At 48.4% G+C, this 57,671-nt stretch carries 53 protein-coding genes (2 of these 53 cut by a window edge); 46 read left to right on the plus strand and 7 right to left on the minus strand.

Going from position 1 to position 57,671, the window contains the following annotated elements; genetic code table 11:
• The 15 genes from DW720_RS09025 to DW720_RS09095 all read left to right on the plus strand — a co-directional run.
• Window positions 1-1,817: the 3' portion of a VirD4-like conjugal transfer protein, CD1115 family gene (locus DW720_RS09025; protein WP_118667675.1), read on the plus strand. 13 nt of this gene lie to the left of the window's left edge; only the last 1,817 of its 1,830 coding nucleotides appear in the window; its start codon lies beyond the left edge, outside the window; its stop codon occupies window positions 1,815-1,817.
• A gap of 220 nt (window positions 1,818-2,037) precedes the next feature.
• A complete protein-coding gene (locus tag DW720_RS09030; RefSeq protein ID WP_003525154.1) occupies window positions 2,038-2,256 on the plus strand; it encodes a Maff2 family mobile element protein in 219 nt (72 codons plus the stop codon).
• A 69-nt stretch (window positions 2,257-2,325) separates the two neighbouring features.
• The gene (locus DW720_RS09035; RefSeq protein WP_118749555.1) at window positions 2,326-3,195 is read left to right on the plus strand and encodes a VirB6/TrbL-like conjugal transfer protein, CD1112 family; all 870 of its coding nucleotides are present in this window, start codon (window positions 2,326-2,328) and stop codon (window positions 3,193-3,195) included.
• Window positions 3,196-3,215: 20 nt separating this feature from the next.
• Window positions 3,216-3,671: a PrgI family protein gene (locus DW720_RS09040; RefSeq protein ID WP_002576235.1), complete on the plus strand. Its 456-nt coding sequence runs from the start codon at window positions 3,216-3,218 to the stop codon at window positions 3,669-3,671.
• Complete coding sequence (locus DW720_RS09045) at window positions 3,628-6,030, plus strand: VirB4-like conjugal transfer ATPase, CD1110 family (RefSeq protein ID WP_117910059.1); 2,403 nt, start codon at window positions 3,628-3,630, stop codon at window positions 6,028-6,030. The genes DW720_RS09040 and DW720_RS09045 overlap by 44 nt, the downstream gene beginning before the upstream one ends.
• A complete protein-coding gene (locus DW720_RS09050; RefSeq protein WP_118667390.1) occupies window positions 6,027-6,410 on the plus strand; it encodes a DUF3851 domain-containing protein in 384 nt (127 codons plus the stop codon). Before DW720_RS09045 ends, DW720_RS09050 begins: the two co-directional genes overlap by 4 nt.
• Window positions 6,403-8,139 carry a CHAP domain-containing protein gene (locus DW720_RS09055; protein ID WP_118667389.1) on the plus strand — a complete coding sequence of 579 codons (1,737 nt, stop codon included), beginning with the start codon at window positions 6,403-6,405 and terminating at the stop codon, window positions 8,137-8,139. Before DW720_RS09050 ends, DW720_RS09055 begins: the two co-directional genes overlap by 8 nt.
• A 29-nt stretch (window positions 8,140-8,168) precedes the next feature.
• Complete coding sequence (locus DW720_RS09060; RefSeq protein WP_006777886.1) at window positions 8,169-8,420, plus strand: DUF4315 family protein; 252 nt, start codon at window positions 8,169-8,171, stop codon at window positions 8,418-8,420.
• Entirely contained in the window at window positions 8,410-9,174 is a 765-nt protein-coding gene (locus DW720_RS09065; RefSeq protein WP_118667189.1) for a DUF4366 domain-containing protein, read from the plus strand. The genes DW720_RS09060 and DW720_RS09065 overlap by 11 nt, the downstream gene beginning before the upstream one ends.
• The gene (locus DW720_RS09070) at window positions 9,171-9,365 is read left to right on the plus strand and encodes a hypothetical protein (RefSeq protein WP_004797798.1); all 195 of its coding nucleotides are present in this window, start codon (window positions 9,171-9,173) and stop codon (window positions 9,363-9,365) included. Before DW720_RS09065 ends, DW720_RS09070 begins: the two co-directional genes overlap by 4 nt.
• A complete protein-coding gene (locus DW720_RS09075; protein ID WP_118667188.1) occupies window positions 9,362-10,045 on the plus strand; it encodes a conjugal transfer protein TraG in 684 nt (227 codons plus the stop codon). Before DW720_RS09070 ends, DW720_RS09075 begins: the two co-directional genes overlap by 4 nt.
• On the plus strand, window positions 10,032-12,140 hold the full coding sequence (locus DW720_RS09080) for a type IA DNA topoisomerase (RefSeq protein ID WP_118667187.1): 2,109 nt from the start codon (window positions 10,032-10,034) through the stop codon (window positions 12,138-12,140). Before DW720_RS09075 ends, DW720_RS09080 begins: the two co-directional genes overlap by 14 nt.
• On the plus strand, window positions 12,137-12,415 hold the full coding sequence (locus DW720_RS09085) for an immunoglobulin (protein WP_118667186.1): 279 nt from the start codon (window positions 12,137-12,139) through the stop codon (window positions 12,413-12,415). The genes DW720_RS09080 and DW720_RS09085 overlap by 4 nt, the downstream gene beginning before the upstream one ends.
• Before the next feature lie 6 nt (window positions 12,416-12,421).
• On the plus strand, window positions 12,422-15,673 hold the full coding sequence (locus DW720_RS09090; protein ID WP_118749556.1) for a YodL domain-containing protein: 3,252 nt from the start codon (window positions 12,422-12,424) through the stop codon (window positions 15,671-15,673).
• Between the two features lies 1 nt (window position 15,674).
• Window positions 15,675-15,890 carry a transposon-transfer assisting family protein gene (locus DW720_RS09095; protein WP_003526257.1) on the plus strand — a complete coding sequence of 72 codons (216 nt, stop codon included), beginning with the start codon at window positions 15,675-15,677 and terminating at the stop codon, window positions 15,888-15,890.
• A gap of 97 nt (window positions 15,891-15,987) precedes the next feature.
• Here the strand turns inward: DW720_RS09095 and DW720_RS15960 are convergent, their stop codons facing one another.
• Window positions 15,988-16,755 carry a hypothetical protein gene (locus tag DW720_RS15960; protein WP_233554151.1) on the minus strand — a complete coding sequence of 256 codons (768 nt, stop codon included), beginning with the start codon at window positions 16,753-16,755 and terminating at the stop codon, window positions 15,988-15,990.
• Between DW720_RS15960 and DW720_RS15965 the strand changes: the two genes are divergently transcribed.
• The 10 genes from DW720_RS15965 (at window position 16,742) to DW720_RS09145 (ending at window position 31,008) form a co-directional block, all read left to right on the plus strand.
• Window positions 16,742-17,098: a TnpV protein gene (locus DW720_RS15965; RefSeq protein ID WP_243092223.1), complete on the plus strand. Its 357-nt coding sequence runs from the start codon at window positions 16,742-16,744 to the stop codon at window positions 17,096-17,098. The two genes, DW720_RS15960 and DW720_RS15965, sit on opposite strands and share 14 nt — an antisense overlap.
• Before the next feature lie 1,496 nt (window positions 17,099-18,594).
• Entirely contained in the window at window positions 18,595-24,759 is a 6,165-nt protein-coding gene (locus tag DW720_RS09100; protein WP_347560714.1) for an SNF2-related protein, read from the plus strand.
• Window position 24,760: 1 nt separating this feature from the next.
• On the plus strand, window positions 24,761-25,567 hold the full coding sequence (locus DW720_RS09105; RefSeq protein ID WP_118667184.1) for a DUF3849 domain-containing protein: 807 nt from the start codon (window positions 24,761-24,763) through the stop codon (window positions 25,565-25,567).
• Window positions 25,564-25,908, plus strand: a complete 345-nt coding sequence (gene mobC, locus DW720_RS09110; protein ID WP_002576211.1) for a plasmid mobilization relaxosome protein MobC — start codon at window positions 25,564-25,566, stop codon at window positions 25,906-25,908. The genes DW720_RS09105 and mobC overlap by 4 nt, the downstream gene beginning before the upstream one ends.
• Window positions 25,909-26,063: 155 nt before the next feature.
• Entirely contained in the window at window positions 26,064-26,375 is a 312-nt protein-coding gene (locus tag DW720_RS09115) for a CD1845 family protein (RefSeq protein ID WP_002576210.1), read from the plus strand.
• Between the two features lie 95 nt (window positions 26,376-26,470).
• Window positions 26,471-27,079 carry a type IV toxin-antitoxin system AbiEi family antitoxin domain-containing protein gene (locus DW720_RS09120; protein ID WP_002576209.1) on the plus strand — a complete coding sequence of 203 codons (609 nt, stop codon included), beginning with the start codon at window positions 26,471-26,473 and terminating at the stop codon, window positions 27,077-27,079.
• Window positions 27,076-27,930, plus strand: a complete 855-nt coding sequence (locus DW720_RS09125) for a nucleotidyl transferase AbiEii/AbiGii toxin family protein (RefSeq protein WP_118667183.1) — start codon at window positions 27,076-27,078, stop codon at window positions 27,928-27,930. Before DW720_RS09120 ends, DW720_RS09125 begins: the two co-directional genes overlap by 4 nt.
• The gene (locus DW720_RS09130; RefSeq protein WP_118667182.1) at window positions 27,927-28,235 is read left to right on the plus strand and encodes a hypothetical protein; all 309 of its coding nucleotides are present in this window, start codon (window positions 27,927-27,929) and stop codon (window positions 28,233-28,235) included. The genes DW720_RS09125 and DW720_RS09130 overlap by 4 nt, the downstream gene beginning before the upstream one ends.
• Before the next feature lie 54 nt (window positions 28,236-28,289).
• Complete coding sequence (locus DW720_RS09135; RefSeq protein WP_118667181.1) at window positions 28,290-29,705, plus strand: relaxase/mobilization nuclease domain-containing protein; 1,416 nt, start codon at window positions 28,290-28,292, stop codon at window positions 29,703-29,705.
• 277 nt (window positions 29,706-29,982) lie between these two features.
• The gene (locus DW720_RS09145) at window positions 29,983-31,008 is read left to right on the plus strand and encodes a radical SAM protein (RefSeq protein ID WP_118667179.1); all 1,026 of its coding nucleotides are present in this window, start codon (window positions 29,983-29,985) and stop codon (window positions 31,006-31,008) included.
• A 53-nt stretch (window positions 31,009-31,061) separates the two neighbouring features.
• Here DW720_RS09145 and DW720_RS09150 read toward each other — a convergent pair whose 3' ends face one another.
• Entirely contained in the window at window positions 31,062-31,418 is a 357-nt protein-coding gene (locus DW720_RS09150) for a helix-turn-helix domain-containing protein (RefSeq protein ID WP_118667178.1), read from the minus strand.
• Between the two features lie 150 nt (window positions 31,419-31,568).
• Between DW720_RS09150 and DW720_RS09155 the strand changes: the two genes are divergently transcribed.
• Window positions 31,569-32,087 carry a nitroreductase family protein gene (locus tag DW720_RS09155; protein ID WP_005342292.1) on the plus strand — a complete coding sequence of 173 codons (519 nt, stop codon included), beginning with the start codon at window positions 31,569-31,571 and terminating at the stop codon, window positions 32,085-32,087.
• Between the two features lie 46 nt (window positions 32,088-32,133).
• Here the strand turns inward: DW720_RS09155 and DW720_RS09160 are convergent, their stop codons facing one another.
• Entirely contained in the window at window positions 32,134-32,451 is a 318-nt protein-coding gene (locus DW720_RS09160; RefSeq protein ID WP_005342293.1) for a metalloregulator ArsR/SmtB family transcription factor, read from the minus strand.
• 83 nt (window positions 32,452-32,534) lie between these two features.
• On the opposite strand from DW720_RS09160, the gene DW720_RS09165 reads away from it, so the two are divergent.
• Window positions 32,535-32,900 carry a metalloregulator ArsR/SmtB family transcription factor gene (locus tag DW720_RS09165; RefSeq protein WP_005342296.1) on the plus strand — a complete coding sequence of 122 codons (366 nt, stop codon included), beginning with the start codon at window positions 32,535-32,537 and terminating at the stop codon, window positions 32,898-32,900.
• A 47-nt stretch (window positions 32,901-32,947) separates the two neighbouring features.
• Here the strand turns inward: DW720_RS09165 and DW720_RS09170 are convergent, their stop codons facing one another.
• Together DW720_RS09170 and DW720_RS09175 are read right to left on the minus strand one after the other, a co-directional pair.
• Window positions 32,948-34,828 (minus strand): heavy metal translocating P-type ATPase, encoded by a 1,881-nt coding sequence (locus tag DW720_RS09170; RefSeq protein WP_025580743.1) that lies wholly within the window; start codon window positions 34,826-34,828, stop codon window positions 32,948-32,950.
• Window positions 34,829-34,929: 101 nt separating this feature from the next.
• Complete coding sequence (locus tag DW720_RS09175) at window positions 34,930-35,148, minus strand: cation transporter (protein ID WP_005342301.1); 219 nt, start codon at window positions 35,146-35,148, stop codon at window positions 34,930-34,932.
• A 390-nt stretch (window positions 35,149-35,538) separates the two neighbouring features.
• Here DW720_RS09175 and DW720_RS09185 point away from each other — a divergent pair, with 390 nt between their 5' ends.
• From DW720_RS09185 to DW720_RS09215, 7 genes are all read left to right on the plus strand, one after another.
• Window positions 35,539-38,118, plus strand: a complete 2,580-nt coding sequence (locus DW720_RS09185; protein WP_199693315.1) for a heavy metal translocating P-type ATPase — start codon at window positions 35,539-35,541, stop codon at window positions 38,116-38,118.
• Window positions 38,119-38,128: 10 nt separating this feature from the next.
• Entirely contained in the window at window positions 38,129-38,392 is a 264-nt protein-coding gene (locus DW720_RS09190; RefSeq protein WP_025580748.1) for a metal-sensing transcriptional repressor, read from the plus strand.
• Window positions 38,393-38,599: 207 nt separating this feature from the next.
• The gene (locus DW720_RS09195; RefSeq protein ID WP_025580749.1) at window positions 38,600-39,973 is read left to right on the plus strand and encodes an MATE family efflux transporter; all 1,374 of its coding nucleotides are present in this window, start codon (window positions 38,600-38,602) and stop codon (window positions 39,971-39,973) included.
• Window positions 39,974-39,986: 13 nt separating this feature from the next.
• The gene (locus tag DW720_RS09200; RefSeq protein ID WP_002576189.1) at window positions 39,987-40,202 is read left to right on the plus strand and encodes a FeoA domain-containing protein; all 216 of its coding nucleotides are present in this window, start codon (window positions 39,987-39,989) and stop codon (window positions 40,200-40,202) included.
• 6 nt (window positions 40,203-40,208) lie between these two features.
• Entirely contained in the window at window positions 40,209-42,248 is a 2,040-nt protein-coding gene (feoB, locus tag DW720_RS09205) for a ferrous iron transport protein B (protein ID WP_118667176.1), read from the plus strand.
• Between the two features lie 140 nt (window positions 42,249-42,388).
• Complete coding sequence (locus DW720_RS09210; protein ID WP_080637114.1) at window positions 42,389-42,532, plus strand: FeoB-associated Cys-rich membrane protein; 144 nt, start codon at window positions 42,389-42,391, stop codon at window positions 42,530-42,532.
• Between the two features lie 203 nt (window positions 42,533-42,735).
• On the plus strand, window positions 42,736-43,707 hold the full coding sequence (locus DW720_RS09215) for an AraC family transcriptional regulator (RefSeq protein ID WP_330419975.1): 972 nt from the start codon (window positions 42,736-42,738) through the stop codon (window positions 43,705-43,707).
• A 79-nt stretch (window positions 43,708-43,786) separates the two neighbouring features.
• Here DW720_RS09215 and DW720_RS09220 read toward each other — a convergent pair whose 3' ends face one another.
• Window positions 43,787-44,155 (minus strand): helix-turn-helix transcriptional regulator, encoded by a 369-nt coding sequence (locus DW720_RS09220; RefSeq protein WP_002576186.1) that lies wholly within the window; start codon window positions 44,153-44,155, stop codon window positions 43,787-43,789.
• Window positions 44,156-44,645: 490 nt separating this feature from the next.
• On the opposite strand from DW720_RS09220, the gene DW720_RS09225 reads away from it, so the two are divergent.
• The 12 genes from DW720_RS09225 to DW720_RS09275 all read left to right on the plus strand — a co-directional run bounded on the left by DW720_RS09225 (window position 44,646) and on the right by DW720_RS09275 (window position 55,609).
• A complete protein-coding gene (locus DW720_RS09225) occupies window positions 44,646-45,071 on the plus strand; it encodes a sigma factor-like helix-turn-helix DNA-binding protein (protein WP_025491709.1) in 426 nt (141 codons plus the stop codon).
• Between the two features lie 123 nt (window positions 45,072-45,194).
• Complete coding sequence (locus tag DW720_RS09230; RefSeq protein WP_009003393.1) at window positions 45,195-45,449, plus strand: hypothetical protein; 255 nt, start codon at window positions 45,195-45,197, stop codon at window positions 45,447-45,449.
• A 107-nt stretch (window positions 45,450-45,556) separates the two neighbouring features.
• On the plus strand, window positions 45,557-45,907 hold the full coding sequence (locus DW720_RS09235) for a type II toxin-antitoxin system PemK/MazF family toxin (protein ID WP_002576184.1): 351 nt from the start codon (window positions 45,557-45,559) through the stop codon (window positions 45,905-45,907).
• Between the two features lie 79 nt (window positions 45,908-45,986).
• Window positions 45,987-46,148, plus strand: coding sequence for a hypothetical protein (locus DW720_RS15735; RefSeq protein ID WP_004797315.1), 162 nt, complete (start codon window positions 45,987-45,989; stop codon window positions 46,146-46,148).
• A 55-nt stretch (window positions 46,149-46,203) separates the two neighbouring features.
• The gene (locus DW720_RS09240; protein WP_118749558.1) at window positions 46,204-47,880 is read left to right on the plus strand and encodes a recombinase family protein; all 1,677 of its coding nucleotides are present in this window, start codon (window positions 46,204-46,206) and stop codon (window positions 47,878-47,880) included.
• Window positions 47,881-48,030: 150 nt separating this feature from the next.
• Complete coding sequence (locus DW720_RS09245) at window positions 48,031-48,726, plus strand: hypothetical protein (RefSeq protein ID WP_107001159.1); 696 nt, start codon at window positions 48,031-48,033, stop codon at window positions 48,724-48,726.
• A gap of 21 nt (window positions 48,727-48,747) precedes the next feature.
• Window positions 48,748-49,461, plus strand: coding sequence for a hypothetical protein (locus DW720_RS09250; protein ID WP_118629645.1), 714 nt, complete (start codon window positions 48,748-48,750; stop codon window positions 49,459-49,461).
• A 575-nt stretch (window positions 49,462-50,036) separates the two neighbouring features.
• Complete coding sequence (locus DW720_RS09255; RefSeq protein WP_118742991.1) at window positions 50,037-52,160, plus strand: penicillin-binding transpeptidase domain-containing protein; 2,124 nt, start codon at window positions 50,037-50,039, stop codon at window positions 52,158-52,160.
• Between the two features lie 136 nt (window positions 52,161-52,296).
• On the plus strand, window positions 52,297-52,596 hold the full coding sequence (locus DW720_RS15970) for a DUF6070 family protein (protein ID WP_233430257.1): 300 nt from the start codon (window positions 52,297-52,299) through the stop codon (window positions 52,594-52,596).
• 4 nt (window positions 52,597-52,600) lie between these two features.
• Window positions 52,601-53,866, plus strand: coding sequence for a DUF6070 family protein (locus DW720_RS09265; protein ID WP_118743029.1), 1,266 nt, complete (start codon window positions 52,601-52,603; stop codon window positions 53,864-53,866).
• Between the two features lie 59 nt (window positions 53,867-53,925).
• Window positions 53,926-54,366, plus strand: coding sequence for a hypothetical protein (locus DW720_RS09270; RefSeq protein ID WP_118742992.1), 441 nt, complete (start codon window positions 53,926-53,928; stop codon window positions 54,364-54,366).
• A gap of 16 nt (window positions 54,367-54,382) precedes the next feature.
• Complete coding sequence (locus DW720_RS09275) at window positions 54,383-55,609, plus strand: hypothetical protein (RefSeq protein ID WP_118742993.1); 1,227 nt, start codon at window positions 54,383-54,385, stop codon at window positions 55,607-55,609.
• Window positions 55,610-56,198: 589 nt separating this feature from the next.
• On the opposite strand, the gene DW720_RS09285 is transcribed toward DW720_RS09275, so the two are convergent.
• On the minus strand, window positions 56,199-57,671 hold the 3' portion of the coding sequence (locus DW720_RS09285; RefSeq protein WP_118742994.1) for a BlaR1 family beta-lactam sensor/signal transducer. 324 nt of this gene lie beyond the right edge of the window; 1,473 of the gene's 1,797 nt are visible here — the last part of the coding sequence; the start codon falls outside the window, past its right edge; the stop codon is at window positions 56,199-56,201.

Here is a 57,671-nt window from a genome sequence, read left to right on the forward strand (position 1 = left end):
TGAACATCAAAAAGCTCATTTTGCTGAATCTGCCGTATATCCTGATGGGGCTTTTCTCCACCAACTTCGGTGAAGCGTGGCGGATGGCCGTGGGTGCGGACGCTTCGGCAAAAATGCTCTCGTTCTTCTCCACGCTGCCGGTGGCGCTGGCCAGCTGGTGGCCCAGCCTGCACCCGCTGGACCTGCTGGTGGGCCTGTGCTGCTGCGGCGGCCTGCGGCTGGCTGTATACCTGAAAAGCAAGAACGCCAAGAAGTACAGGCACGGCATGGAATACGGTTCCGCCCGGTGGGGAACCCATGAGGACATTGCACCCTACATCGACCCGGTATTCCAGAACAATGTGATTCTGACGAAAACGGAGAGCCTGACAATGAACAGCCGCCCCAAGGACCCAAAGACCGCCAGAAACAAAAATGTGCTGGTGATTGGCGGCTCCGGTTCCGGTAAGACCCGCTTCTGGCTCAAACCGAATCTGATGCAGATGCACAGTTCCTATGTGGTCACAGACCCGAAGGGAACCATTTTGGTGGAGTGCGGGAAAATGCTCCAAAGGGGCGCACCCAAACTGGGGAAAGACGGAAAGCCCATGAAGGATAAGCACGGCAAGGTCATTTATGAGCCGTACCGAATCAAGGTCCTAAATACCATCAACTTCAAGAAGTCCATGCACTATAACCCTTTCGCCTATATCCATAGCGAAAAGGACATCTTGAAGCTGGTAACAACGCTGATCGCCAACACCAAAGGCGAAGGCAAGGCCGGAGACGATTTCTGGGTAAAAGCAGAAACCTTGTTGTACTGCGCGCTTATTGGCTATATCCATTATGAGGCTCCGGTGGAGGAACAAAACTTCTCCACCCTCATTGAGTTCATCAACGCCATGGAGGTCCGGGAGGATGACGAGGAGTTCAAAAACCCCGTGGACCTGATGTTTGATGCACTGGAAGCCGAGAAGCCAAACCACTTTGCGGTGCGCCAGTATAAGAAATATAAGCTGGCTGCCGGCAAAACCGCTAAGTCGATTTTGATTTCCTGCGGCGCTCGCCTTGCCGTATTCGACATTGCAGAGTTGCGTGAGGTCACAGCTTATGACGAGCTGGAGCTGGATACTCTGGGAGACCGGAAAACTGCTCTGTTCCTCATTATGAGTGATACAGATGACAGCTTTAATTTCCTTATATCCATGTGTTATACCCAGCTGTTTAACCTGCTCTGCGAAAAAGCCGACGATGTGTATGGCGGCAGGCTCCCGATCCATGTGCGCTGTCTCATTGATGAATGCGCCAACATTGGCCAGATACCCAAGTTGGAAAAGCTGGTTGCTACCATCCGAAGCCGTGAGATCTCAGCCTGTCTGGTGTTGCAGGCACAGAGTCAGCTCAAGGCGATCTATAAGGACAACGCGGATACCATTATCGGTAACATGGATACTTCCATCTTTCTGGGCGGTAAAGAGCCGACTACCCTCAAAGAGCTGGCTGCCGTGCTGGGTAAGGAAACCATCGACACCTACAACACCGGAGAGAGCCGTGGCCGGGAAACCTCCCACTCCCTCAACTATCAAAAATTGGGTAAAGAGCTGATGAGCCAGGATGAGCTTGCTGTTATGGATGGCGGCAAGTGTATCCTCCAGCTGCGCGGTGTGCGTCCTTTCCTTTCGGATAAGTACGACATCACCAAGCACCCCAATTTCAAATACACAGCTGATGCAGACAAGCGGAATACCTTTGATATTGAAGCATTTTTGTCTGCCAGACTAAAACTCAAGCCTGATGAGGTCTGCGATGTATATGAAGTAGACACGGAGGGCGTGTAATACGGTTCCGCTGAGGAAAGGAGTGATCGTATCTATTTGCCGCAACTGCCTCTGTTGAGGCCATTGGCGTACAAAGTGGGCAATCGCAAGAAAAAATAATGAAAAAGGAGGACAGCCGGAATCATGCTCCCGGAAACCGGGCGGCAGATTGTTCCGGCTTTTGTATGCCTATGAAACATGACAAACCTATTTTTTAATCAGATTCCGGCTAACAAACTATATGGCATTTTTTGAACAGGCAATTACCGTTCTTCAGACTCTCGTTATCGCTCTGGGCGCTGGTCTTGGTATCTGGGGTGTCATCAACCTGTTGGAAGGTTATGGCAATGACAACCCTGGCGCCAAATCTCAGGGCATGAAGCAGCTCATGGCCGGTGCTGGTGTAGCCGTAGTCGGCATGGTCCTTGTACCTCTGCTCTCCGGGCTTTTCTCTGTCTAAGCGTCTCCGTATGAAATCCTTGCCGCTCCCGCAGCTTTGCGGGGGCGGCGGAAAGGAGGTTGACACCGTATGGATTTCTTACTCGAGGCCCTGACAAATTGGCTGAAAGAAATGCTGGTGGGCGGTATTATGAGCAACCTTTCGGGGATGTTTGACAGTGTAAATCAGCAGGTCGCGGATATATCCGTACAGGTAGGCCAGACCCCACAGGGATGGAATGGCAGTATTTTCAGCATGATTGAGAATCTGTCCAACTCCATCATGGTGCCGATTGCAGGTGTGATCCTGGCTATCGTGATGACCGTAGACCTGATCCAGATGATTGCAGACAAGAACAACCTGCATGATGTGGATACCTGGATGATTTTTAAGTGGGTGTTCAAATCAGCCGCTGCCATCCTCATTGTCACAAATACATGGAATATCGTGATGGGCGTCTTTGATATGGCGCAGAGCGTAGTGGCGCAGGCGGCAGGAATCATCAATTCGGATGCGTCCATTGACATTTCCTCAGTTATGACCGATCTGGAACCGAGGCTGATGGAAATGGATCTGGGACCGCTGTTCGGACTGTGGTTCCAATCCCTCTTTATTGGCATTACCATGTGGGCGTTGTATATCTGTATCTTTATCGTTATTTATGGCCGTATGATCGAGATCTACCTTGTGACTTCGGTGGCTCCCATTCCAATGGCTGCAATGATGGGCAAAGAATGGGGCGGTATGGGACAGAATTACCTCCGATCCCTGCTGGCACTGGGCTTTCAGGCGTTTCTCATTATCGTCTGCGTGGCAATTTATGCTGTGCTGGTGCAGAACATCGCTCTGGAAGATGACATCATCATGGCAATCTGGAGCTGCGTGGGCTACACCGTACTGCTATGTTTTACGCTGTTCAAAACCGGCAGTCTCGCCAAATCAGTCTTTCAGGCGCACTAAAACGGAAGGAGGTTTCCACATTGGCTTATGTACCCGTACCCAAGGACTTAACAAAAGTCAAAACAAAGGTCATGTTCAATCTGACTAAGCGGCAGCTTATCTGCTTCACGGGCGGAGCGCTTATTGGCGTACCGCTTTTCTTTTTGCTAAGAAAACCTACCGGAAACAGTGTAGCGGCTATGTGTATGATGCTGGTTATGCTACCCTTCTTTATGCTGGCTATGTACGAAAAGCATGGACAGCCCCTGGAAAAGATCGTGGGCAACATTCTCAAAGTAGCTGTGATCCGTCCAAAGCAGCGACCTTACCAGACCAACAACTTTTATGCCGTATTAAAGCGGCAGGAAATGCTCGATAAGGAGGTGTATGACATTGTTCACCGCAATAAAAAAATGGCTGCATCGGATGTTCGGAAAAACCGAGGAAAAAACTGTGCAGCCGGTAAAGACAAAGAAAAAGCTGTCCCGCGCCGATAAGAAGCAGATCGAAGCGGCCATTGCCCGCGCTAACCGCACGGACAAAAAAGGAAAATCTGCGCAGGACAGTATCCCTTATGAACGGATGTGGCCGGACGGAATCTGCCGCGTATCGGACAGCCACTACACAAAGACCATCCAGTTTCAGGACATCAACTATCAGCTCTCCCAAAACGAAGATAAGACGGCAATCTTTGAGGGGTGGTGTGATTTTCTCAATTATTTTGACAGCTCGATTCATTTCCAGCTGTCTTTTTTGAATCTTGCGGCATCGGAGGAGACCTTTGCTAACTCCATTTCCATCCCGCCCCAGAGGGACGCCTTTGACAGTATCCGCGAGGAATACACCACAATGCTGCAAAATCAGCTGGCCAGAGGTAACAACGGTCTCATCAAGACAAAATACCTGACCTTTGGTATCGACGCGGACAGCATCAAAGCCGCCAAGCCCCGTCTGGAGCGTATTGAGACCGATATACTTAATAACTTTAAGCGTCTTGGTGTAGCTGCCAGAACGCTGGACGGTAAAGAAAGGCTTTTTCAGCTTCATGCGGTATTCCACATGGATGAACAACTCCCGTTTCAGTTTGAATGGGACTGGCTGGCTCCTTCCGGTCTGTCCACAAAGGATTTTATTGCACCAAGCTCCTTTGAGTTCCGCACCGGCAAGCAGTTCCGTATGGGTAAGAAATACGGGGCTGTTTCTTTTTTGCAGATTCTCGCACCGGAGCTGAATGACCGTCTGCTGGCTGATTTTCTGGATATGGAAAGCTCGCTCATTGTGAGTATGCACATTCAGTCGGTGGATCAGGTGAAAGCCATCAAAACGGTAAAGCGCAAGATTACCGACCTTGACCGCAGCAAGATCGAGGAACAGAAAAAAGCAGTCCGCGCCGGATATGACATGGACATCATTCCATCTGATCTTGCTACCTACGGCAGTGAAGCGAAAAAACTCTTGCAGGATTTGCAGAGCCGCAACGAGAGAATGTTCCTTTTGACCTTTCTGGTGCTGAACACAGCGGACAATCCCCGTCAGCTTGGCAACAACATCTTTCAGGCAGGCTCTATTGCCCAGAAGTATAACTGTCAGCTGACCAGGCTGGACTTCCAGCAGGAAGAAGGGCTGATGAGCTGTCTGCCTCTGGGTCTCAATCAGATTGAGATCCAGCGAGGATTGACCACCAGTTCCACAGCTATCTTTGTGCCCTTCACTACGCAGGAACTGTTCCAGAACGGGAAAGAAGCACTGTACTACGGCATCAATGCTCTGTCCAACAACCTCATCATGGTGGACAGAAAGCTGCTGAAAAACCCCAACGGCCTGATTTTGGGTACGCCGGGTTCCGGTAAGTCCTTCAGCGCAAAACGAGAAATTGCCAACTGCTTTTTGCTTACCAGTGATGATGTCATTATCTGTGACCCGGAAGCGGAGTACGCACCTCTTGTTGAGCGTCTGCATGGGCAGGTCATCAAGATCTCACCTACTTCAACCAACTATATCAATCCGATGGATCTGAATCTGGACTACTCGGATGATGAAAGCCCGCTGTCCCTCAAATCTGATTTTATCCTCAGCTTGTGTGAGCTGATCGTGGGCGGTAAGGAGGGCTTGCAGCCGGTGCAGAAAACCATTATTGACCGTTGTGTACGGTTGGTTTACAACGAATATCTCAATGACCCAAAGCCGGAGAATATGCCGATTTTGGAGGACCTTTATAACCTGTTGCGGGAGCAGGAAGAAAAAGAAGCTCAGTACATTGCAACGGCATTGGAAATCTATGTAACGGGTTCTTTGAATGTGTTCAATCATCAGAGCAATGTGGACATTGATAACCGGATTGTCTGCTATGACATCAAGGAACTGGGCAAGCAGCTTAAAAAAATCGGTATGCTGGTGGTTCAGGATCAGGTATGGAACCGCGTTACCATCAACCGTGCCGCCCACAAGTCCACCCGTTACTACATCGACGAGATGCACCTGCTTTTGAAGGAGGAGCAGACCGCCGCCTATACGGTGGAAATCTGGAAGCGATTCAGAAAATGGGGCGGTATTCCGACAGGTATCACCCAGAATGTCAAAGACCTTTTGAGCAGCCGCGAGGTGGAAAATATCTTTGAAAATTCCGACTTCGTGTATATGCTCAACCAGGCAGGCGGGGACCGGCAGATCCTCGCCAAGCAGCTGGGCATTTCCACACACCAGTTATCTTATGTGACCCACTCCGGTGAGGGCGAGGGCCTGCTGTTCTATGGCTCCACGATCCTGCCTTTCGTGGATCACTTCCCGAAGAATACCGAGCTTTACCGCATTATGACCACCAAACCCCAGGAACTGAAAAAGAAGGAGGATGAATGATGATGAACTCCAACATTTTGAATAAAAATCCGCTGATGTTTTTTGACAGGGCGGTAAATGCCCAGCGCAGCCAGCTGCTTACAGTCATGGCCGATGCGGTAAGCGAGTGCCGCACAGCGGCAGATCAGGCAGCAGAACTGAATGAGACCGGTCAGGTGGGGCTTCTCCGTCTGGCAGAGGTCTGGAGTGCCATCCGTGCCAAGGAAGGTATGGGTGGTCTGGTTCTGGAAGGAACTGAAGCGAAGATCCTGTCCGATGTGGTGGCACAGTTTTATGCCTACCTGTCCGGCTGTATGTTCAACGATCCTGTGGGAATGGCCATTTATGCAGAGCTGCACTACATGATGTCCTCCCTCATGCTGGGAGAATGGTTTGAATAAAGAGCCGCGCCTGCGCTTTACTGATGAGGAACGGTCTGATCCTGCACTGGAAAAGCCGATCCGTAAAGCGGAAAAAGCTGCGGCCAGAGCAGATAAGGCGCAGGCCAATATCCCAAAGAAAAAGGTCAGGCAGACGGTCATTGACCCGGATACCGGAAAAAAGACCTCGAAGCTGACCTTTGAGGACAAGAAAAAGCCACCTTCCAAAGTTTCTCAAGGAGTCAGGGAAGCTCCCGTCCATCTGGTCGCAGGCAAGCTCCACAAAGAGATCCGGGAAACAGAGCAGGACAATGTGGGCGTGGAAAGCGCCCACAAGTCCGAGGAAGCGGTGGAGACCGGCGCTTATCTGGTGCGGGAGGGCTATCGCAGCCACAAGCTGAAGCCGTACCGCAAAGCAGCCCAGGCAGAGCGTCAACTGGAAAAGGCAAATGTAAATGTTCTGTACCAGAAATCTTTGCAGGAAAATCCCCGGTTTGCCAGCAACCCTCTTTCCCGCTGGCAGCAAAAGCAGGCCATCAAAAAGCAGTATGCCGCCGCCAAACACGCCGGTCAGACTGCCGGAAATACCGCCCAGGCTGCATCCAAAACCGGAAAAGCCGCAAGGACGGTAAAAGAAAAGGTACAGCAGGCAGGGGCATTCGTCATGCGCCACAAGAAGGGTTTCCTGATGGCAGGGGTTTTGTTCCTCATTACCTGTATGCTGATGAATACCATGTCCTCCTGCTCCATGATGGCGCAGAGCATCGGTTCCGTTCTCTCCGGCACCACCTATCCGTCGGATGACCCGGAAATGCTGGCGGTGGAGGCAGATTATGCAGCCAGAGAAGCCCGGTTGCAGGAGGAAATCGACAACATAGAAAGCAGTCACCCAGGGTATGACGAGTATCGCTATGACCTTGGTATGATCGGCCATGACCCTCATGAGCTGGCAGCATTTCTCTCTGCCGTCTTGCAAGGCTACACCCGGCAGAGCGCTCAGGCAGAGCTGGCGCGTGTGTTTGCAGCACAGTATCAGCTGACGCTTACTGAGGAAGTGGAGATTCGCTACCGCACGGAGACCTCCACCGACCCGGAGACCGGTGAGACCACCTCAGAAGAAGTTCCCTATGAGTATTACATTTTGAATGTGAAACTCGCCAGCAAGCCCATTTCCGCTGTGGTGTCGGAACTTCTGACCCCGGAGCAGATGAAAATGTATCAGGTTTACCGGCAGACCATGGGCAATAAGCCGCTGTTGTTTGGCGGCGGCTCCCCTGATACCAGCGGCTCGGAAGATCTGTCCGGTGTGCAGTTCATTAACGGTACCCGCCCCGGCAATCCTCAGCTGGTGGAACTGGCCAAGCGTCAGGTGGGCAATGTGGGCGGTTATCCCTACTGGAGCTGGTACGGCTTTGACTCCCGTGTGGAATGGTGCGCCTGCTTCGTATCCTGGTGCTATAACCAGGCAGGAAAAAGTGAGCCGCGCTTTGCAGGCTGTGAGTGGCAAGGTGTTCCGTGGTTCCAGTCTCATGGACAGTGGGGCGCAAGAGGCTATAACAATCTGGCTCCCGGAGATGCAATTTTCTTTGACTGGGATTTGGATGGGACAGCAGACCATGTGGGTATCGTGATCGGTACGGATGGCAGCCGTGTTTATACCGTGGAGGGAAATTCCGGCGATGCCTGCAAGATTAAAAGTTATGACCTGAATTATCAAAGCATTAAGGGCTACGGCCTGATGAACTGGTAACAGAGATTTTTAAGAAGGAGTGATAGACGATGGCAAAGAACAAAATTGAGCGCATTGACCAGGAGATTACAAAGGTCCGTGAGAAGATCGCAGAGTATCAGGAAAAGCTCAAGGCGCTGGAAGCACAGAAAACCGAGGCAGAAAATCTGGAGATCGTCCAGATGGTGCGCGCCCTGCGTATGACCCCGACCCAGTTGAGCGCCATGCTGTCCGGTGGCACAGTTCCCGGCAGTTTGGCTGATGACAATAACGAACAGGAGGAAAACAGCTATGAGGAATAAACGATTGCTCCGAACACTTTCCGCCTTTTGCCTGACAATGGTTGTGGCATTTGGCTTTACGATCCCTGCTTTTGCACAGGGGTCAGAACAGGCTCCGGCGGCACCGGCAGAGGATTCTACCAATGATAGCAACGTGATTGTGGAAGAAACAGAACCAGCACCGGCACTTACACCGGAGGGGAATGCAGCACTGGTAGATGATTTTGGAGGCAATAAGCAGCTTATTACGGTTACGACCAAAGCTGGAAATTACTTTTACATCTTGATTGATAGGGCGAATGAGGACAAGGAGACTGCTGTTCACTTTCTGAATCAGGTGGACGATGCAGACCTTGCGGCGCTGATGGAAGATGGAAAACCCAAAGAGGAGATGCCTGCGGTATGCAGCTGTTCAACAAAATGTGAAGCAGGGGCAGTCAATACGGCCTGCCCGGTCTGCGTAACTGATAAGAGTAAATGTACGGGCAAAGCATCGGAACCTCCGGTAGAAACATCGGAACCGGAAAAAGAGAAGCCTGCCGGACTGAACCCGGCTGCGATAGTCCTTTTGCTGGCTCTGCTGGGAGGCGGTGGCGTATTTGCCTACTTGAAGCTCATTAAGAATAAGCCTAAGACCAAGGGCAATGACAGTCTGGACGATTATGATTACGGCGAGGAAGATTCCGAGGAATGGGAAACCGAGGATGAGGAGTCGGATGAACCGGACGCTGACGGGGGCAGCACAGAAGAAGATGACGAGGACAGCGTGAAATGACCCGATTCACAGACAGTCCCTATGAACGCATGATGACACGCAGGCCGGAGGGCGGGAGGGAAACTTCCCGTCCTCCTTCTTTACCCCACAACCACCCCTGCTATGGTTGCGGGAGTTATGGAAGCCCCTGCGTAGGTATCTGCCATCGTGAGATGGAACGCTGGCTCAAAGAAAGGAAACGAAAAAAATGAGTGTTCTGATTATATTTATCAAGCTGATTGCTGTTTTTGACCTGCTGGTAATTGCTGTGTATTTTGGCGGCGACATTCTTTCTACCATGTTAAACAAACTTTGGAGAAAGCCAAAGCAAGATGACCCCTTTGATTTCTCCTTAGATACCATGACAGTTTCATTGTCCATAGATTCTATCCGTCAGCTTTGTTCCGACGATGCGGCAGATTTTGTGGAAGAAAAGATCCTGCCAAATGCGGAGAAAACAATGGCCGTGCTGACGGAACAAGAACAGACGGCGGCTCGTCTGCTCTTATCCGCTTTGATCGGTTTTCTTGCAGCAGAAGCTCCTATGGATGAACAGAGCTTTCCTTTGATGATGGAACTTCTGAACTGCATGGAAGGGGAAAAAGAAGATGGTTGCCAGGATGCAGTAGATAGTTTACTTGAAGATGCCGCCTGCAATACCCGCCGTCACGAAGAATATTACAACAATTATCAACGCTATCAACTGATGCAGGTGGATAAAGAGCGTGTGATTATGGCCTGCAATATCATAATCAATGATTTGATTGGCAGGTTGTACCGATATGATTATCGCTTTGGATATGACATTACACTTGCCTCAGAACACAGCATTGCAAAAAAACTGTCTGATAATTGGCAGAATGAATGGGAGGCTGAAGATGATGAGATATAAACTGGTAATCGCTGAAAAACCATCGGTTGCACAAAGTCTGGCTGCGGTAATCGGTGCAACTGCTCGTAAGGATGGGTATCTGGAGGGTAACGGCTGGCGTGTCAGCTGGTGCGTGGGCCATCTGGCTGGTCTTGCGGATGCAGACAGTTATGATCCCAAGTATGCCAAGTGGCGATATGATGACCTGCCTATCCTGCCGGAGCATTGGCAGATGGTGGTGGGAAAGGATAAGAAAAAGCAGTTTGATATTCTCAAAAAGCTGATGAATGCCCCGGATGTGACGGAAGTGGTAAATGCCTGCGATGCCGGACGCGAGGGTGAGCTGATCTTCCGCAGCGTCTATGAGCTGGCAGACTGTCAAAAGCCTATGAAAAGGCTCTGGATTTCTTCGATGGAGGACTCTGCCATAAGGGAGGGCTTTGCAAACCTGCGCCCCGGTGCGGATTATGACGGACTTCGGGATGCTGCCCTCTGCCGTGCCAAGGCCGACTGGCTGGTGGGGATCAATGCCACAAGGCTTTTTTCCGTGCTGTATCACCGAACCCTCAACATCGGGCGCGTGATGTCCCCGACGCTGGCGCTTATTGTTCAGCGAGAAGCTGAGATCGACACCTTTAAGCCGATTCCCTTTTATACCGTGGCGCTGGAGCTGCCCGGTCTTACCGTATCCGGGGAGCGCATGGCGGATAAGGTTGCTGCTGAGCAGCTGAAAGAAGCCTGTCAGGGTGCAAATGTCACAATCAAAAAGGTGGAGTGCAAGGAAAAGTCCGAAAAGCCGCCTGCCCTCTATGATCTGACTACTCTGCAAAGAGATGCCAATCGCCTGCTTGGATTTACAGCCCAGCAGACCCTGGACTATCTGCAAAGCCTGTATGAAAAGAAGCTCTGCACCTATCCCCGTACTGACAGCCGCTATCTGACCAGTGATATGGCAGACAGCCTGCCGGTGCTGGTGAATCTGGTTGCCAATGCTATGCCGTTTCGCAAAGGGATCGCCATTACCTGTGATCCGCAGACGGTCATCAACGATAAGAAAGTAACCGACCACCACGCAGTAATCCCTACCAGAAATCTCAAGGATGCAGACCTTTCTGCCCTTCCTGCGGGAGAAAAAGCGGTGCTGGAGCTGGTGGCCCTGCGTCTGCTGTGTGCCGTGGCCCAGCCCCATATCTATTCGGAAACCGTTGTGATTGCAGCGTGTGCCGGTAGGGAGTTTACCGCCAAAGGAAAAACGGTGAAGCACCCCGGATGGAAAGCACTGGAGGACGCCTACCGTGCCAAAATGAAGGATGCAGAGCCGAAAAAAGAGGGCGCAGAGAAAGCCCTGCCGGAGCTGACCGAAGGACAGACCCTTTCGGTTGTTGCTGCAATCGTCAAAGAAGGCAAAAGCAGTCCGCCCCTGCACTTTACGGAGGACACTCTGTTGTCCGCGATGGAGACTGCCGGAAAAGAGGATATGCCGGAGGATGCCGAGCGAAAAGGTCTGGGGACACCGGCCACCCGTGCCGGTATTTTGGAAAAGCTGGTATCTGCCGGTTTTCTGGAACGAAAAAAGAGCAGGAAAACGGTGCAGCTTCTCCCTTCCCACGATGCAGTTTCCCTGATCACCGTTCTGCCGGAACAACTGCAATCGCCGCTTCTGACTGCCGAGTGGGAGTACCGACTGGGCGAGATCGAGCGCGGGCAGCTTGCCCCGGAGGAGTTTTTGGACGGGATCAGCACCATGCTGAAAGATCTGGTGGGAACTTATCAGGTCATCAAAGGAACTGAGTACCTGTTCACTCCGCCCCGTGAGGTGGTGGGCAAATGCCCTCGCTGCGGCGGTGAAGTTGCAGAACTGCAAAAAGGCTTCTTCTGTCAGAATGATTCTTGCAAATTTGCAATCTGGAAAAATAACAAATGGTGGGCTGCCAAGAAAAAACAGCCGACCAAGGCTGTGGTGTCTGCACTGCTTAACGATGGCCGTGTCCGTGTGACGGGGCTATATTCGGAGAAAACCGGCAAGACCTACGATGCCACTGTGGTTTTGGAGGACGATGGACAGTACGCCAACTTCAAGCTGGAATTTGATCAGCGGAAAGGAGGCAGCCGATGAAGCTCTCTTTAGTGGAACGGGAAACCATTCTTCTCTATAATCAGGCAGAACCAATGGCTGAGATCTATACCCATGATCCCCGTCTGATGGAGAAGCTGGATTTGCTGGCAAAAAAGCACCCCGACCAGATCACCCGAAAGGACGCCCATAACTTTACCGTCCCCAAGCGGTGTGTATCAGTCAGGGAGCCATATAGCGCAGAACGCCGCAAAGCTGCCAGTGAGCGTGCGAAAGCTGCCGGATACCAGCCTCCTGTGAGAAAGCCCAGCGGTTAAAGGCACATGGCAGAGAATGTATTTGAAGCAGTCAAGCTGTCAGTCAGCACCAGAGAAGTGGCAGCGTTTTATGGGATCGAGGTCAAACGAAATGGTATGGCCTGCTGTCCCTTTCACGATGATAAGAACCCCAGCATGAAGGTAGACCAGCGGTTCCACTGCTTTGGCTGCGGTGCAGATGGGGATGTGATCGACTTTACCGCAAAGCTCTTTAATCTCTCCCCAAAAGAAGCGGCGGAGAAACTGGCACAGGACTTTGGCCTGATCTATGACAGTCAGGCCCCTCCCCGCAGGAGGTATGTCCGGCAGAAAACCGAGGCACAAAAGTTTCGGGAGGACCGGCAGCGGTGTTATCGCGTACTGTCCGATTACTACCATCTGCTGAAAAAATGGGAGATCGACCATTCTCCCCGGACACCGGAGGAAGAACTGCACCCCCGTTTTGTGGAAGCGATCCAGAAGGAAACCTATGTAGAGTACCTGCTGGACCTTTTTCTTTATGAAAGTGAAGAAGAACAAAAGGCATGGATTGCAGAACACACAGCAGAAATCACACAATTGGAAAGGAGATTGAAAATCATGGCTGAGAACAAACCCACCAACCGAGAGCGGCTAAGGGAAATCACAGATGGCATCGAGCAGGGCATCAAGGAACTGTTTGAGAGCGAAAAGTATATGCGCTATCTGTCCGTCATGTCCCGCTTCCACCGCTATTCGGTAAACAACACCATGCTCATCTATATGCAGAAGCCGGACGCTACATTGGTAGCCGGATACAATAAGTGGAAAGACCAGTTTGAGCGTCATGTAAAAAAGGGCGAGCATGGCATTACCATCATCGCCCCCACACCGTATAAGAAGAAAATCGAGGAGCAGAAGCTGGACCCGGATACCAAGGCTCCGATTCTGGATAAAGACGGAAAGATCGTCACAGAGGAAAAAGAAATCGAAATCCCCATGTTTCGTCCGGTCAAGGTCTTTGATGTGAGCCAGACCGACGGGAAACCTTTGCCGGAGCTTGCTTCCTCCCTTTCCGGCAATGTGCCAAATTATGAGGCATTCATGGAGGCTCTGCGCCGCAGTGCGCCGGTGCCGATCACTTTTGAAGCAATGGCTGCCGATACGGACGGCTATTTTTCTGCCGATCATCAGAAAATCGCCATTCGTCAGGGCATGAGTGAGGTGCAGACGGTTTCGGCCACGGTTCATGAGATTGCCCACAGCAAGCTCCATGACCCTAAAAAATATGAAATGCTACCGTCATGGAAGGTTGTACTGGAGAGTGAAGGTGGAACCAAGCATGATTTCAAGCTGGATTTTGCCACAGAAAAAGAAGCTGAACAGTTTGCTTCTGATATGGATTGGCGCTATGTGGACGAAAATCAGTTTGAATGGCGTCTTGCAGTTGAGGAAGATCCAACCACAGAAAAACAGGCAATCAAAAGTCGCCACACGGAGGAAGTGGAGGCTGAAAGCATCTCCTACGCAGTCTGCAAATATTTTGGCATCGAGACCGGAGAAAACAGCTTCGGCTATATTGCAAGCTGGAGTCAGGGCAAGGAGCTGAAAGAGCTGAGAGCCAGTTTGGAAACCATCAACAAGACCTCCGGTACTTTGATCTCTGACATTGAGCGCCACTATAAGGAAATCTGCAAAGAGCGTGGAATAGACCCCCATGCAAAGGCAAAGCCGGAAACCGCCCCGATAGAGCAGCCAACCGGCAATCTGACTTACTATGTAGCAGAGTGCATGGAGTTTCCAAACCTTGGAGAATATCACGATAACCTGTCTTTGGAGGAGGCGGTCCGCATTTATCAGGAGATTCCGGCAGAGCGAATGAACGGGATCAAGGGCATTGGCTTTGAGCTGAAAGATGGAAGCGACTATGAAGGACCTTTTCCGATTTTGACCGGGCAGACCATTGACCTGGACACCATTCAGGCAATCGACTATTACCGTGATAATCCGTTGGTGCAAAAAGCGGTAAAGGAACTGGCTGCGGCCATGCCGGAAATGGAGGTGCTGGGAGCGGACGCCAACCAGCAGGAGGCTTTGTTTCTGATCGACGATGCCACTTATCTTCATATCCAGCCCTGTGACAGTGGCTGGGACTATACCCTTTACGATGCCGCATCCATGAAAGAGCTGGATGGCGGTCAGCTGGATATGCCGGAGCTTTCCCGCAAAAATGCAGTTCTCCAGATTTGTGATGACAACAATCTGGACAGCACTTCGCTCAGACACGCTCCTATGTCCATGATTGAGACCTTGCAGGAAGCGGCCTATCAGCAAATGCAGGCAGAGACCAGTCAGATGACTGCTTCTTCCCAGCTGCCGGAAGCGCAGGAGCAGGCACTGGATGAATACCCCATGCCGGATGAGCAGGTATCCACACCGGATATGCAGGAATATGGCTACTCCTATGATGGGATGCTCCCTGTTACCAGAGAACGGGCGCTGGAACTGGATGCCGCCGGTTTGACCGTCTATGCGCTGCATGAGGACAATACGGAGAGCATGGTGTTTGACCCGCAGGAAATCATGGATCATGGCGGTCTTTTCGGTGTGGACCATGAGGAATGGGAGAAAAGCCCTCAGTTCCACGAAAAGGTCATGGAGCGTCAGGAACATCAGCAGGAACGCGAACAGGCATTTCTCTCCCAGAATAGAGATTGCTTTGCCATCTATCAGGTAAGTCGTGACGATCCGCAGAATGTACGCTTTATGAATCTGGACTGGTTAAAGTCCCATAACATTTCCATAGACCGCAGCAATTATGACCTCATTTACACAGCTCCTCTGAGGGAGTCTGGCACTGTGCCGGAGCAGCTGGAAAAACTCTATCAGCAATTCAATCTGGAAAAGCCCGTGGACTTTCACAGTCCCTCCATGAGCGTCAGCGACATCGTTGCGATCAGACAGGACGGTAAGGTATCCTGTCATTACTGTGACAGTGTTGGTTTTACCCAGATCCCCGGATTCCTGCCAGAAAACCCGCTGAAAAATGCGGAAATGATGCTGGAGGACGATTACGGCATGATCGACGGTATCATCAACAATGGCACAAAAGAACCTACGGTGGCAGAGCTGGAACAGCAGGCCCGAAGCGGTCAGCCCATTTCCCTGATGGAGTTGGCAGCCGCCACCCATCGGGAGGAACGGGAAAAGAAAAAGTCCGTCATGGAGCAGCTGAAAGGCCAGCCCAAGACAGAACACAAAAAGACAGCACCCAAAAAGAGTGCGGAAAGGGAGATTTGATATGGGAAACTTTACTTTTGAGGAAATGAACCTGATGTGCATTTACAATACCGGCAGCCGCACCGGGCTGATTGACAGTCTGCGTGAGATGCGCGGCGAGCTTTCGCCGGAGGAAACGGAGCTGAGAGAGTTGACCGACAGCGCCCTTACGAAGCTCTGTGCGATGACCGATGAGAAGTTTGCCGAACTGGAGCTGTACCCGGATTTTGACCAGTAAACACCATAATCGGCAGGGATGGGGTGGCGATCTGCCACCCCACCTTTTTACCCCAAAACTGAAAGGAGGACAGAACACTATGCCAACCAAAGCTGAACTATATGCACAGATGGCGGACAAGGTGGCAACACAGCTCACGGGGAGCTGGCAGGAATGGGCAGGGTTTCTCACTACTGCTTCCCGCCTTTACAAGTACCCGTTCCATGAACAACTGATGATCTACGCCCAGCGACCGGACGCCACCGCCTGTGCGGAGTACGATTTGTGGAATGAAAAGATGGGCCGTTATGTAAGGCGCGGTTCCAAGGGAATCGCTCTGGTGGACGATTCCGGGGACAGGCCCCGCCTGCGTTATGTCTTTGATATTTCCGACACCGGAACCCGTGAACATTCCCGCACTCCCTGGCTGTGGCAGCTGGAGGAGCGCCATTTGGATTCGGTGCAGGCCATGCTTGAGCGCACCTATGATGTTTCCGGTGATGACCTTGCCGGACAGCTCACCAAGGTAGCCGGAAAACTGGCTGAGGAATACTGGACGGAGCATCAGCAGGACTTCTTCTATATCGTTGACGGTTCCTTTTTGGAGGAATATGATGAGTTTAACATCGGAGTGCAGTTCAAGGCAGCCGCCACCGTCAGTATCACTTACGCTTTGATGTCCCGCTGTGGACTGGAGCCGGAACGTTACTTCGACCACGAAGATTTCATGGCGATCTTTGATTTCAACACCCCGTCCACCATCGGGGCGCTGGGAACAGCGGTCAGCCAGATCAACCAGCAGGTGCTGCGGCAGATCGGCGTCACCGTCCGAAATGCAGAGCGCGAAGCCAACCAAGAAAGGAGCAAGCAAGATGAACAATCCCATGACCTATATCCAGAACGGAGACTATCTGATTCCCGACCTGAAGCTGAGCCAGCAGTCAGAGAAAACCCTGGGCAAGTACGGCAGGATGAGGAAAACCTACCTGAAGGAACATCGTCCCATCCTCTACAACCAGATGCTGCTGAGCGAGAAGTTGTACCAGCACCTTCTGGAGATCGACGAGACCGCCCAGAGCAGACTGGAGCAGATGATGCCCCAGCTGGCGAAGGAAGCGGGAGCCACCGAGCAACTGAAAGCCAGCGATCCCATGAAGTGGGTGGGGCTGATGAACACCTGCAAAGCCCAGGCAGAGGAGATCCTGATGGCGGAGCTTATCAACAGCTGACCCTAAACCTGTTCCTCTCCGAAGCGGAACAGATCCAATCCATAGATGAAGCAGAGAATGTAGCGCATACATCCTCTGCTTTTTCTTTTGCCCAAAATGACATCGACCATGTGCTGCGTTTGGGCGGCAATACAGATCGTCAGAGGGAGCGTGTGGTTGCAGCATTTGAAAAGCAGAAAACCACCGCTGAGATTGCCGAGATACTGAAAACGCTGTACCACGGCGGCAACGGCCTTGGCAGTGTGAGTGCATGGTATGCCGAGGATGGTATCCATCTTTCCCACGGGAAGTCTGTCCGTTATGACAGGTCTGCCCAGATCATTTCTTGGGAGCGCGCCGCAGAGCGTATCGGGGAGCTTTTGGAAAGTGGTCAGTTTGCCTCTAATGTGGAGCTTGCAGAAGCGGCAGGCTATGAACGCTCCCTCCTTGCAGAAAAACTTTGGCATCTGTACCACGATTTCAGCGATAAAGCCAGAGATTCCGGGTATCTGTCCTGTCTGTCCGGTATTCAGAGAACCGGGTTCCCGGAAGAAACTGCATGGCTTGCCGAGCAGCTGAGTGACCCAGCTTTCCGCCAAACCCTCAAGGAAGAATACGCTGCCTTCTGGACTGCCTATCAGCAGGACCGTGACCTGTTGCGTTTTCACTATCATAGACAGAGGGAGATCTGGGAGAACCTGAAGGACCTTGACCTGCCCCGCAGGACCTTTTCTTCAGAGCTTTCCCAAGTGCCAACCGTCCAGCACTTCATTACCGAGGATGAGATCGACGCCGCCATGACCGGCGGCAGCAGTTTCGCCGGAGGAAAAGGCCGTATCTATGCGTTCTTCATGGCAAACCATACGGATAAGGAGAAAGTGAGATTCCTCAAAGACGAGTATGGCATTGGCGGACGCTCTCATGCCCTGTCCGGCGCAACACACAGCGGCGAAGATCACGATGGGAAAGGACTGCACTATAAAAAGCAGGACTGCCCGGATGTTCACTTGAACTGGGAAAAGGTTGCCAAGCGCATTACCTCACTTGTCCAGAAAGGCCGCTATCTTACCGAACAGGAACAGGCGCAGTATGACAAAATCCAGGCTGAAAAGGAATTGGCAGAAGAAGATGCCATCCAAGCCCAGCAGCCGGAGGTGGAGGAAGAAACGCCAAAGCCTACCCTTCGGGAGCAGTTTGAGCAGTATAAGACTGTGGTGACTGCCGCCATTTCCGAGGATGCCGCATACCGCAATGCCTGCGGGCATTCTGACCGTGAAAATGCTGTCATCGAGGGCAATGCCGCTGTGCGCCGTGCGGTCCTTGGTTCTAAGGATATGGAGCTGATCCGCCTCTATTCGGATGTGCCGGAGTTCCGCCAGCGCCTGCACCGGGAAGTGATCGACGAAACCTATCCAAAGCTCCATGAACTTCTGCGCCCTCTTTCTCAGGAAGATATTGATACTGCCATTTGTGCATGGAACGGCAATATCGAGAGTAAACACGCTGTCGTCCGTTATATGAAAGACCATGCAAGAGAGAAAGATACCGCTGCATGGCTGGCTCAGGAATACGGCGGCAGTAACAGCAACAGCCTGTTCGTTGTCCGTGCCGGCAGCCCGGAGGAAACGCAGCTGCCCTGGCCGAAGGTACAGCGCAGGCTTGCCCAGCTCATTCAGGAGGACCGGTTCTATACCGAAGAAGAACAGGACCGTTTTGACAACATCGACCCCATCGCCATCCGGGAAGCTCTGGAGGAAAGAGGGATCGTCAACGGCCAGGTGGCAGACCCGGAAAAACTGGACAATGACTCATTTATCCAGCAGGTAATGTCGGATGTAGAGCAGATCGCAGCTGTTGAGACAGAGCAGACTTCCAAAGTTGCTATTTCCGATGAGGAATATGACGCAGTTCGCCGCCCAATTCCGCAAAGAACCTCCTATGACCCAGCCGCCCCGGTCTATGCCGTGGGCGATACCGTGTATATCGAGGATGACGCCTATCAGATCACCGAGCTACGGGATGACACCGTACAGCTTCTGCCCACCGGCATGGTATATCCCATCTACCGGGCAGAGCGCAAAGAACAGTTTGAACAGCTGCTTCGGGCAGATCGCCGAAATGCTTACTATACCGAGTTTCTTCCTATTGACCCGGACAAGGCAGATCAGGACTTGCGGGATGTATTGGCTCATGGACTGATGGATGAAGCGGATAAAAAGCAGATTTCCACGCTGCTGCAATCCGGCAGGAGCAACAGCGAGATCGCCTACTGGCTGAGCAGAGCCTATTCCGGTGAGATCGAGACGCTGAATTTGGAGACCGGCGATATTGTCGATTACCGTACCACGGCACAGGGCATAGAACTGGAAGTCATGGATGCAGAGGAAAAGCGTCTGGCTATGCTGTATTTCCGCTGGGATGAGGTTGCGCCTTTGCTGCGCGGGATGTATGCCCGTCAGCAGGACGGCTTTGGACAGGAACAGCCCCAATCGGCTACCGAATCCCCGACCTTCCATTCCGAGACCATGGCCGTCTATCCGGGCGATAAGAACCATCTACCTTATGATGTGGTGGTGGAACGGTTGCATATTGAGGAGCCGGAGCCGCCAGCCCCTGTAACAGAGCCGGAGAAAACCTTTGAGGAAGTGCTGGATGAACACCCGGTTTCCATTCAGGTCAACGGCCAGTGGCAGACCTTCCCCAATGCCAAAGCTGCCGAGGAAGCCTCCTATGAGGAATACAAGGCTAACCTGCGCCGCAATGCACAGAACTTCCGCATTACCGATGAGTATTTGGGTGAAGGCGGTCCAAAAGCCAAGTTCCAGGCAAATGTTAATGCCATTCGTTTGCTGAAAGAGCTGGAATCTGCCGGACAGCAGGCAAGCCCCGAACAACAGGAGATTCTTTCCCGTTATGTGGGCTGGGGCGGTCTCTCTGATGCGTTTGACCCGGAGAAACCGGTATGGGCTTTAGAGTATGCCCAGCTAAAAGAACTGCTGACCCCGGAGGAATATGCCGCCGCCAGAAGCTCTACCCTCAACGCCCATTACACCAGCCCTACGGTCATTCAGGCCATCTACGAAGCGGTGGACCGTATGGGATTTGAGACAGGAAATATTCTGGAGCCGTCTATGGGTGTGGGCAATTTCTTTGGTATGCTGCCGGAGAAAATGCGAAACAGCCATCTGTACGGCGTGGAGTTGGACCCGGTTTCCGGGCGTATCGCAAAGCAGCTCTATCCCAAGGCGGACATCACAGTAGGCGGCTTTGAGACCACTGACAGGCGGGACTTCTTTGACCTTGCCATCGGCAATGTGCCTTTTGGTCAGTATCAGGTCAATGACAAAGCCTACAACAAGCTGAATTTCAACATTCATAATTACTTTTTCGCCAAAGCACTGGATCAGGTGCGTCCCGGCGGTGTGGTAGCTTTTGTGACCTCCCGCTATACCATGGATGCCAAGGATTCCACCGTGCGCCGCTATCTTGCCCAGCGTGCCGAGCTGCTGGGAGCGATCCGTCTGCCTAATGACGCGTTCAAAAAGAATGCCGGTGCCGAGGTTGTATCGGACATCATCTTTCTCCAAAAGCGGGACCGTCCGCTGGACATTGCATCAGAGTGGACGCAGACCGGACAGACGGAGGACGGGTTTGCCATCAACCGGTATTTTATCGACCACCCGGAAATGGTGCTGGGCAGACAGGAGCCGGTAAGCACTGCACATGGTATGGACTACACCGTGAACCCCATCGAGGGACTGAAGCTTTCCGACCAGCTGCATGATGCTGTGAAGTACATTCATGGCACTTATCAGGAGGCAGAGCTGCCGGAGCTGGGCGAAGGCGAAGCCATTGACACCTCCATTCCTGCCGACCCAAATGTGAAGAACTATTCCTATGCCATTGTAGACGGGCAGGTGTACTATCGGGAAAACAGCCGCATGGTGCGCCCTGACCTCAACGCCACCGTCGAAGCCCGCGTGAAAGGTCTTGTGGGACTGCGTGATTGTGTGCAGGAACTGATCGACCTTCAGATGGATGCAGCGGTTCCAGACAGCACCATTACCCAAAAACAGGCGGAACTGAACCGACTCTATGACAGCTTTTCTGCCAAATACGGTCTCATCAACGACCGTGCGAACCGGCTGGCCTATGCAGATGATTCTTCCTATTACCTGCTCTGTGCGCTGGAAGTTATCGACGAGGACGGAAAGCTGGAGCGCAAGGCGGATATGTTCACCAAACGGACCATCAAGCCCCATCAGGCAGTGGCTACTGTGGATACGGCAAGCGAAGCACTGGCGGTGTCCATCTCGGAAAAAGCCTGCGTAGATATGAGCTATATGAGCCAGCTTACCGGAAAAACAAAAGAAGAACTGGCCGGAGAGCTGCAAGGCGTGATCTTCCGTGTACCGGGACAGTTGGAGAAAGACGGCACACCCCATTTTGTGACTGCTGATGAATACCTTTCCGGCAATGTACGCCGCAAACTGCGTCAGGCGCAGCGGGCGGCACAGCAGGACCCGGTTTATGCAGTCAATGTGGAAGCTCTTAGCGCCGCCCAGCCCAAAGACCTGGATGCGTCGGAGATCGAGGTGCGTCTGGGCGCTACCTGGATCGACAAAGAGTACATCCAGCAGTTTATGTACGAAACCTTCAACACCCCGTTTTATCTCCAGCGCAGTATCGAGGTCAACTATTCGTCCTTTACCGCTGAATGGCAGATCAAGGGGAAATCTTCCGTATCCTACAACGATGTGGCAGCCTACACCACCTACGGAACCAGCCGTGCCAATGCCTACAAGATTTTGGAGGACAGCCTGAACCTGCGGGATGTCCGTATCTACGACACCATAGAGGACGCAGACGGAAAAGAGCGCCGGGTTCTGAACGCCAAGGAGACCACCCTGGCTGCTCAAAAACAGCAGGCTATCCGGGAAGCCTTTAGGGACTGGATCTGGAGAGACCCGGAGCGCCGCCAGACTTTGGTGCGCCAGTATAACGAAGAAATGAACTCTACCCGTCCCCGCGAGTATGATGGCAGCCATATCACTTTTGGCGGCATGAACCCGGCCATTACCCTGCGGGAACACCAGAAAAGTGCCATCGCCCATGTGCTGTATGGCGGAAATACCCTGCTGGCACACGAAGTAGGCGCAGGCAAAACCTTTGAGATGGTAGCTGCTTCGATGGAAGCCAAACGCCTGGGACTGTGCCAGAAATCTCTCTTTGTGGTTCCAAACCATCTGACCGAGCAGTGGGCGTCGGAGTTTCTGCGTCTCTATCCTTCCGCCAATATCTTAGTCACCACAAAAAAGGATTTTGAGACCCATAACCGAAAGAAGTTCTGCGCTCGTATTGCGACGGGTGATTATGATGCCATTATCATGGGACACAGCCAGTTTGAGCGTATCCCCATCAGCCGGGAGCGTCAGGAACGGCTTCTCTATGAGCAGATCGACGAGATCACCGAGGGGATTGCAGAGGTACAGGCCAGCGGCGGCGAGCGTTTTACCGTCAAGCAGCTGGAGCGTACCAGAAAGTCTCTGGAAGCCAGACTGGAAAAGCTGCAAGCCGAGGGGCGAAAAGACGATGTGGTAACCTTCGAGCAGCTGGGTGTGGACCGTTTGTTTGTGGACGAGGCCCACAACTATAAAAACCTGTTTCTATACACAAAAATGCGGAATGTGGCTGGTCTTTCCACATCGGACGCGCAGAAATCCTCCGATATGTTTGCCAAGTGCCGCTATATGGATGAGATCACCGGAAATCGTGGCGTGATTTTTGCCACCGGCACACCGGTCAGCAACTCCATGACCGAGCTTTACACCATGCAGCGTTATCTTCAATATGAACGCCTGCAAGAGCTGAACATGACCCACTTCGACTGCTGGGCTTCCCGATTTGGAGAGACCGTCACAGCTTTGGAGCTGGCACCGGAAGGCACCGGCTACCGGGCAAGAACGAGATTCAGCAAGTTCTTTAACCTGCCAGAGCTGATGAACCTGTTCAAAGAAGTGGCGGACATCAAGACCGCCGACCAACTGAACCTGCCCACCCCGGAGGTGGAATACCACAACATCGTGGCGCAGCCTACCGAACATCAGCAGGAAATGGTCAAAGCTCTTTCGGAGCGTGCATCGCTGGTACACAGCGGAACTGTTGACCCGTCCCAGGATAACATGCTCAAGATTACCTCGGATGGCCGTAAGCTGGGGCTTGACCAGAGGATCGTCAACCAGATGCTGCCGGACGAACCTGGCACAAAGGTCAATCAGTGTGTGGACAACATCATGCAGATCTGGCGGGACGGCAAAGCTGACAAGCTGACCCAGCTGGTGTTCTGCGACATTTCTACACCACAGGCCAAAGCTCCTGCAAGCAAGGCGGCGAAAACGCTGGATAATCCACTGCTTCACGCACTGGAAGGCGCTGTGACTCTGCCGGAGCAGGAACCGGTCTTTACGGTATATGACGATATTCGTCAGAAACTTATTGCTCAGGGAATGCCTGCCGACCAGATCGCTTTTATCCATGAAGCCAACACCGAAGTGCGGAAAAAGGAGCTGTTCTCTAAAGTCCGTACCGGTCAGGTGCGTGTCCTTTTGGGCAGCACCGCCAAGATGGGCGCAGGCACCAATGTGCAAGACCGTCTGGTGGCACTTCATGATCTGGATTGTCCGTGGAGACCCGGAGACCTTGCCCAGAGAAAGGGGCGTATCGAGCGTCAGGGCAACCAGAACCCCCTTGTTCATGTGTACCGCTATGTGACCGAGGGAACCTTTGACGCATACCTCTGGCAGACAGTGGAGAACAAGCAGAAATTCATCAGTCAGATCATGACTTCTAAATCGCCGGTGCGTTCCTGCGATGATGTGGATGAAACAGCCCTCAGTTTTGCCGAGATCAAGGCTCTGTGTGCCGGAGATCCCCGCATCAAGGAGCGTATGGATTTGGATGTGGAGGTATCCCGCCTGAAGCTGATGAAAGCCGACCACCAGAGCAAGCAATATCGTCTGGAGGACCAGCTGCTCAAATACTTCCCGGAGGAGATTGAAAAGCACAAAGGTTTTATCAAGGGCTTTGAATCTGATCTGGAGGTTTTGGCAGCTCACCCGCACCCAGAGGACGGCTTTGCCGGTATGGAGATTCGTGGCGATCTGCTGACCGATAAGGAGAACGCCGGCGCAGCCCTTCTGGATGCCTGCAAGGAGGTCAAAACCTCCGATCCGGTGCAGATTGGCAGCTACCGGGGCTATGCCATATCCGTGGAATTTTCCGCTTGGAAACAGGAGTATACGCTCCTGCTGAAAGGACAGATGACCCACAGGGCAACTCTTGGTACAGACCCTCGCGGAAATCTTACCCGTATCGACAATGCCCTCGCCCAGATGCCACAGCGTCTGGAGGCGGCAAAGGCCCAGCTGGATAACCTCTATCAGCAGCAGGCTGCCGCAAAGGAGGAAGTCGGAAAGCCATTCCTTTATGAAGAAGAACTGCGAAGCAAAAACGCCCGTCTGGTGGAGCTGGATACTTTGCTCAACATCGACGGAAAGGGACAGGCACACGCCGAGGCTGTTGTTGCCAAAAGCACACGGCCTTCGGTGCTGGATCATCTGAAACGCCCGGTGCCGCCCCGCAGTACAGACAAGAAACCAAAACAGCATGAGGAGGTGCGATAACATGAATACCAATAATCTGAATGCGGCCCTTTATGAAAAGATGGCCACTGAGCAGGAAAAATACATGGATTGGTTGAAAAGTCAGCCCCCAGAAGAAATCCTGCACCACACCTATGAGTACACCGTCCGGGAGGACATCGTGATGGCGATGGAGGAGCTGGAACTGACCGACACCCAGGCTCAGGCACTTTTGGAATCTTCATCTCCGTTGGCGGATGTGTACCGTTATTTTGAAAAGCTGGAGACTGGCTATATGGATGTGATCCGGGACAGCATTGAAAACCGTGCCGATGATGTGTGCAAGGCGCAGGAAGAATTACGAACTGCCCCTCTCTACCCCCATTCAGCTGCCTATGCGAGAGAACATGGGGAAATGGCACAGTACAACCTCTCATATCAGGTGAACAGCGCCTGCAAAGAAGCCATTGAGCAGACCATCAGCGCCCACTATGCAGAGAACCGGCTGGATACGGAGGCGGCGGTCAAAGATGTGCTGGAAAAGTTCGGGGCGGAACGGGTACAGTTCATTCTTGCAAACACCATCCAGCACAAGAACCATGGCGGGCGTATCTCTCAGGACAATAAAGCCTGGGCAAAAACCATTCCCATGCCGGAGGACAGCGGCGCTTCCCGCCACTGCGCCTATCTGGTTGTGGATGGGGTCAATCCCGGTCTGACCGATCTGTTTACCAGGCAGGCCAGAAAAACCATGCAGGAACAGCAAAAAAGTTCTGTCCTGCAAAAGCTCAAACAGGAACCGCCTGCCCATAAGTCTGCCGCCCCGAAGAAACAGGAGCCGGAGCGATGAGCAGCCCCAAGCGCAAGCGGGATGTGCCGGTTCTGTTTTGGGTATCTGCTGATGAAATGGAGTTGATTCAGCAGAAAATGGCACAGTTTGGGACAAAAAACCTGAGCGCCTATCTGCGGAAAATGGCTGTGGACGGCTATGTGGTGCAGCTGGATTTGCCGGAACTGAAAGAACTGGTATCCCTGCTGCGCCGGAGCAGCAACAACTTAAACCAGCTGACCCGCAAGGTGCATGAGACCGGGCGGATTTATGATGTCGATTTGGAGGATATATCCCAGCGGCAGGAACAGTTATGGGACGGAGTTAAAGAGATACTGACACAACTCTCCAAACTTTCGTAACCGGGACAAATACCCCATCTGCGGAGGGAGGAACGGCGCTTCTTCGCCGCGCCTTCCTCCGCTTTTTCTTTTTGCCCGTATCCTTGCCTTTTGGCTGTGAGACAGGGATAATGGAATCAGGAACAGGAACTGTGATTTTGGGAGGAGGCATAACAATGAGGGCATTGGTATTTTTGCTGAAACTGCTGTTGAAGATCGTGATGGTTCCGGTGATTCTGGCGCTGACCCTGTTCGTTTGGATTTGTGTGGGGATCGTCTATGTCTCCGGTCTGGTGCTGGGGCTTATCAGCATGGTGATCGCCCTGCTGGGTGTGGCGGTTCTGCTGACCTGTTCCCTGCAAAACGGCATTATCCTGCTGGTGATGGCATTCCTTATTAGTCCCTATGGTCTGCCGATGGCTGCCATCTGGCTGCTGGGCAAGGTGCAGGACTTGAAGTTTGCCATTCAGGATTTGGTTTATGGATAAAATGCGCGGTCACAAAAATGCGAGACAGTGTCTGTTAAATTGCTATATTTACTTCTGTGCTACATCCGTGTATAATAGTAGCACGAAAGGAAGTGATGGATGTGACCAAATCAGAACGGTTTGAGCAATTAGACAGACTTCTGACCGAGCATGATGGGATGCTGCAAACCGCACAGGTAATCGCCAGCGGAATTGTAAAACCCATTTTTTATGAATATGTCAAAGAGAAAAATCTTCAGCAGGTTGCTCACGGAATTTATGTCTCCGAGGACACCTGGATTGATGCGATGTTTCTGTTACATCTGCGATGTGGTCAGGCAGTATTTTCCCATGAATCAGCGCTGTTTTTTCATGACTTGACAGACCGGGAACCATCTCCATACGCTATCACGGTGCGCAGAGGGTACAGCACCACTCGCTTAAAGGCAGAGGGCCTTTCTGTTTACACCATCAAACCAGAACTATATGAGGTAGGGCTGACAACTGGCCAAACTCCTTTTGGGCATACGGTTCCTGTCTATGATATGGAGCGCACCATCTGCGATCTGCTCCGCAGCCGAAGCAGCATGGAAATACAGACTTTTCAAGGTGCGCTGAAGATGTATGCCAGAAGAAAGGACAAGGATCTGCGGACTTTGATGCGGTATGCCGGTATGTTCCGGGTTGAAAAAATTTTACGGCAGTATTTGGAGGTGCTTTTATGATAAAGACAGCAAGGCAGCTAAAAGATTTGATTCGCAATCTTTCCAGAGAAAAATCTGCGGATGCACAGCTTTTAATGCGAAACTATATGATGGAGCGTTTTCTGGAGCGTATTTCCCTTTCTGAATATCGTGATAAATTTATTCTGAAAGGCGGGATGCTGGTAGCGGCAATGGTTGGACTGGATGCCCGTTCCACGATGGACTTGGACGCTACTGTAAAAGGAGCCAATGTTAATGTAGAGGAGATCGAGAACCTGATTTCTGCTATTGTGAGTGTGCCGATTGATGATGGCGTCAAATTTCAGCTGAAAAGCATTTCAGAGATTATGGATGAAGCGGAGTATCCTGGGATTCGGGTCAGCATGACTACAACCTTTGACGGTGTGGTGACACCTTTGAAGATTGACATTTCCACAGGGGATGCCATTACCCCCAGGGAGGTACGCTACTCTTTCAAGCTGATGCTGGAAGATCGCTCCATTGACATTTGGGCATACAATCTGGAAACCGTTCTGGCTGAAAAGCTGGAAACAATCATCACCAGAACCACCACCAACACCCGCATGAGAGATTTCTATGACATTTATATTCTGGATCAGCTCCACGGGAACACATTGAACCAGCAGACGCTCTATGATGCACTGTTGGCAACTGCCAAAAAACGCGGAACCGAACGGCATCTTGCAGAAGCTGTGGATGTTTTGAATGAAGTGGAAAGCAGTCCTGTGATGCAGAAACTTTGGGAATCTTACCGCAGGAAGTTTTCCTATGCGGCAGATCTGGAGTGGAACATCATCATGAGGGCGGTTCGCAGTTTATATGCGCTCAGTGAAAAGGAATCGAGCCTATGAAGAAGCATGGACATTATTGTAAAGTCTGCGGAGAATATAAGGCTAACGAAAATTTTTCCGGCAAAGGTCATGCGGCGCACATCTGTAAATCCTGTGCTTCTTTATCGCCGGAGAAACAAGCGGAGCAAATGACGGTAAACCGCTTACTGAATCTCCCTTGGCGGTTATCAAAGGAGCAGATTTCCTGGCTGAAAAACCGAATGAAAGATAAGCGCCCTGAAGTTCGTGCACTGGCAAAAGAACAATACGAGATGAGGTTTCCTCCGAAGCGGTTAGAGGACATCGAGGACGATTTTATAGAATAGCAAAAGCGGTCTGCACCACGCAGGCCGTTTCTTTTTTAGAAAGGAGGCCCTTCTATGGCAACCACACGCATCATGCCCCTGCATATCGGGAAGGGGCGCACTGAGAGCCGAGCAATCAGCGATATTATTGATTATGTGGCAAATCCGCAAAAGACTGACAACGGAAAACTAATTACCGGCTATGGCTGTGACAGCCGGACCGCCGATGCAGAGTTTCTGCTGGCGAAGCGGCAGTATATCGCCGCCACCGGGCGGGTGCGCGGGGCGGACGATGTGATCGCTTACCATGTGCGCCAGTCATTCAAACCCGGTGAAATCACGCCGGAAGAAGCCAACCGTCTGGGTGTAGAATTTGCCAAGCGGTTTACCAAGGGCAATCATGCCTTTGTGGTCTGCACCCACATAGACAAGTCGCACATTCATAATCACATTATCTGGTCATCGGTCAGCTTAGAATATGACCGGAAATTCCGAAACTTTTGGGGCAGCACCAAGGCGGTTCGCCGGTTAAGTGATACCATCTGCATTGAAAACGGACTGTCCATTGTAGAGAATCCCAAGCCCCACGGAAAAAGCTACAACAAATGGTTGGGCGATCAGGCCAAGCCCTCCCATCGGGAGCAGCTGCGGGTGATGATTGACCATGCGCTGGAGCAGAAACCGGCGGACTTTGATGCGCTGTTGAAACTGCTTACAGAAATGGGCTGCGAAGTATCTCGGCGCGGGAAAGCAATCCGGCTCAAAGCTCCCGGCTGGAAGAATGTAGCCCGCATGGATGATAAGCTGGGGGCCGGGTACAGTGAAGCAGAAATCCGTGCGGTGCTGGCCGGTGAAAAACAGCATACGCCCCGTAAAAATTCCGCCGTGCAGCCGGAGCCGCCCAAGGTCAATCTGCTGGTGGACATTCAGGCAAAATTGCAGGCTGGAAAAGGTGCTGGCTATGCTCGATGGGCTAAAGTTTTTAATCTGAAACAAATGGCGCAGACCATGAATTACCTGTCAGAGAACAATTTGCTAGAGTATGCGGTTTTGGAAGAAAAGGCTACGGCTGCCACGGCACATCACAATGAACTTTCGGCGCAGATCAAAGCGGCTGAAAAGCGCATGGCAGAGATCGCTGTTTTGCGTACTCACATCGTAAATTATGCCAAGACTCGTGAGGTCTATGTGGCATACCGCAAGGCGGGTTACTCTAAGAAATTCCGGGAAGAACATGAGGAAGAAATTCTGCTCCACCAGGCTGCTAAGAATGCCTTTGATGAGATGGGCGTCAAGAAGCTTCCAAAGGTCAAAGAGTTGCAGACGGAGTACGCGAAATTGCTGGAAGAAAAGAAAAAGACCTATGCCGAGTACCGGCGTTCCCGTGAGGAAATGCGGGAGCTTTTAACGGCAAAGGCAAATGTAGATCGAGTGCTGAAAATGGAGGTAGAGCAGGATGTTGAAAAAGAAAAAGACCACGGCCAGCGGTAAGCTGGTCCTGGTCAAAAGCGTTCGCAGAACGCGCAGCCACAGAATGAAATTCTGTGTTCAAAGGGGCTTGGGGGCGCTGCCCTCAACAAGCAAGCGGAGAGGAAAATCACGGAGGGATTTTCTTCCCTGCGGGCCTGTGTGTATTAACACAGGCATTGCTTGCCAGTTTTGTTTGAGGTGCTACCCATACGGGAAGTGTCTACCCTAAAAGTGCGTTCTTGTTAAGCCCGCCGTGAAATGCTACCCTTAACATGAATACACTGAAAGGATAACCACCATGAAAGATATAGAAATCGGGCCTATTCGTCCACCTTCTGAAAGTAACAGCCTGCTAATCCGGGTCACAAGGGGATGCCATTGGAACAAGTGCTATTTCTGCGGGCTTTATAAATCCATGCGCTTCTCCATGCGCCCCATCGATGAAACCATCGAAGATATTAGGCGGCAGGCCCAGCTTAACCGGGGGAAAAAGATTACTTCCTGCTTCTTGCAGGACGGGGATGCCCTGGTGCTGAAAACAGATTATCTGCTCCGTATCTTGGAAGCGATCAATCAGAGCTTTCCTGATATGCAGTACATCACTTCTTATGCCCGCGCTGATAGTATCACCCGGAAAAGTCCGGCAGAGCTAAAGGCGCTCCGGCAAGCGGGCCTAAACCATCTTTACAGCGGAATGGAAACCGGCTCGGATCAGATACTGAAACTTATCAACAAAGGTTTTGACGCGGATATTGTTGTCCGAAGCGGCTGCATGGCAAAAGAAGCGGACATGATCTTGTCGGAGTTCATATTGCTGGGGATCGGCGGCAAGGAGCTGTCTGAAGAAAATGCTGCTCAAACAGCAAAGGCGCTGAATATCATCCAGCCAGATTTTATCCGTGTCCATGCCACGGGTATTAAGCCGGAGTCCAAGCTGGGCGAGTTTGTCAGGAATGGCTCTTTTGCTCTGCAATCGGAGGAAGAAATCGTTGTAGAGCAAAAGCTATTCTTACAACAGCTACATGAGATGGACAGTTACTATGTGAATGAACACATCGTCAATCTGCTTCTGGAGATCAGAGGAAATCTGCGGACGGAGAAACAGGAAATGCTTTCTACGATTGACCGCTTTCTGACCCTGCCACCGGATGAAAGGCTTTTGTTTGCTGTCGGCAGGCGGCTCAATATCTTCTTCCGCTTGGACGATCTGAAAAAGCCGAAGCTGCATCAAAAGGCCGGGGAAAGCCTGCAACAGATTTTAAGTAAGAATCCCCATGTGGACTTTGCCGCGCTGTGCAATTACGTCCGGCAGTCACAAATTTAGAGCAGAAAATATACGCTGGGCATAGCCGCTTTTCGTCAGCTATGCCCAGCATTTTATTTGCGGCTTTGACAGCATGGCGGCTGCACATCCAGGCCGTCCAGATAGCTGTTTCCCCATTGGCACATCGCGTCCAGAATGGGGACGATGCTCTGTCCAAATGGGGTAAGAGAATATATCGTCTTAGGCGGCTTTTCTGGAATTACTTCACGATGAATCATGCCGTTGTTTTCCAGATCGTGAAGCTGCTGCGAAAGCATCTTCGGCGTGGCGTTTGGAATCAGCCGCTGTAACTCCATATAGTGTAATGGATGGTCAATCAGATGCCAGAGGATCAACGGCTTATACTTGCCGCCGATCAAAGAAAGGGTTGCCTCCACGGGGCAGTTAAACTGATTGGTTTGACATTTCATAGAATGGTTCTCCTTTCCCGCAAGGTGCTATCTTTTTGGGAAGTATCTTCCGAAAAAGTGCATTCTTGCGGTTTTGTGTTCAAGTGCTACAATTAGGTCAATGGTTGATTTGATATGCTCAAAAAAAAAATACTGAAAGGACTATATATTATGGATTTTATCACGATTGCAAAGCAGCGTATGTCGGTACGCGATTACAAGGAAACGAAGGTAGAGCCTGAGAAGCTGGAGCAGATTCTGGAGGCTGCTCATGTGGCCCCGACCGCTGCCAACCTTCAGCCGATTCGCCTGATTGCCGTTCAGAGCGAGGAAGGTCTTGCAAAGATCAGTAAAGCGGCCAATATCTACGGTGCGCCCCTGGCTATTATTGTTTGCGCCGATCACGATAAGGCGTGGGTACGGCCTTTCGATCAGAAGCAGACCGGTGACATTGACGCCTCCATCCTGACCGACCACATGATGCTCCAGGCCACAGAGCTGGGCCTTGGAACGGTGTGGGTATGCTACTTCAAGCCCGATGTTCTGCACAAGGAATTTGACCTCCCGGCCAACCTGGAGCCGGTCAACATTCTGGTTGTCGGCTATTCCGATGAAGGAACCGGCGACCCCAATCGCTTCAATAAGCAGCGCATCCCGATGAGCCAGTTGGTTTCCTACGAAACGCTGTAATGGAATACCCGCGCAGCCCCTGCAAAACAGCACAGGGGCTGCGTTTTTATCTTTCTGAAATATGAGCGTAGGTTTCTTCAAGAATCCACCGGATATGTTCGTCCTGCAAGGAATAAATCACGTTTTTCCCGGCCTTGCGTGATTGCACTAACCGGACAATCCGAAGCGCACGAAGCTGGTGGGATATGGCCGATTCTGTGACCTCCATCTTTTGTGCCAGTTCGCTGACGCAGGAATCTTTCTGCATCAGATACCAAAGTATCCGCATCCGTGTGTAATCGCCCATCGCTTTGTGAAGCTCGGTTAATTGTTCCAATTCGCCGGGGCTTGGAACGGAAAAAGTTGTTTTCTCTGTTTCGTTCATGTATTTTTCTCCAATCTATAATGAAGCTGTTTGACAGACAAGAATTATGTCAGTATCATAGTCACAGGAAGGAGCTGATTTTTATGCCGCATTACAATCTGCCCCACAACCACGGACAGAATATTGAAAAAGTCTTAAATAAGATGCCCTCTGCGGAAGGGTTTAAGGATATATCATTTTTATTTCAGCAGCTTGGCGATCCGACCCGGCTGCGGATTCTATGGCTGCTGTGCCATTGTGAAGAATGTGTATGTAATCTCGCGGCGGCTGTGGATATGAGCGCCCCTGCTGTGTCACATCATCTGCGGATATTAAAAAAGAGCGGAATCATTTCAAGCCGCAGGGACGGAAAAGAAGTTTATTATTCGCTGTCGGACACGCCGCAGGCAAAGCTCCTGCATCATGCCATAGATGCGTTGTTTGAAATATCATGCCCGACTGAACAATAAGGAAATGCGCCGCAGCGTGTGAAAGTTGCGGCGCATTTCTATTGCGCTTAACCCTGATTTGTGCTGCCCGCAGGCATATCCGGCAGCTTGACCCGCATGGCGCGGATGGCATTGAGAATCGCAATAATGGAAACGCCTACATCCGCGAACACCGCCGCCCACATATTCGCATAGCCCAGCGCACCTAAAATCAGAACCAGGAATTTAACGCCCAGAGCAAACACAATGTTCTGATTTGCGATGCGAATCGTCTTACGGGCGATCTTCATAACAGCGGCAATTTTGGACGGTTCATCCGTCATAAGAACAACGTCAGCAGCTTCAATGGCAGCATCGGAACCCAATCCGCCCATAGCAATACCGACATCGGCCCGCGCCAGTACGGGAGCGTCATTGATACCGTCCCCAACAAAGGCCAGCATACCTTTTTCGCTTTTCTGCTTCAGCAGGCTTTCCACACGATCAACCTTATCAGCCGGGAGTAGTTCGGTATAAACCTGATCCAGATGAAGCTGTCCAGCGACTTTCTTTCCAACGGCGTCTGCGTCGCCGGTCAGCATGACCGTTTTGCGGATACCGGCAGATTTCAGCAGCTTGATTGCGGCTGGAGCATCGGCCTTGATCTCGTCCTCAATGACGATACATCCAGCGTATTTCCCGTCACAGGCCAGATAGACCACGGTGCCGACAGCGGAGGACGGCGTGTACTTAATATGCTCCTTCTCCATCAGCTTGGTGTTTCCTGCCAGAATCGTTTTCCCATCAATCACGGCCTGTACGCCGTGACCGGCAATTTCCTGAACATCGGAAACCCGGCTGTTGTCGATTTTCTCTCCATAGGCGTTCTTAATCGAAAGAGAAATCGGGTGGTTGGAGTAGTCCTCAGCGTATGCGGCCAGCTCCAAAAGCTGCGCTTCCTCCATGCCGACAGGGTGGATCTCGCTGACCGCAAAGGAGCCTTTTGTCAGTGTGCCGGTCTTATCAAAGACCACGACCTCGGTATTTGCCAGGGCCTCCAGATAGTTGCTGCCCTTTACCAGAACACCGATCTTGGATGCGCCGCCGATGCCTCCGAAGAAACTAAGCGGAATGGAAATGACCAGCGCACAGGGGCAGGAAATCACCAGGAAGGTCAAGGCCCGGTAAATCCAAGTGCTGAATGGCTGCTGGGTAATCAGCGGCGGCAGGATCGCCAGCGCCAGAGCAGCGAATACCACTACCGGGGTATAATACCTGGCAAAGCGCGTGATGAAATTCTCAATACGGCCCTTCTTATCGCTTGCGTTTTCTACAAGGTCAAGGATTTTGGCTACGGTGGATTCCCCAAATTCCTTTGTGGTCTGGATGTTCAGGATACCGGTCTGGTTGATACAACCGCTGATGACCTCCATTCCCGGCTCCACCTCGCGGGGCATGGATTCTCCGGTCAGGGCCGAAGTGTCCAAGGTGGAAAAGCCTTTGAGAATCGTACCGTCCAGCGGGATGCGCTCTCCCGGTTTCACAACAATGGTTTCTCCGATCTGAACCTCATCCGGGTCAACCTGAACCAGCTTTCCATCCCTTTCGATGTTGGCATAGTCCGGGCGAATGTCCATCAGGCTTGCGATAGATTTTCTGGACTTGGACACCGCATAGGACTGGAACCATTCGCCCACCTGATAAAACAGCATAACGGCAACGCCCTCGGAATGTTCGCCCAAAATGAGTGCGCCGATGGTGGCAATCGTCATCAGGAAATTTTCGTCAAACACCTGTCCATGCAGAATGTTCGTGATTGCCTTCCAGACAATATCCCAACCGACAACCACATAGCAGACGAGAAAGACCGCCATCTCCGCCAATTCAGGGAGGTGGAGCAAGCTGCCTGCAAGAAACAGCACCGCCGCCACGATAATGCGTGTGAGCAAGTGCCTTTGTTTTCGTGTCATAGTGTATTCTCCTTTCGTTGCAGCATAAAGCGTGTCACGCTTTTTCTGTCTATTGATGAAAAACACCGGCTACCGTGTGGCAGCCGGTGTCCAGCTTTTCATTACGCCTTAACAGTCACATCCGGCTCGATCTGCTTAATCAGCGCCTTTGCTTCGGCCAGAACAGCGTCAAACTGATCGTCCGGCGCTTCCAGAACCATCTTCTGACCCAGGAAGTTGACGGATACGCTGGTCACACCGTCGATCTTCTTCACGGCGTTCTGGATTTTGTCAGCACAATGGCCGCAGTCCAGGTCAAGCAGTTTAATGGTCTTTTTCATGGAGAAAGCCCCCTTTCATTTTGGTATTTGGTTGGTTTGATATGGATGAACAATTAAAAGGTTGTTTAATCGTTCATGCTGCCAGTATATTCACGAAGCCCCTCAAAGTCAATGGATTTGGGAGCGATTCTGCCCTTTGGATTGGAAAACATGCTGATTGGATTTCCAGCAAAAACCTCATTTCTCTTTGGATAAAAAAAGCTCCACTTTGGAGCGGACAAAGGAGAAGCAGGATAAGTATAATGAAAAACGGTCAAAGACCTTGTGCGTAAACTTTATGTTCGGGGCTTTAGCATCTTTCCCCCAAGGTGCCAAACGCCCCTTTTCATAACGGTATTTAGTTCCCTACGGGGGAGGGGTACTCGCACAAATCTTCATAAGAAAGAAGGGATAATTTTGCAAAAGGAGCAATTTGACATTACGGGTATGACTTGCTCGGCCTGCTCTACCAGAGTGGAAAAGAGCGTGGCAAAGCTACCTGGCATCAAAGAAGTATCCGTCAACCTGTTAAAAAACAGCATGGTTGCTTCTTATGATGAATCCGTTTTGGATACGGCGGGAATCGTCCAGGCCGTTGAAAAGGCCGGTTATGGCGCGATTCCCAAAGCCTCCGCACAAAACAAGAGCCGAACGACCACACCGGCAGCAAAACCGGAGGTCAGTACGGCACAGGCAGAATACAAGCAGATGAAACAGCGGCTGCTGCTTTCTGCACTTTTTACGATCCCGCTGTTTTATATTTCTATGGGTCACATGATGGGGTGGCCGCTCCCCAGCTCCTTGCTGGGGATGGAAAATGCAATCAGCTTTGCATTTACCCAATTCCTGCTGCTGATCCCGGTGGTGTTTATCAACTTCAAATATTACCGGATGGGATTCAAGACCCTGTTCCACGGCTCGCCTAACATGGATTCGCTGATTGCGATAGGCTCCAGCGCCGCAATCGTTTATGGCATTTACGCCGTTTACAAAATCGGCATCGGATTCGGTCATGGGGATATGGCTACGGTTCACAGCTTTATGATGGATTTGTATTTTGAATCCGCAGGCATGATCCTGACCCTTATCACCTTGGGCAAAACCCTGGAGGCCCGCGCAAAGGGTAAGACTTCGGACGCAATCACAAAGCTGATGAATCTGGCTCCCAAAACGGCTACCGTGGAGCGGGACGGAAAAGAGCTTCAGGTGCCGGTGGAAGAAGTGCAGTTGGGCGAAACCCTGATTGTCAAGGCCGGTGAATCTGTGCCGGTAGATGGTATTGTCATAGAGGGCTTTTCCTCCGTTGATGAATCTGCCCTGACCGGCGAGAGCATCCCCGTGGAGAAGCATATCGGGGACAAAGTGATCGGTGCGACCACAAGTAAGTCCGGCTATTTCAAGATGCAGGCCACCAAGGTGGGCGATGATACCACGCTGGCACAGATTGTCCGGCTGGTGGATGAAGCGACCAGCTCCAAGGCCCCTATTGCGAAACTGGCTGATAAGGTCAGCGGCGTGTTTGTGCCGGTAGTTATCAGCATCGCGCTGATCGCGGTTGTTGTCTGGCTGCTGTTGGGATATGGCTTTGAATTTGCCCTGTCTATCGGCATTTCCGTTCTGGTCATTTCCTGCCCCTGTGCGCTGGGCCTTGCAACGCCTACGGCCATTATGGTCGGAACCGGAAAGGGCGCAAGCAACGGTATCCTGATTAAATCGGCGGAGGCCCTGGAAACGGCCCATAGCATTGATACGGTTGTGCTGGATAAGACCGGCACAATTACTCAGGGTACGCCCGTAGTGACAAATATGCTCTGCAAAGAGGGCGTTCCACAAAAGGAGCTGCTGCAAATCGCCGCTTCGCTAGAAAAAATGTCCGAGCATCCGCTGGCGGACGCGATTGTGGCGGAGGCCGAAAAAGCAGACCTTTCCTTCCTTCCGGTGGACGGTTTCAAGCAGATTCCCGGTCAGGGCCTTGTGGGGCAGATTGGAAACGAAACGTGCCTTGCCGGAAACCGCCGACTGATGGCAGCAAATGGCATCAATGGCGACGCACTCCTTCAGTTGGGTGAGAAAATGGCCGTTGACGGGAAAACACCTCTGTTCTTTGCCCGTGGTGGTCAGTTTATTGGTGTTATTGCCGTGGCGGATGTAGTCAAGCCCACCAGCAAGCAGGCCATAGCGGAATTGACCGGCATGGGCATTGAGGTGGTCATGCTGACCGGCGACAATGCAAAGACCGCAGAAGCGATTCGGCGTCAGGTCGGCGTGGATCGTGTTGTGGCAGAGGTATTCCCCCAGGATAAGGAGAAGGAGATCCGCCGTTTGCAGAGCGCCGGGAAGAAAGTGGCGATGGTCGGTGACGGTATCAACGATGCTCCGGCCCTTGCCAGAGCGGACGTTGGTATCGCTATCGGAGCCGGAACGGATGTGGCGATTGAGTCAGCGGATATTGTTTTGATGAAAAGCGATCTGCTGGATGTGTCTACGGCAATCCAGCTTAGTAAGGCGGTTATCCGCAACATCAAGCAAAATCTGTTTTGGGCGTTTATCTACAACATCATCGGTATCCCGGTGGCGGCAGGCGTGTTCTATCTGCCCTTTGCGTTGAAGCTGAACCCCATGATCGGCGCTTTTGCTATGAGCTTTAGTTCGGTATTCGTGGTATCCAATGCCCTGCGTCTGCGGTGGTTCAAGGCGAAGCATCAGGCCAATACAGAACTGGATTCAGACCCTATGTACGAACAGACAACAGTAAAAGAAGAACGAAAAGGAGCAATTCACATGGAAAAAGTATTGAACATCGAAGGTATGGTTTGCGGAATGTGTGTGAAACACGTTGATAAGGCGCTGCGGGACATCCAGGGCATCAAGGATGTGGCCGTTCACCTGGAGAGCAAGTCGGCCCAGGTGCAGCTTGACCAGGATGTGCCGGATGCTGTGTTGAAAGCTGCTATCGAGGACGCTGGCTATCAGCTCGTCAGTATCCAGTAACGGGCCGTTTATGAAGGCCAAGAAAGGCGATATTGTTCACAAGTTAAAAATCGCCAGAGGACAAATTGACGGTATCCTGCAAATGGTTGAGGAAAATCGCTATTGCGTGGATATTTCCAATCAGCTTCTTGCTACACAGGCGTTATTAAAAAGCGCCAATCAGCAGATTTTGCAAGCCCATATACGAAGCTGCGTCCGGGAGGCCCTGCAAACGGACGCCGTAAATCCAAAACTTGAGGAAGCCCTGAAACTACTGGAAAAAATGATACAGTAACAACGGGAGCGGAAAGGGCCTTATGTCCTTTCCGCTCCTAAATTCGTTTCAGATTGGATTGTAAATCCTGCGGTTGGGAGCGTACAAAGAAGCCCGGATTTTATATACTTTAAGTGGTTAGTTAGATATGGCTAATCCAGCAAGGCACGTCACTGGCGCGCTTTGCTGGATACCTCGAAATTAAAATAGACCAGGAGGAATAGAGTGATGAAACAGGCACTTGACACAAGAACAAAGCTCTTAACAAAAAGCCCCTGGCCGCTGATGATTGAACTTAGCATCCCTGCGGTTCTTGGCATGGTGGTCGTTGGGCTTTATAACATGATGGATTCCATCTTTGTCGGCCAGATGGTCGGTGACGTGCAGATGGGAGCCATATCGGTATCCTATCCCTTGACGCTTATCAATGCCGGTTCAGCGGCCATGCTGGGCGTGGGTTCTGCATCGGTACTGTCCCGCGCTATCGGCAAGAAGGATGAAAACACAATTAAGAAGATCATGGGCAACCTGGTTGCTATGGTTCTTCTGCTGTCCGTTATCTATACAGTGGTAGGCATGGTGTTCACCCGCCAGCTTTTGTCCCTGACCGGAGCCAGCGACAACATTTTGAATTATGCGGAAAAATATCTACGGATTATCTTTGCCGGTTCCTTGTTTGTAAACTTTTTTCAAAGTGCAAACATGGTCATTCGCGGAGAAGGCCAGCTTAAAAAGGCAATGACGATTATTGCCAGCGGCGCTATTTTGAATATCATTCTTGACCCTATTTTTATCAGTATCCTGAATCCCTACGGTATGGGCATTGAGGCGGCTGCTTATGCAACGATTTTCTCCCAGTTTGTCCAGGCTGCAATTACGCTGTGGTATTTCAAGAAAAAAAGTCCTCATGTGAAGATTGGGCGCATCCGCATTGACGGAGAACTGCTTCCCCAGGTTCTTTCTGTCGGGGTATCTGCTCTGTTGATGCAGATTCTGACCTTGGTACAGCAGACAGTGATCTATCGTGTGGCATCGAACTATGGCGGGGAAACTTCACAGCTTCTTTTAGGTGCGGCGCTCCGCTTCTGGAATTTCTCTTTCGTTCCTCTGTGGGGGATCAGTCAGGGATTCCAGCCTGCCGCCGGTACAAACTATGGTGCAAAGGACTATGACCGGGTAAAGACGCTGACCAGGGTTTTTATTACTGCTGCAACGCTGCTGTCGCTGGTGTTCTATATTCCTGCCGAGCTGTTTCCAGAGAAGATTTTATCCATGTTCCTGACAACGCCGGGTATCGCGGCATCGGGTGCAACCAACTTCCGTATCATGTTCAGCACTTATGTCCTGCAAGGCAGCTTTATGATTGCCGTAACCCTGTTCCAGTCTTTGGGCAAGGCGAAAAAGGCAACTTGGCTGGTGCTGTTCCGCCAGATTATTCTGTTTATTCCTCTCTGCGTGGTTCTTCCGATGATCGGCGGCATGGGTATTCGTGGCGTATGGCTGGCGATTGCTCTGACAGATGCAATTCTGGTGGTTATTACCGTTTCTATGATGCTTTATGAGTTTGGCAAGCTGCCGGAGACTTCTTCCGTAAATCGGTGAGGAGGGAGCGTTCATGTATCTTTGCGATGGAAAAATAGGAAATGAATATAAAGTTGAGGATATTGATCTGCCTGTCAATATAGAAAAGCGTTTGGAGGCCCTTGGGATGACCCGTGGAACCTCTATCGCTGTTCTGAACAGCAAAAGTCGGGGTGTCCTGATTGTGAAAGTCAGGGGAACACGCTTTGCACTTGGGCGCAATATCACAAAGAATATTTTAGTGGGGTAAATTCCGATGAGAGAAAATTTGACTATCGGCTTCATCGGAAATCCGAACTGCGGAAAGACAACACTTTTCAATGCTTACACCGGTGCAAATCTGAAAGTGGCAAACTGGCCAGGTGTAACCGTTGAGAAAGTAGAGGGTGCCATTAAAGACCATGATCTGAATATTCGACTGGTCGATCTTCCTGGCACTTACAGCCTGACCTCCTACACAATGGAAGAACAGGTATCCAGACAGTTTATACTAAGCGATGAAGTCGATGTGATTATTGATGTTGCGGACGCTTCCGCTCTGGAGCGAAACCTATACTTAACTTTGCAGCTTTTGGAGCTGGGCAAGCCGGTTGTGCTGGCGCTGAACATGATGGACATTGTGGAAAAGCGCGGCATGGAGATTGACACACACAGACTGCCGGAAATGCTGGGCATCCCGGTCATTCCAGTTTCAGCCAGAAAACGGACAGGACTGGATGTGCTGCTTCATGCAGCCGCGCACCATAAAGACTGTAAAGATCCGGAGTGTCTGATTCATCATCATAAATATACTCCAAAACACCGGCACGACCACCATTCAGAATACGCAATGGTTTACAGTGATGCTATTGAGGACAAGATTGATCTTATCATGGCAGAGCTGAAGCGGAAATATCCGAACCTGTCCAATTACCGCTGGCACGCCATTAAGCTGCTGGAGCAGGATAAGGAAATCTCTGCACGTTATCCGGTCAATATGCCGGATGTGATCGACCGGAACTATGAATCCGACATTATCAATGAGAAGTATGATTTTATCGAGGAAATCATCAGGGAGGTTCTGGTCAATAAGGACCGTCAAGATGCTTTGACGGAAAAGGTAGACCGTGTATTGACGCATAAGTTTTGGAGCATCCCGATTTTCCTCGTTGTCATGGCGGCGGTGTTCTTCCTGACCTTTACCATTGGCGATTGGCTGAAAGGATTCCTGGAATTAGGAATTGAGAGCCTGTCGGCATTGATAAGCGATGGACTGATTGCTGTCGGGGTCAATGAAGTGCTGCGCTCCCTGCTGGTAGACGGCATCATCGCCGGTGTGGGCGGTATCCTGACTTTCCTGCCGAACATTTTCATTCTGTTTCTGGCATTGGCTTTTCTGGAGGACAGCGGATACATGGCCCGTGTTGCGTATGTCATGGAAGGGATTATGAGCAAGCTGGGACTTTCCGGACGGGCATTTATCCCCATGATTTTGGGATTTGGCTGCACTGTTCCGGCAATCATGGCTTCACGGTCTTTGGAAAACCGGCGTGACCGTTTTAAGGTCATGTTGATTACGCCCTTTATGAGTTGCAGCGCCCGTCTACCAATCTACATCTTGTTTGCCGAGATGTTCTTTCAGGAACGCGCCATGCTCGTGGCCTATTCCATGTACCTGATCGGCCTGGTGGTCGCTATCCTGGTAGCGGCGATCATCCATTTGATTGACCGGAGAAAATCGGAAAATTATCTGCTGATTGAGCTGCCGGAATATAAGGCCCCCAGCGCCAGAACTGTGGCAATCTATGTATGGGAAAAGGTAAAGGACTACCTTACCAAGGCAGGTACTACTATCTTTGTAGCATCTATCCTCATGTGGGTGATCCTGAACTTTGGGCCGCATGGCTATACTACGGAAATGGCAGACAGCTTCGGGGCTATCCTGGGCCATTGGCTTGTACCGATCTTTGCACCGATTGGACTGGGATTCTGGCAGATAGCGGTTGCTCTGATAGCTGGCATCTCTGCAAAAGAGGTTGTGGTGTCCAGTTGTGCCGTTCTGTTTGGGATTCCCAATATCAACTCCGGCGCGGGAATGGATACATTGGTCGGCATCCTGGGTGCAGCCGGTTTTGGACAGCTCAATGCGTTTTGCCTGATGATTTTCTGCCTGCTTTACGTTCCCTGTGCAGCGGCCCTGGCTACAATTCGCAAGGAATCCGGCAGTACAAGGTGGATGCTGTTCTCGGCCCTGTTCCAGTTGGTTGTGGCCTGGGCTGTTACTTTTGTGGTTTATCGTGTTGGACTTTTGCTGTGAGGTATGAATATGACGTTTGGAAAAGTGCTTCGTTCAGCGGCCATTTTATCAGTGGTCGCATTTGGACTTTGGATTTTGAAAAGAGGATCGGAGACCCAAAGCTAATAAGTTGTGAGTTTCCAGTCAGAAAGGAGTTTTAGATGCTTGTTACTGGTATAATCCTTATCGGGATTGTTTTCTATGCAATATGGGCTGTGCGAAAAATCCATAAGAACCGCAAAAATGGTTCTTGTTGTAGCGGCAGTTGTTCCGGTTGTGTAGGAAAGGAATATTGCAGCAAATAAAATCCCACATATAGCCGATGTTTTCCGTTTTGGAGGGCATCGGCTTTTTCGTATATTTGCACATTCGGCAGGGCTGCACTATAATAGAATTTGCTTTCTGATTGGATTGCACATCCTGCCGATTGGAGCGGTATAAAATGAGAAAAAACTATATAATAAAAGACGCCAGGAGAATCCTGGCAGAACAAATACGAGATAACGGAATGAATACTATGAACAAAAACCCTATCACCAATGCTACGGGGTTATCTGCGATTATTCCAAAAGATAATGACGGATATTGCACCGTCTATAAAATGGACTGTGAGGATGGCCTGGGGCTTATGACAGTCTATCAGGTTTATCCCGGTATCCAGCTTATTTACAATGATTTTGAAGCAACGAGTTGTTATTGGGACGGAACCATTGATAAGAATGTGCTGGAGATCAATCATTGCCGGGAAGGGCGTGAAGGGAGCGTATTGCAAAGCGGTTCCTGCCTGTACCTCGGAGAAGGGGATCTTTCCATTCATACAATGGATAACTGTGCTTCTGAAATGGCCTTTCCTTTGAGACATTATCGCGGAATCTCAGTAGTGCTTGATCTGGAGCTGGTTTCTCAAAATCCGCCTGGAATCCTCGCCGAGAGCGGTATTGGTATTGCAGATTTCAAAAACAAATTTTGTGCCGATGGCTCATGCTTTGTCATGCGGGCCAAGGATGAGATTGAGCATATCTTTTCTGAACTGTATTCCGTACCGGATCGCCTGCAAAAGCCATACTTCATGCTGAAGGTGCAGGAGCTTCTCTTATTCTTGTGTATGGTGGATGTAAATAAAGAAAAGCAGCGAGAGTTATATACTTCTCCCCAGGTGGAGATTGTACGGGACATTCACAAGCGGCTTATCTCCAACTTGCAGGAACGGCCAACGATTGAGGAACTTTCCAAAGAGTATCTTATCAATACGGCAACCTTAAAGGATACGTTCAAGGGAGTTTATGGACAGCCCATTGGAACCTATATGAAAGTGTACCGCATGAAACAGGCCGCTGCTCTGCTTCGTCAGACGCAGGCAACCATAGCAGAAATTGCCAGCCAGGTTGGATATGAGAATCAGAGTAAATTTGCAACAGCATTTCGAGATGTCATGAAGATTGCACCGGCTGAATACCGGAAACAAAATAGTGGCGATTGATTGGGCTAGGAAAATTTACGTCTACTGCCGGAGGCAAAATAAAACCAGCAGAAACAAATTGCATTTTGCCCTGCTGGTTTTATTCATAATTTTGCGGATCGGAGGATTTGTAACGTCGGCTGATAAACTGCTCCGCCATACAATCCAGTGTTTTCAAGATAATCTGCCGCTCATCCTCGGTACAGGCCAGAAACTTTCCCATGAAATGCTGTACTTGCTTTTCCTGTTCCGAAGCGTCAGGATAAAACAGCTCATTAGCAGAAATGCCTAATCGCTTGATAAAGGATGCCAGTACATCGTAAGACGGATTTTTCCTGCCCTTTTCAATGTCCTGGAGATGACGAAGCCCTCTGCCGGTTTGATCCGCAAGCTCCTGTTGGGTCAGTCCACATTCTTCTCTTGCATCTCTGAGGCACTGTCCCAAATACACAAATACATCTTCCGGCATGATTGCTCACCTCTATTACATTCTATCGTGCGTAAGAGGAAGTTACCATCACCCAATCACGCGTATTGATATGTGTTTATCATGCACCTTTGAAAGATAAAATATACATAAAAGCCCTGACGGGAGGCCAATAAAAAAAACGGCCTTTCACGGCAGGGCATATTTCCATTACCGCCCGTGACTGCCGTTTGAGGAGTCTACGATGGGCGGTTATTTATTTCAGCAGAATTATGGTTTTCAGGTAGGTGATTACCTAAAAAAATCAATGACCTACCAAAGAGAAATTATACACACGGACACGCGCAATCAAGCGTAAATAATCCGCACAATCGTACAATATATCATACAAAATGCGTCAGACAGCTATTAAGGCCGTCTGACGTTTTTCTTTGTCGATTTTACGGGAATTTTCCCGAACATCCCCGGTGTCGCTCTCCGCCATAGCCATTTCGGTTGCCCTTTGTCCCTAACAACTGAAATGGAGGAAATTATGACCAAGATCAATCTGCGGGAGCAGTATCCCGATTTTTATAAGACCGATTACATTATTGAGGTTCCTGATGAAGTAGCCGCTGTTATGAAAGAGCATGACCGCCTGGAGGCCGCATACCGCCGCCGTACATATTACCACAAGGCGCATTATTCTCTGGATCGCGGAGACGGAATTGAGTATGATGCCCTTTTCGTTTCCATGACCCCTTGTGAGCTGTATGAGCGCAAAGTGACGATGGAGCAGCTTCACGCTGCGATTGCCGCTCTGCCGGACAAGCAGGCCAAGCGCATCTATGCTTACTACTTCCTGGGACTGACAGAATCAGCGATTGCCAAGAGCGAAGGAGTCAGCGTTGCATCGGTCAGCGAATCTATCCAGCGCGGCCTTCGGAACATGGAGACTTTCCTTAAAAATCGTCTGTAACGCCCCTGAAAGAAAGGCTCAAAGCCTCACGGTTATTAGAAGGACACGCTATCCTCGTGACCTCAAGATCTTTGAAAACTGAATAGACAGCACAACAGGTACATAACTCATGTACGAGCGAATGTGAAACGCCGCGAAGATGGAGCAGTCAGGGAGGTGATGAAAGAACTGCTTCGGAGCGATCTACGATTTCATAAAACGGATTGTGGCAGATCCGGCGCGATGACTGCATGGGGGCTTAAAGATACTTCCTCACGGCCCGCCAAAGACTTGGGGGGAACCCTGTGGCACACGATACGAACGATGCTGCGGAGTTATGACAGCCGCGCCAGCGGAGACCTGTTGTGTTCCCATCGTCAGGGGGCGTGGCAAATATGACGAGTAATCCGAACAGAATAACAGTAGCCGCACCAGGTTTTTATCCGAAGATTTCTATCAGACTGGTGCGGCTGTTTAAGTATTAAGATATTAAGGAGGCGAGAGTGATGTTTGAAAAATTCCATCGAGGTGACATATATTCGGCTGATTTAAGCCCTGGTATCGGCTCTGAACAAAGTGGCTCTCGTCCTGTACTTATTCTTCAAAACAATGTGGGAAATTGTTTCAGTCCTACGATTATTATTGCAGCAATTACCAGTGTAAGCAAAAAAAGCAGAAAGTTCCCCACGCATTACCACTTAAATGACAGATGCGGTTTGGTGAAACCATCTGTTGTTATGCTGGAACAGATCAGAACAATCGACAAGTCGAGGTTAAAAAACTATATTGGTCATCTAAACAAGGATGACATGGAAAACATAAACAAGACGCTCTTGTGCAGTCTGGGGATTACGTAAAGGTGCCGAAAGGCCGTATCATTTTCAGGCTGTGCAAGTAGAGTTATAATTTCGTTAGGAATTGCGGAGGTGATTCTGAATGGAGAATATCCAGAATAAAAGTGCATTGATTCCTTCAGATGAAATCCGGTCAGAAGAACTTCTGGCGGAACAAAAATTTGAAGCGTTTATCACTTCGCTGGCACATATCATCGAGAAATATGGTATGAGAGTGCTGGGCGAGGTTGACGGAGCTGCGTGAGAATCGCAGCTTTACATAGGATATTTTCCAAAAGTAAATTTTGGAGGTATGAATTATGAACCGATATGGAAAACGCTGTGTTTTGTATCCGAGGGTCAGCACAGAGATGCAAGTGGACGGATACAGCCTGGAAGGTCAAAAAAATATGCTGACACGATTTGCGGATCGTGAGGAAATGATCGTTGTTGATACTTATGAAGATGCCGGTAAATCCGGTAAATCCATTGAGGGACGGCCTGCCTTTCAAAAAATGCTCAGAGATATTGAGGATGGCTTGGACATTGACTATATTTTAGTGTATAAGCTGTCACGGTTTGGCCGTAATGCAGCAGATATACTTAACTCTTTGGAGTTGGTTCAATCTTATGGTGTAAATCTGATTTGCATAGAAGAAGGGATTGATTCCTCTCAGACAAGCGGAAAACTTTTGATTTCTGTACTATCTGCTGTGGCTGAGATTGAGCGTGAGAATATTATCGAGCAGACGATGAACGGGCGGCGCGAAAAGGCACGGCAAGGTGGATGGAATGGTGGCTTTGCTCCCTACGGGTATACACTGGAAGATAACAAGCTGATGATTGAAGAAACAGAGGCTGTGGCAATACGGAAGATTTTTGAATTATATACTTCATCGGAAATCGGTTTGGGTGGTATTGCGAATCAGTTGAACTTACAAGGTATACGGAAAATTCCGAGGCAGAATGGCACATTAGAGGATTGGACAGGACATTTTATTAAACTGATATTGGATAACCCGGTTTATTGCGGTAAAATTGCCTATGGACGGAGAACGAAGGAAAAAGTCAAAGGCACAAAAAACGATTACCAGATGAAAAGAAATGACGATTACATTCTGACAGAGGGACAGCATAAAGGAATCGTTAGTGAGGAGGTATGGGAAAAGGCTCATGCCAAGCGTCTTAGAACCGGAGTAAAGCAACCGTCAAAAATTGGGCGGGATCGAGTTCATTTGTTATCAGGTCTGCTGAAATGCCCGGTTTGTGGAAGTCCCATGTATACGAATAAACACGCATGGACAAATAAAGATGGCACTTACAAAGAAATTTACTATTATGTATGTAGTCGGAATAGGATGGTCCGGGGTAAGCATTGTGAATATAAGGCGATGCTGAAAAAGACCGATATTGAACCGATGGTCATTGAGGCAATTCGTGAGATCGTAAGGAATGAGGAATATGCCCAAGCCATTAAAAAACGGATTGGCGTTCAGATTGACACGAAAGCAGTGGATAAAGAACTGGAGGGCTATCAGGCAAAGCTGAAGGAAGTTGATCTGAATAAAACAAGATTGGAACGGGAAATTGACAGTCTCCCTGCTGATGCAAAATATCGGGAACGAAAGCTCCATGATATGACCTTGCGGTTAGATTCCCTATATGATGTCATTGTTGAGCTGGAGGAAAAAATCGAAGATGCCAGACTTCGGCGAGATGCAATTAAGCAGCAGGCAATTACTCTTGAGAATATTTACAAAATCATGGTGAATTTCGACTGCGTTTATAATATAATAAATGACGAAGAAAAGAGAAATGTGGTCACAGCCTTGATTAAGGAAATTGAAATTTACAGGAATGACGAGTCTGAATATCCGCTAAAGCGGATTGGTCTGAATTTTCCGGTGTTCAAGGATGGCGGGGAAGTTACGGAGCTTTTGTGGGACAAAGGGAATACCGTTGAAACAGTCACTCTTCTGACGAGAAAAGCCCGGTAAATCAAAGGGTTGCGCCGATTTGTGGCAAAAATGGTTGTGTGTTTCAGTTTCCGCAGAAGACACATGCGGAAACTGATTTACCCCAGGGGTAAGATTTTCGGAATTGTTGATATACATTTTGGCAAAAGGCAAAGTGTAGGGAGGATACATATGAATTTAAGTATTTTATTAACTGACTTTATTGATACGAAAGGAATGCTTAAAACATATAGGTTTATACCCATTAATCAATATAATAGAATAGTGGTTGATAGATTATCTGATATTTGTACAGATGTAAAGGAAAATACAGATAAGGATGTGGGATTGCTAAGAGTATATAATTCTGACAAATGTCAGTTGCTTTCTACTACTTGTAAAATTAAAGATTTTACAGACAGTTATGGTAAGATTTTTTTCTGTTTTGAGCATATGTTTATACCTGTTGAGAGTTCTAGATATGGAAGCTGTGGTATTTATAATTTTATTTTACCTGTAGACTATAGATTGACAGAATTACATATTGTAGATCCTTTTGATAATAATAAAAATTTAAAAAAGAAAAAGCACTTTAAATATGATGTTTTTTATGATTGCGAAAGCCATATTCAAGTTGTACAAATGCAGTTACGTTCGGCAAGAGGTAATTTTTCTTTTATTCTTACAGGAGAAGCATGTATTGATGATGGTAAGAACAAATTTATAGACTGTAAAGAGCAAAACATATACTTAGATGAGGATATTCGAGAATTCTTTTTTGATGATGGTATAAAGAAGTCATTTTGGAAAAATTTGAAAGAATCAATATTATTAGAGCCTAATTTTAATGGGATCGGGATAGATTTAAAGAAATTATTTCAAAAATAGTATAAGATTGGAGGGTAAAGATTGAGAACAGCGAATGAATATGAGATTGCAATTTTTAAGAAAGAATATTGTAAAAATGGAGAGGATAGAATCAGTATAGGAAAAGATTTTGAAGTTGATGTAGAGTCTTTTGAAGAATTATTGCCTGGGAAAATTGTCAGCAGTTATGCAACGGGTAATCGTGATATTGAAAATTCTTTCATAATGTTTAGAGTTTGTGACGTAATCAAGGATATCCAATATTTCCCGGTTTTTTCAGAGACAATTGGAAGGAAAATGCTTAAGAGTTGGAATAAACCAGTACCAAAGAAGCGAAGTATCTTCATAGAAGATAACAATGGTGTAGGAAGAGGTAATGGTGGAACTGGAAATGGGAATAAAAACAATGTAGAAAATTCTAAATTAAGAAGTTTGATTTTGTTTGCACGTTCATTAATGATTTTACATATTAATGATCCGCAACCAATGAATGGAATGCTAAAAGAAATATATGAAAAATTAGAATTACATCCATATTGGAATGTGAGAAATTATGAGGTCAAAGCTGTAAATACTGCGATAGGAAGTTTTTTACGGAAAGATATTAATGTTCAAAATGAAAATTTTCAAAACTTGCAGGACTATATACTTTATTTGCAAACAAATGTAACTGGAAGGCGTTTAAGAAATACTAATTTCGATACGTTACGAAATATTATGGGAACAGAATACCCGGCAGAACAAGTATATTTTTGAGTTAAAAAATATGTGAAGAAATATCAAAAAAGTAAAACACTACCCCAATCCTGAATATACATTGCATACTTTCGCTATGCAGTATAAAATCAAAGTTCAGGGGAATATTGAAACCGTCTGTCTGCTTTCAAGGAAACCTTGATTTTCTGCGGTTTGTGGGATATTAAGGAGCAAAAATGGATGTGTGTTTTGTAGCCTTATGAATGAATCATTTGAATATCGTAGCAGAGGGGTGTTTTGAGACTCTGCTGAATAATAGGCTTTTGCTAAAAGGTATCATTTTTGCGAAAATGTATGATACCTCCTGGCAGGAGCCTTTTTGTATAAAGATAACTTGACTTATAAATCTTACTGATGTAATATTTACACAAGTGCAGCAGGATTGCGGACGAAATTTTTTTGTTGCGAAATCTTACGCATGTAATAAAAAGAGAGGAGGAATGCATAGTACGATATACCCAGCAAAGAGAAATTTTTTTATTTTAAAATCTTACGAATGTAATATTTTGAAGATATAACGTACATTGAAAATAGAATATGACCATATCAGCAAAGCAAAATGAATGGAGGTCAATATGAAGAAAGGAAAAAGCAGAAACAAGCGAAAGAAAACAAGAAGCAGGCTTCTATGGATTGCGATTGCTGTTATAGGAATAGCTGCGGTAATTTCTGCAGTATGCGTGGCAGGAATGTTGGCAACAAAGGAAAATGCCTGGAGGACACCGGAAGAACTTCTGGTGGAGTACATGGATCATATTCCAAAACAGGAGTATGAAGAAATGTATGCGATGCTACATATTGAGGCATCGGGGAATGTCAGTCAGGAGGATTTTGTAACTCGAAATTCAGCTATTTATGAAGGTATAGAAGTCCAGAATATGGCTGTTCAGATTATTGCATATGATGAGGAGCAAATGGCGGTAACCTACCAGACTTCTTTTGATACAGTTGCAGGAACTATCAGCTTTGAGAATGAAGCACTCTTCCTAAAGGGCGAAGATGGATATAAGTTGGTTTGGGATGATTCCATGATTTTTCCGAATCTGACTTCTACAGATAAAGTAAGAGTTTCCACTACACAGGCAGTAAGAGGAGAAATTCTGGATAGGAACGGACGTGTCCTTGCAGGAAAAGGTATAGCTTCTTCGGTTGGAATCGTTCCGGGCAAGGTGGAAAACAGAGAGGAAGCAATTGCACAGATTGCAGAACTGTTGGAAACAACTCCGGAAGCGATAGAAAAGATGCTGTCGGCACAGTGGGTAAAGGATGACTCCTTTGTGCCGATAAAAACCATTCCGAGGGTTGAAGAAATCGAGTTGATGAAGATTGAACCGGACGAAGAGGTGCTGAAAGAAAAGGAAAGACATGAAAAGCTACTGGAAATTCCCGGAGTGATGATATCTGATGTTGAAGTGCGTGAATACCCATTAGGAGAAGCGGCTGCACATTTGGTCGGGTATGTTCAAAGCGTTACTGCGGAAGATTTAGAGGAACATGCAGGAGAAGGCTATACAGCCAATAGTGTAATCGGCAGAAGCGGAATGGAGGGCTTGTTTGAGAGTGAACTGAAAGGCCAGAACGGTTGCAGGATTTACATTGTAAATTCGGAAGGCAAAGAGAAGGAGGAACTGGCTTGTATTCTGGTACAGCATGGGCAGGATATTCAGCTTACGATAGATGCCAATTTGCAGGTTTCCTTGTACGAACAGTTTAAGGAAGATAAAAGCTGCTCAGTGGCCATGAATCCTTATACCGGAGAGGTATTGGCCTTGGTCAGCACACCGTCCTATGACAATAACGATTTTATTATGGGATTGTCCAGTGAACAGTGGACTGCGCTTAATGAGGATGAGAATAATCCAATGTATAATCGGTTCCGGCAAGTGTGGTGTCCGGGGTCTACATTCAAGCCAATTACCGCTGCAGTCGGCTTGGAATCAGGAGCAATCGATCCGATGGAAGATTACGGGAACGTAGGCTTAAGCTGGCAAAAGGATGCATCGTGGGGTTCTTATCATGTAACAACACTCCATGCATATGAACCAGTCATTTTAGAGAATGCCTTGATTTATTCCGATAATATTTATTTCGCAAAGGCAGCATTAAAGATTGGCTCAGAAGAGATGGAGAGTTCTTTGACCGGACTTGGTTTTAATGAGGAACTGCCATTTGAGATTAAGATGGCAGAGTCGCAGTATTCCAATACAGAGGGAATTGAAACTGAAATACAGTTAGCTGACAGCGGTTACGGACAAGGACAGGTTTTAGTGAATCCGTTACATATGGCTTGTATCTATTCTGCTTTCTGTAATGAGGGAAATGTCATAAAACCGTATTTGGTATATCAGAAAGACGCAGTAGCTGAGTATTGGATTCCAGGAGCCTTTTCTAATGAGACAGCAAGTCGTGTATTGGAAGGAACAAAGAAGGTTGTGAATGATTCTAATGGAACTGGATATGCAGCCCATCGGGATGACATTCTTTTAGCAGGAAAAACAGGTACGGCAGAAATCAAGGCATCGAAGGATGATACTTCGGGTACGGAATTAGGATGGTTTGCAATTTTTACAGCAGAAGATACGGTAGAACGTCCTATATTGATTATCAGCATGGTAGAAGATGTAAAAGGAAGAGGAGGAAGTGGATATGTTGTTAAGAAAGACCGCCTGGTTCTGGAAGAGTGGTTTAGTAGTAATTAGTTTTTTACTGATGCATAGTGTTTCGGGGTGCAGCGATGCACCCCCGGAAGAAGATACAGTTTCGGAAACAGTAATTGATATTTAGGCTATTCCAGAAGAACCTTAGGAGAATGCAGAAGAAATTATAAACATCTGTATAGATCTTTATAAGAAGGCAGCAGAAGAAAACAAGATAGCTGATTTGGAAACGATTCGCAGTATTGTAAATTGCCTTGGAGAAAATGGATATCCGGCTGTTGACAGCAGAAATCAAGTTAACATGACTGAGGCAGAGCAGGTACTGGAATTTTGCGAAAAGGTGGATGCACAGGAAGAAGCAGAAATAACGATCCTTGAAGTCAGTTATTTTGGCGGATTTGTAAAATACGATTTGCATTCAAAAGACGGAAGTGTGGATGTGGTCAGAAGCTATTACAAGTATGAAAAGAAAGGATGATATTATGGCATTAAAAAGAAAAAGCATTCTACTGATCATAGTATTTCTGATTGGGTGTTTCGTGTGTGCCTGTGGAAAAGAAGATAGCGTTGTGGGTGAATCTCTTGTGGAAGATACGGAAGAAGTATCTTCCACGGAGGAAACAAAAAGTGCCGAGGAAGAGGCTGCAGAACAATGGGAAAAGGGCTACGACCTTCCAGTAGATGAACAGGAAAGGGAAGAAGCTGAGACTGACTGTAAAAAGCTGATGGAACGTTATCTTGATATTTATGAAACTGCAGATAAAGGGATAGCATCCAATGTTGTTTTGGATGATCAAACGGTTCTTGAAATGCAGAAGAAGGTAAAGGACACAGGATATCCAATTGCTACGATGGTAACGTATTCTAACATGGGGAATTATGAAAGTGTCGATAGTTTTCTTAAAGAATGTATGGAAGGGCAAAGCGGTTCTGTAGTAATTTATGAAATCCACAACGATGGTGGACTGGGCAGAATGAAATTCATTTTTGATGGAACGGATATGTATGTTGTAAGTACAAGAGGAATCTGGAATGCTGACAACGAGCCGGGAATTTCGTACATTTCATATACGAGACTCAAGGAATGGAAATACACGGAAAAAGGATGGTTCTGCTATGAGTTGTGTGTGCCGGAGCCACCGGAAGTCAGTGAAATTGTGGATGGAAGCTGCCTGATTAGAATAAAACCTATGACAGAGGAACAGCGTGAAATGTCTGAACGTTGTGTTCGAGGTCTTGGATATCAGGGAAATAACCTTTTGTGTTCAAACTGGAATATAGAAAATCTGAATGAGTTGGATTATAACGGGATGTTTGAATATCTGTATGGAATGAAATATGGAGAAAAATTTAATTCCGAAGATTATCCAAATGGTATCCCAAAAGAAGAATTTGAAAGTCTGATTATGGAATATCTTCCGATAACAGCAGAGCAGATACGGGATTACGCAGTATTTGATGAGGAAAACCAGACCTATTATTGGGTGCGACTTGGATGCTTTAATTATGCGCCTACCTTCTTTGGGACATCTCTGCCGGAGGTTGTCGACATCAAAGAAAATGAGGATGGGACGGTTACGTTAGCGGTGGAGGCAGTTTGCGACATGGTCATTTGCGATGATGCAGTCATTACCCATGAACTTACGGTAAGATTTGCAGAGGATGGCAGTTTTCAGTATTTGGGGAATGAAATCCTAAATGACGGAATTATGCAGATACCCGATTACCAATACCGGATTAAAGAATGATTTGATGATAATGGTGTTCTATGATAATCTTACATGTGTAAGAAAAGAAAGGAGGACACATGAAAAAATTAAAATTAGTTGGAACATTGGTAGCAGTTGTATTGATAGGCGGAGTAATATCCATTTCATTCATAAATAATAACATTGCCTATAAAGTGGAAAAGGAATTATGTGAAACACCACTGCCAGAGAAAACGGAACTGATAGAGTCAATATCACGGGCAGGGAAGCTGACAGGTAACGGAAACGGGATGCAATATTTTGGTGCGATTCTAATTCAGAGCGAGTTGTCCTTGAAAGAACTGGATGATTACTATTCGGATCACAGAAGCAATGAATGGGAGTATCTTGTGGAAATTCAGGAAGGACAGTCTATTGATGTGATTGACAACGAAACTCTGAATTTTGGGAAAGAAATAAATGACGCCGGATATTACATTGTATATTCATGGGAAAGCGAAAATTCTCTATTGAAAGAACTGGATATACGAGGACATTAAAAAGGGGGCTATATCAATGAAAAAATTTATGCTATGTATTATGGGCTCGCTCATTGCACTGTTTGTAGTATTTTGGTTTTGCATTTCGTATACGGTAAATTACAAGAAGACAACTTGCGATACATCTGTTTCGCCGGATGGAAAATACGAATTGACACTTCAGGCAGTCGGAGAACCAGACTGGCCTTTTGGTTCAGCAAGTGGACGATTAGTCCTTATGGAAGGCAAAGATAAGATATCTCAAACAGATTTTGAATTGCACAATGACGGTGGAAGCATCACCAGTAGTTGTTGGAAAGTTACATGGTATGAGGACTATGTAGAAGTAATCCTGTCAGGCGAAGAACAATTTGATGAGCAAGTCATTTTATATTTTGATGGTACGAAAGAAATACAGCAATTGACAGATATTGCAGATATTGAAGTGGACTATCCATCAGAAGAGAAATTAGATGAAAGCCGGGTTATAACCGAACAATCCTTTGAGGTGGATTTGAATGATTGGGGCGAGGTACGATTTGTGTCTTATCTACCGACTTATGATACGCTTTGGGAAGATGTCTCATTTGTGCTGGCTAAGGACAATCAAATTGTGTACCATTTCCCAGCTTATTTTGAAAACAATAGTACTGAGAATGATAACGTAGGTATGTTTGACAGCGTAGAGGCAGTTGGATTTCAGGATATAGATGGAGATGGTGCAAAGGATGTGATTGTCATCATAAACTATGTTACAGGAGCAGGACCGCAGGGAATGATGCCACGAAAGACCATTAGAATATTCAGTTCACAGGATAATGGTTTTGTCATTCAACACGATTTAATGGATGAATTAATGGAAAATATGAAAGAGGATGATATTTCTATTTCTGCGATATGTGATTATGTGACATTAATGGAAACAAATGAAATATATGATGGATATCGTACTATATATCAACAATACTTCGCAGACGAACGATGTGATTTTATGATATCATATAGCGCGAGTGGAAATTCCAGAGTTATCTTAAATGAGAATGAGGAAATAATAGAATTTCTTGCATATGACAGACTTTCGGAAAATGAAAAATGCGAATTATATGTTTTATACAGAAGTAAGAAAAACACAGATGGTTCATGGTATATCTCAGAGGCGGAGATCCTTGATATATTTGCATATAGTATGTCTACAAAAGATGTGGTCAGTAGTGGTAAAACATCATGGTCAGCGACTGGAAGTGAAGAGCATGAAATAAATTAAGATAAGCTTTTGATTTTAATTCGATTATCTACATGTGGTGTGAGGTGTTTTTATGAGAAAGTTTGTTAGAACGTATTCTCCATTTTTAGTATATTTTGTATGTGTGGCTTTGGCTTATTTTCTTTGTTTTTATTTATTTCCCAAATATAATGCGGCCTTAGCCTATTTGGGTTTTTTAATTATATATACATATATTGATATTGGGGTTTTTATTTTAGGTTTTTTTATGGGAAAAATCATTGTCAAACGCAGCATTGACATTAGCTTTTTGCTGTGCCTAATATATGCATTAATTTCGTTCGGGTTGATGCTCTTGATAGGTTCTCTGAAATACGTTTTTTATGATTATATGTATAGTAACTTTACGTTTACATTTTCAATCTTCATTGAATCATTAGGTGATAGAGATAGTTTGTTTGTTTCAATTGGGACATTTATATCTTTTTTTATTGGAGAAATTATAGAATACATCAATGATAAATCTAATTCTTGACGTATAGAACTGGATAATTGAAACGCTTTTATGCATAAAGTGAAAATAAAAAAATCGGGCAAAGGATTATACGACTATGACCTTTACCCGATTTCTTTATTTCCAGATATTCATGTCGGACAAGATAGACATGGTTATTTCAGTTGCGTTGCCTCCGGTAGCATCGCTGTCTGCACCAATGTTGGTAGCGAAAAAGTATGTATTATCTACAGTTTCGATATAGCCGATAAACCATCCGTTCACATCTTGGCCATCCACACGTCCGGTTCCGGTCTTTCCGTAGAATGTTCCGGCATCGGAAGAGGAAAGGCAGATGGCATCTTTTACTGCATTGATATTTTCAGGGGCGAAGCCAAGGCTGTTATTCTGCAACCTGGTTAGAAGTTCGACCTGCTCTATTGGGGAAATCTTCAAGGAAGATTCCATCCAATAAGTGGAGAAATCACCACTTATATTTTCGTTTCCATACCCAATTTCCTCAATATAGTTGGAAATGTCAGCGGTTCCAAGCTGTTCGTCCACAGATTCAAAATACCAATTCACGGAGGAATTCATTGCAGACTGTAAAGTCTGATCCGCATTCCATGCTTCAAATGGATAGGTTTCGCCATTCCATGCAATGAACGAATTTTCCGGTGTAATGATCTCTTCTTCCAATCCGAACAGGGCATCATATATCTTGTAGGTGGAGTTTGGAGCAACTCGTAAGGTGGCATGCTCCATGTCGTGTATGCTCCATGCATCATTTTCTAAATCATATAAAACAAAGCTACCTTTGTATTCTCCGAAGTATGTGGAGAGGTCTACATAGGTAACATTCTCAGAAGAGGAATCCCATTGGTAGTAGCTTCCATCTGCTGCGTATGTAGAAATAAAAGGTGCGAATCCAAGTAGAAGGACAGCAGTCAACATGAATGCAGTTGTACCTTTTATTCTCTTCATAAATGTCGGCTTCTCATAAGAGGCAATGTTAATAATTCTCCGTTTCATCTGCCCCATGTTTCCACCAAGGCCGGCAGAAAACGGAAAAGGAGTAAGTGAAACCTTCTCTGCAAAGTTAATCAGTGTATTGCCATAATCTTCGTAAGCATCCTCTTCAAGCATCTTCAAAACGGAGGTGTCACAGGCAACCTCTCTGTCATTACGCATTTCTTTCAGAGCGTACCAAACAAGAGGATTGAACCAATATACCACTCCAGCAAGGTTCATCAGATAACTGGCAATAGCATCATGGTGCTTGTAATGCTGCAGTTCATGTAACAGCATATACCGCATATCGGATTCGTTATAATCAGAGATCAGATGAATCGGAAGATAAATACACGGTTTCAAAAGTCCAACAATAATCGGGGATTTCAAAAATGCGGTACTGTAGACAGGAATATCTCTGTGAATCCCTATCTCTTCTAAGCAGTGATGATACAGTCTGCGGACTTCCTTGTTCTGAAGGGGAAGTGCAGATTTCTCCAAGTTGCGTAAACGGAGAGAGGATTTGATTACCAATATAATCATTGCAAAAATGCCTACAATCCATATCCCTAACAATATGTATCCGGCAATGGATGGTGT

Source organism: Clostridium sp. AM27-28, from assembly GCF_003480955.1.
GTDB lineage: Bacteria > Bacillota > Clostridia > Lachnospirales > Lachnospiraceae > Otoolea > Otoolea fessa.

Bases quoted from the DNA above. Each gene is read 5' to 3' on its own strand.
- DW720_RS09030 (WP_003525154.1), top strand. From the start codon at position 2,038: ATGGCATTTTTTGAACAGGCAATTACCGTTCTTCAGACTCTCGTTATC.
- DW720_RS09035 (WP_118749555.1), top strand. From the start codon at position 2,326: ATGGATTTCTTACTCGAGGCCCTGACAAATTGGCTGAAAGAAATGCTG.
- DW720_RS09050 (WP_118667390.1), top strand. From the start codon at position 6,027: ATGATGATGAACTCCAACATTTTGAATAAAAATCCGCTGATGTTTTTT.
- DW720_RS09060 (WP_006777886.1), top strand. From the start codon at position 8,169: ATGGCAAAGAACAAAATTGAGCGCATTGACCAGGAGATTACAAAGGTC.
- DW720_RS09065 (WP_118667189.1), top strand. From the start codon at position 8,410: ATGAGGAATAAACGATTGCTCCGAACACTTTCCGCCTTTTGCCTGACA.
- DW720_RS09070 (WP_004797798.1), top strand. From the start codon at position 9,171: ATGACCCGATTCACAGACAGTCCCTATGAACGCATGATGACACGCAGG.
- DW720_RS09075 (WP_118667188.1), top strand. From the start codon at position 9,362: ATGAGTGTTCTGATTATATTTATCAAGCTGATTGCTGTTTTTGACCTG.
- DW720_RS09080 (WP_118667187.1), top strand. From the start codon at position 10,032: ATGATGAGATATAAACTGGTAATCGCTGAAAAACCATCGGTTGCACAA.
- DW720_RS09085 (WP_118667186.1), top strand. From the start codon at position 12,137: ATGAAGCTCTCTTTAGTGGAACGGGAAACCATTCTTCTCTATAATCAG.
- DW720_RS09090 (WP_118749556.1), top strand. From the start codon at position 12,422: ATGGCAGAGAATGTATTTGAAGCAGTCAAGCTGTCAGTCAGCACCAGA.
- DW720_RS09095 (WP_003526257.1), top strand. From the start codon at position 15,675: ATGGGAAACTTTACTTTTGAGGAAATGAACCTGATGTGCATTTACAAT.
- DW720_RS15965 (WP_243092223.1), top strand. From the start codon at position 16,742: ATGAACAATCCCATGACCTATATCCAGAACGGAGACTATCTGATTCCC.
- DW720_RS15960 (WP_233554151.1), bottom strand. From the start codon at position 16,755: ATGGGATTGTTCATCTTGCTTGCTCCTTTCTTGGTTGGCTTCGCGCTC.
- DW720_RS09100 (WP_347560714.1), top strand. From the start codon at position 18,595: ATGAAAGACCATGCAAGAGAGAAAGATACCGCTGCATGGCTGGCTCAG.
- DW720_RS09105 (WP_118667184.1), top strand. From the start codon at position 24,761: ATGAATACCAATAATCTGAATGCGGCCCTTTATGAAAAGATGGCCACT.
- mobC (WP_002576211.1), top strand. From the start codon at position 25,564: ATGAGCAGCCCCAAGCGCAAGCGGGATGTGCCGGTTCTGTTTTGGGTA.
- DW720_RS09115 (WP_002576210.1), top strand. From the start codon at position 26,064: ATGAGGGCATTGGTATTTTTGCTGAAACTGCTGTTGAAGATCGTGATG.
- DW720_RS09120 (WP_002576209.1), top strand. From the start codon at position 26,471: ATGGATGTGACCAAATCAGAACGGTTTGAGCAATTAGACAGACTTCTG.
- DW720_RS09125 (WP_118667183.1), top strand. From the start codon at position 27,076: ATGATAAAGACAGCAAGGCAGCTAAAAGATTTGATTCGCAATCTTTCC.
- DW720_RS09130 (WP_118667182.1), top strand. From the start codon at position 27,927: ATGAAGAAGCATGGACATTATTGTAAAGTCTGCGGAGAATATAAGGCT.
- DW720_RS09135 (WP_118667181.1), top strand. From the start codon at position 28,290: ATGGCAACCACACGCATCATGCCCCTGCATATCGGGAAGGGGCGCACT.
- DW720_RS09145 (WP_118667179.1), top strand. From the start codon at position 29,983: ATGAAAGATATAGAAATCGGGCCTATTCGTCCACCTTCTGAAAGTAAC.
- DW720_RS09150 (WP_118667178.1), bottom strand. From the start codon at position 31,418: ATGAAATGTCAAACCAATCAGTTTAACTGCCCCGTGGAGGCAACCCTT.
- DW720_RS09155 (WP_005342292.1), top strand. From the start codon at position 31,569: ATGGATTTTATCACGATTGCAAAGCAGCGTATGTCGGTACGCGATTAC.
- DW720_RS09160 (WP_005342293.1), bottom strand. From the start codon at position 32,451: ATGAACGAAACAGAGAAAACAACTTTTTCCGTTCCAAGCCCCGGCGAA.
- DW720_RS09165 (WP_005342296.1), top strand. From the start codon at position 32,535: ATGCCGCATTACAATCTGCCCCACAACCACGGACAGAATATTGAAAAA.
- DW720_RS09170 (WP_025580743.1), bottom strand. From the start codon at position 34,828: ATGACACGAAAACAAAGGCACTTGCTCACACGCATTATCGTGGCGGCG.
- DW720_RS09175 (WP_005342301.1), bottom strand. From the start codon at position 35,148: ATGAAAAAGACCATTAAACTGCTTGACCTGGACTGCGGCCATTGTGCT.
- DW720_RS09190 (WP_025580748.1), top strand. From the start codon at position 38,129: ATGAAGGCCAAGAAAGGCGATATTGTTCACAAGTTAAAAATCGCCAGA.
- DW720_RS09195 (WP_025580749.1), top strand. From the start codon at position 38,600: ATGAAACAGGCACTTGACACAAGAACAAAGCTCTTAACAAAAAGCCCC.
- DW720_RS09200 (WP_002576189.1), top strand. From the start codon at position 39,987: ATGTATCTTTGCGATGGAAAAATAGGAAATGAATATAAAGTTGAGGAT.
- feoB (WP_118667176.1), top strand. From the start codon at position 40,209: ATGAGAGAAAATTTGACTATCGGCTTCATCGGAAATCCGAACTGCGGA.
- DW720_RS09210 (WP_080637114.1), top strand. From the start codon at position 42,389: ATGCTTGTTACTGGTATAATCCTTATCGGGATTGTTTTCTATGCAATA.
- DW720_RS09215 (WP_330419975.1), top strand. From the start codon at position 42,736: ATGAATACTATGAACAAAAACCCTATCACCAATGCTACGGGGTTATCT.
- DW720_RS09220 (WP_002576186.1), bottom strand. From the start codon at position 44,155: ATGCCGGAAGATGTATTTGTGTATTTGGGACAGTGCCTCAGAGATGCA.
- DW720_RS09225 (WP_025491709.1), top strand. From the start codon at position 44,646: ATGACCAAGATCAATCTGCGGGAGCAGTATCCCGATTTTTATAAGACC.
- DW720_RS09235 (WP_002576184.1), top strand. From the start codon at position 45,557: ATGTTTGAAAAATTCCATCGAGGTGACATATATTCGGCTGATTTAAGC.
- DW720_RS15735 (WP_004797315.1), top strand. From the start codon at position 45,987: ATGGAGAATATCCAGAATAAAAGTGCATTGATTCCTTCAGATGAAATC.
- DW720_RS09240 (WP_118749558.1), top strand. From the start codon at position 46,204: ATGAACCGATATGGAAAACGCTGTGTTTTGTATCCGAGGGTCAGCACA.
- DW720_RS09245 (WP_107001159.1), top strand. From the start codon at position 48,031: ATGAATTTAAGTATTTTATTAACTGACTTTATTGATACGAAAGGAATG.
- DW720_RS09255 (WP_118742991.1), top strand. From the start codon at position 50,037: ATGAAGAAAGGAAAAAGCAGAAACAAGCGAAAGAAAACAAGAAGCAGG.
- DW720_RS09265 (WP_118743029.1), top strand. From the start codon at position 52,601: ATGGCATTAAAAAGAAAAAGCATTCTACTGATCATAGTATTTCTGATT.
- DW720_RS09270 (WP_118742992.1), top strand. From the start codon at position 53,926: ATGAAAAAATTAAAATTAGTTGGAACATTGGTAGCAGTTGTATTGATA.
- DW720_RS09275 (WP_118742993.1), top strand. From the start codon at position 54,383: ATGAAAAAATTTATGCTATGTATTATGGGCTCGCTCATTGCACTGTTT.